Source organism: Paenibacillus terricola, from assembly GCF_014779765.1.
In the GTDB taxonomy this organism is placed as follows: Bacteria; Bacillota; Bacilli; order Paenibacillales; family Paenibacillaceae; genus Paenibacillus_T; species Paenibacillus_T terricola.
In genome coordinates this window covers 346,030-403,700 of record NZ_JACXZA010000001.1, presented here as the reverse complement: position 1 = coordinate 403,700, position 57,671 = coordinate 346,030, and the positions used below count along the sequence as shown (strand labels likewise).

Sequence of the window (57,671 nt, the reverse complement as noted above, 5' to 3'; positions counted from 1 at the left end):
TGCAAGCTCGCCAACGAACTCGATGCCCGTGAAGCCTGCGCCGCCAATAACGAACGTCAAATAGTCCGTGCGATGCGGCTCGCGCTTGAAGCGCGCGAATTGATATTCAATATGCTCGCGGATCAGGCGAACGGAGTTAATGCTGCGAATATTCATGGCATGCTCAAGCAGGCCTGGAATACCGAATGTTTCCGGCTCCCCGCCAAGGCCAATAACCAAGTAGTCATACGACAATGTGCCATCCTCGAGAATGACTTTCTTATCTTGAGGGCGGATTTGAACAACCGTAGATTTGACGAAATCAATTTTGAATTCATCGATCAGCTTCGAAATGCTGACGCGGGCATTCTCTGGATTGTCCGTACCAGCGGCTGGCATATGCAAATGCGTAGTAATGTAATGATAATCGTGCTTATTCACGAGCGTCACGTCTGCTTCATTATAATTAAGCTGCTTCTGCAGACGAAGTGCCGTCAGTACGCCACCATAGCCAGCGCCTAAAATGACGATTTTCGGAATATTGCTCATGATTTGTCCCATCCTATCCGTTTGTTTATATGTGTATTTATAGAAGTCTCATCCACTTGTAGGTGATCGATAACCTTATTCTATGTGAAAAATTACACAAGGCTAAAATGAAAAGATACTGTAAGCCCCGTCTCTTCTAAAAAAGTTGTCCGTTGCTTAGTCGACAGAGAATGTCGAACGTAATATTCATGAAGAATGATACATAGTTTTCATTAAAAGTTCAATGGTTAAATATACGAAAATGTTCGTCATAAGTTCCAATCGGCTGGTTCCTGATAAAGCATTGAAGCGCTATAATGAGAACATAATGTCGGCCATAATCGGCCTCCATTTCTTAATGGCAGGACGGCTGAATCCCTTTACTTAAGCGTATGCTCAAGCAGCGTCTTTTGCCCATGTTGATCTTGAATCTTCTTGCCTTATCGCTGTATGCATTCAAATTTCAGGAGGTGCACCATGTCCAATCCATCACAACTGCAACCCGACGCGTCAGTAACGGATATTATCGTGATCGGAGGCGGTCCTACAGGGATGTTCGCCGCGTTCTACTGCGGGATGCGTCAAGCCTCGGTCAAGATTATTGAAAGTATGCCCCAACTTGGCGGTCAACTGGCAGCACTTTATCCGGAAAAGTATATTTATGATGTAGCCGGATTCCCAAAGGTAACAGCAGGCGAGCTCGTTCATCAGCTGCAGGAACAGATGAAGCTGTTCGATGCTGAAGTATGCCTGGAAGAGAAAGTGACGCAGGTAATCAAACACGACGAGCGATTGTTCGAAGTACAGACCGATACAACGGTCCACTTCGCCAAGTCCGTCATCATTACAGCCGGTGTCGGCGCATTCGAGCCAAGAAGACTGGAGTTGCCTGAAGCAGCGCAATACGAGAAGCGCAATCTTCACTACTTTGTGAGTGACCTCCAGCAATTCGCTGGCAAGAACGTCGTCATAAGCGGCGGCGGTGATTCCGCAGTCGATTGGGCGCTCATGCTGGAGCCGATCGCCGCAAGCGTTACGCTTGTCCATCGGCGCGATAAATTCAGAGCTCATGAACATAGTGTAGACAATTTATATAAATCAAGCGTTCGGCTTGCAACCTCCAATGAGATTGTTTCCCTTCAAGGGACAGATGCCATTGAACGCATTACACTCGAGCACGTCAAAACAAAGGAACAACAAGAGCTAGACGTCGACGCCGTCATCATCAACTTCGGCTTCATCTCTTCGCTAGGTCCTATTGCAGAGTGGGGACTTGAAATCGAAGGCGGTTCGATTGTGGTCGACTCCCGGATGGAGACGAGCGTCCCTGGTATATTTGCAGCAGGCGACATTGCGACCTATCCCGGCAAGTTGAAGCTGATTGCTGTTGGTTTCGGCGAAGCCCCCACAGCGGTGAACAATGCTAAAGTATATATCGACCCGAACGCGAAGCTGTCGCCGGGTCATAGCAGCAACATGAAATTATAGATTTCCCGCATCCCCCTAAATCCCCCTTCCCCAAGGAAGGGGGACCCCAAAGGGCTCCCGCCCTCTGGACACCGGAAGTTTTCGCATATGCGCGCCCGGGTGGACAGAGAGTAGGGAGTCGCTTTTGTCCAATCTCTTACATTCCCATTCCTCGGAATAGGAATGGGAATGTAAGAGATTGGACACGCTCTACGTTGGCGGATGTGAGTGCCGTTAATATTGGGCGAGTTCGAACGTATGGCGTCGGTGCGTGCTGACGTGTTTGCGCAAGATTGGGATTGGGCACTCGCAAGGCACGTGCAATTTAGGATTTGGAGTGTATGCTCCGTAGTCGACGATGGTTCCCTGCGGGAACGGCCATCGTCGAAGAGCGTGAGAGTAGCGCTGACGAAGTGGACGATGGTTCCCTGCGGGAACGGCCATCGTCGAAGAGCGTGAGAGTAGCGCTGACGAAGTGGACGATGGTTCCCTGCGGGAACAGCCATCGTCGAAGAGCGTGAGAGTAGCGCTGACGAAGTCGACGATGGTTCCCTACGGGAACGGCCATCGTCGAAGAGCGTGAGAGTAGCGCTGACGAAGTCGACGATGGTTCCCTGCTGGAACAGCCATCGTCGAAGAGCGTGAGAGTAGCGCTGACGAAGTGGACGATGGTTCCCTGTGGGAACGGCCATCGTCGAAAAGCGTGAGAGCGATGACTGGCGAAGAGACGATGGTTCCCTGCGGGAACGTTATTCTAATCGTATGTAAGAAAATAGGGTATCCTACCTTGAAAATGAACCTTGCACGCCAGACGGGTGTAAGTACTCAAGGAGGGTACCCTTATGTTATTGTGCGCAGTATGCAATGGCATCCGAGTGCTTGATCTCGTCTGCCCTGCTTGTTCCGACGCTGCTGAAGACTACGGCAGAGTTAGTGATTGGAACGGACCTTACGCGCCCTATGAACCGATTCAAATCGAAGAAGAATATGCAGCAGCTACTCAAACAGAGGACGTACTTGTATGCCGTCATTCAGCTTATTGCTCGCATTGCTCCTATTCGTTCGTCGTTGATGTCGTGATGGAGTGATTCTTCAAGCGAAGCTTTCCTTCTGGCCGCTCTACGCTCCTATGCGGTAGCTGTCTGGGTTGATCCCTCTGCGTTCCATCTCATTGAGGAGCAATCGTATAAACTCGGATTCGAGATGTAATTGTACCGCCATATAATATGAATCAACCAACAGGTCATCAGACAGCAGCTCCATGTCCCACACTCCTTTCCACTTGTTTCCGTTTTTCCTAACCCATCTTAGCATGGGCCTATTAACGGAACAAGCGTTCCGAATATCCACAATATCGTGTGGACAGCGTGTGTACAAGATGTGGGAAAACAGCAAATTACAAGCAGTAGCCAAGGCTAATATGTGGATACTATTATTCACAGCCTTGGGACAGCCATTTTAGATAAAAAACTTTAATCATCGCCAATTGGTATAATTAACGTTTTGTATCATAGAATAATGGTTTGTGCTCCAAAATGAAGCAGGAAACGCGCACCCGCTTATTGCGGGCGCGTATTCACCTCGAAGATCCAGATTTTGCCGTTCTTATCAATGCCATAATCGAAGCCAAGGTGTCCGATGCCCGGGAATTTCGTCTCAAGCACCCGCGTTGCCGTCACCGTCAGCGTACGCATTTCTTGTTTCTTGCTTGCTACCGCACTAGACGACAACGAGCGGCTAATCCCTTGCGCTGCCGTCATCATCGTACCGCCTCTACACAGATTCGTGACGAACAACCCCGGTTTTGCAAGTCGTCCAACCATCGAACGATACACCCATCCTGTATCTGTCTTCACATATTTCACCCGATAGTCGATAGGACGCCCGCCGATCGTTGCAAGCCGAATCCCTTTCTGGATCAAATACGAGCGTTTCTTCTTCGCTCGGCTCAGAGCCGAGTACAGTCTATCGAACGAAGAAGCGTAGCTTCTTTTGGAGTAATACGTATAGGTATAACCGCTTCCTTCCTTCTGTACCTTAATCACACCATGACCGCCCGCTCCGCAAACCGGCTTAATAACGACCATCTCATGCTCATTAAGCATCGACTTCAAATTTTCAGCCGAGTAAATCCGTGTTGGCGGAACATGTGCTGCCAGAAGGGTGTTGCTGAGAAGTGCAGCTGTTTTGACCCATTTGCTAGCCAGCTGTCTGCTATGCGACTCTACCATGGCACTCTTCTCCCTCTTCCAAACGTTATACACTATCATATGTCGGATAGATAGGAGTCTCTTGGATGAATGACGCTCGAGAAGAGCCTGTTTTACTAGTTGATAGAACGGGACAATAGAAGGATAATGACATACGCTGGACATAATAAAACCGGCAAGCACTAGGCTGCCGGTTACGCTTATTTCATTCCATTATAGGCCGAACTGCCCAGAGAACGTTCGCTCCATCTCGAGCTGCTTATCCTGCAGCGCTTCGGTTGGCTGCCGATTCGTACGCTCGAATTCCGCAAGCCGAGCCGCGCTCGTATTTCCTTCAGCCAGCGCTTCACCCAATACATTCGCTAGTGTATCCGCATCATTGAGCGCGCAGTTCAGTCCGAAAGCGCCTGTCGGGCTCATCGTATGCGCCGCATCTCCCATAATGACGAAGCCATCCCGCACCCAGCTGTCCGCTCTGCTGCTGTGTACCTTGAGCAGGACAAAATCGCTCCATGATTGAAGATTCGCTCGTGCCGTCGTTTCCAAGTCAGGATAAGCCTCAACTAGCGCATCGATCAGATCATCGATCGGCTTCTTCTTCATCTCTGCGTACATCCCTTCAGGAATGCTCCAACCGATCTGAATATAGCCGCCCTGCTGAGTGAATAAAGCGAGCTGAGCATCCTGCGCCAGCGTCATTCGAATGATCGGCTCCCAGCCCTCAGGTGATGGAATGCGTGCCCAGAGCAGATCATAACCGTGACTTAGCACATCTGTCGGAATACCCGCGAGCTTGCGTACGGTGGAATAACGTCCATCTGCGCCTACCGTGATGCGGCTGCGGACCGTAATGGTCTCACTGCCATGGCGTCCGCTGACACCTTGGACAGTGCCGTGATCATCCTTCAGCAGTTGAGTAACAGTCACGCCCGTAAGCAGCTTGGCATTAGGGTTAGCCTCCAGCCGATCGAACAGCACCTGCAGCAAATGTTTCTGCGGCATATGAATGCCAACATGCACATGGCCTTCATCAGGGATGACGGTTCGAATCAACTCTCCGTTCTCCATATACTCAATGCGCTCCAGAAGCAGCATGCCGAGCCGCGCTACTTCCTCCAGCACATGATGTTTGTTCAATATGCGCTCTCCATCTTCATTGACCAGCTCGCCCCGAAACTCCTTGAACACACTGGCGTGCCGCTCAAGCACAACGACTGATAAGCCCGCTTCCGCTAACAGTACGGCAAGCAGGGCGCCGCCAGGTCCTGCGCCTACGATACATACATCTGACTGTAGATCCATGATTCATCGCCACCCGTTTCTCATCATGTCCATCGTCCGTCACTACCATACGGCAGGTTGATGCGCCACTTTGCCTATTGCTATTCTATGCCAATGCGACTTCCGGGATCTTCGGTGTGGCAGCGTCTGCAGCACGATCTTCGAAGAATGCCGCAAGTTCACGGTAGCGCTTGGACAACGTCGTGGGGGAGACACCGTATTTGGCTGCAAGCCCCTTCTGGGTAGCAGACAGACCGTGTGCTTCGCTCATCAAATACTCGATGGCCGCGCAATAAACTTCCGGCTTCGTATACGCTGGCGCCGTCTCATCTGCGTAACAGTGCCATACCCATACTGCTCGAACGATAATCGATGGTTCCGTTCCGTGCATATGCTCAACGAGCAGTTCCGCAAGTTGCTGGTCTTCCGTACGCTTCCATGGAAGCTCACGAATCCATTTGATCATGCTTTCTGCCGTAACAGGTACTGCATTCTGACCTGCCGAAGAAGCAGCCTTCTTATTCCCTTCTACCGTCTGCCGTCCTTGTTGCTGATCCTTATCCAGACAACAGCGCTTATACTTAAGACCGCTGCCGCATGGACAGCTTTCATTGCGTCCAATCTTGTTCGATACTTGAATCAATTCCAATTCACTCCTAACTTCTTTCCTTACAAACGTCTATTATAACGTAAAATAAGCCTGGATGCTTCCTTCAATTCGCCAATCCCCCTCGGATTGCTATTTAGCGGGAATAATCGGATCATCTGATGGATGCTGATTGGGTAATAGCACTTCAATATTTTTATGGATTGACCATGAATAATTGACGTCCCTGCGAACCATAATACTAAACGACGGTGCGAATGAGAGGTGTGGCTCCATTGGACCCATTAATGGTACAAGGACTGCAGGAGACATTTAGTTGATCACGAAGCCTAGGAAGCGAGGGGTTGTGTCGCAGAGTATCTCTGATTCACACACGCTTTAACAAGCGTTACCCGAGTAACAACGCAAAGTGTTGATGAGAATGAACTCAATTTCTAACCACCGTCAGAGAGGCCCGAGAGGGCCTCTTTTCTATTCGATATAACTTGCCAATTTACGAACTCGCAACAATATATAAGCGATCACCGCGAATTTCTCGCAACGATGTTAAGAAATGATGAATAGATCAATCGCCTTCAGTCCATAATACTAAACGACGGTGCGAATGAGAGGTGTGGCTCCATTGGACCCATTAATGGTACAAGGACTGCAGGAGACATTTAGTTGATCACGAAGCCTAGGAAGCGAGGGGTTGTGTCGCAGAGTTTCTCTGATTTCACACACGCTTTAACAAGCGTTACCCGAGTAACAACGCAAAGTGTTGATGAGAATGAACTCAATTTCTAACCACCGTCGGAAGGAAGCCTGTAAAAAGGGCTTCCTTTTAACGTTGTATAACAAACAAAAAGCCGCATTAAAGCGACTTTTGTATACGTATGAATTTAGGTCGTGCCAGCCGATGCTGAGCCGTTGAACACTGCAGGTCCCATCAACAAAATATCTGAATCTGAACTGATAAATAAGCTGTAGCGGATTTGTCCGACTTCAACCACGCTTGCTGGCGGAAAATCTCCTGCAACAACGCTAATTGGGGGATTGTCAAACGAACCGCCCCCGAGAAAGAGCGTATCCGTATAAATGACGATCCCTGTACCTGCCGTGCCCGTTCCGTTACGTTCAATAGTCAATGTGACATTGGCGGTGTTTTCAGCCCCTATGTCGACCCCAGCTACTCCTGTTAACGCAATACGAACAAGACCGCTATTACCCGCTGGAGCCGCTGCAACCGTCTGAAGTCCGATGTCGCCAATCAATAACGGCGTCGTCGTAATTGGCTCTGCCCCAGCGCTGTTATTTCGATGCACAGACAGACGCTCGTCCAGAAACTGTATAGCCAAGCTAACCCCTCCTTGCTGCTAAACTATTCTATTATATGTAGCAGCTAATAGAGTTGAACCAGGCCAACGTATAAAATGATAGACTCAGAACAAACAAAAGCTCCTGCGCCTCATGTACGGACCCGTACAAGAAACGCAGGAGCTTTATTGCTGACATTGTTTATTTAATCATTAGCAAGGATCTGCCGCAGGGTTGCCCGCTTCCTTCGCTGTACGGAAGCTTGAACCACAACCGCATGTTGCGGATGCGTTCGGATTGAAGATGGTGAAGCCGCCGCTCATGCCTTCTTCTTTCCAGTCGATCTCGAGACCATTCAGATATTTGATGCTGTTGTTATCCACGACAACCTTCAGACCATTCGCGTCCAACTCCTGATCGTCCTCATGACGCTCATCGTCGAAGCCCATACCATAGGAGAAGCCGCTGCAGCCGCCTTCCTTCACGCCGACGCGCAGGAAGAGATTCGGCGTTTCCTCCGCTTCGAGCATTTCTTTTATTTTATCGATAGCCGCATCGGATACATTAATCACGGCAATCCCTCCTCAAGATTAGAATCATTATTATGGATTTGCCTTTAGTATACTCCGTTTGCACCGTGTGCTCAAGGGTACGATTATCCCGCTTCGGACAGGCGTTTGTGAAGCTTGTCACTTTGCTTCAGTCATCCAACCTATTATTTACCCATGGCACATTCATGTCACCTTGCTGACTTTTCTTGTTGCCGCCCTTCATCGTGAGGTTTATAATGAGTACAGTTATTTTTCAAGGGAATAGCAAGTTCCTTTTTTCACAAACTTATCAACTTAGCAGCCTCTGTCGATGACAGGGACTGCGAGAACACAGCAATGAAAGCGAGGGAAACCGTATGAACGTCATTTTACCGACTGATCAATCACGCATGCAAGAGATTGCAGACAAAGTACGCAATGGCGAACGTCTGTCGCTCGAAGACGGCGTTTTTCTGTACCAATCGGATGACTTGCTGACCATTGGCCAGCTCGCGAATGAAGTCAATCTGCGCAAGAACGGCCGCAAGGTCTATTTTATCGAGAACATGAGCCTCTACTTCACGAACGTCTGCGAAGCGCATTGCGCGTTCTGCAACTTCCGCAAAGATGAAGGTCAAGAAGGCGCATATACGCTGTCTGGCGAGCAAATGATCGAATACGTCGACCAGCACTATCATCCAGGCGTACGCGAATTCCACATTGTAGGCGGACATAATCCTAATGTACCGTTCCAATATTATGTCGACTCGCTCAAAGCGCTGAAGGATCGTTATCCGGACGTTACGCTGAAAGCCTACACGGCAGCGGAGATCGATTTCTTCTCCCGCATCAGCGGTCTGACGTATACCGAAGTATTGCAGGAGCTCATGAAGGTTGGCCTCGCATCGCTAACTGGCGGCGGCGCTGAAATTCTGTCCGATCAATACCGGAAGAAAATGAAAGTAACGAAAGCCGATGTAAGCCAGTACCTTCAAGTGCACCGCGCTGCGCATAACCTCGGCCTCAAGACACATACGACGATGCTGTACGGTTCGGTTGAAAGCAAGGAAGACCGCATCCGCCACATGATGCAAATCCGTGAGCTGCAAGACGAGACGAACGGCTTCCTCGTCTTTATTCCGCTGTCGATGCAGCCGATTAGTCCTAAGGCAAGCATCAAGCGCCGTAACTCCGCGTTCGAGGATTTGAAGACGATCGCGATCAGCCGTCTGATGTTGGATAACTTCCAGCATATTAAGGCTTACTTCATTAACATCGGTCTGCAGTTGACGCAGGTTTCGCTTACGATGGGCGCGAACGACGTGCACGGTACGATGGTTAAAGAACGAATCAGTCACTCGGCCGGCGCATTGACGCCAGAAGGCATTACGCGCGACGAGCTCATCTGGCTGGTCAAAGGCGCAGGCCGCGTTGCGGTTGAACGCGACACGTTGTACAACGAAATTAAAGTATACGAATAGTAAGCTGAATTCATGCTGTCCTGAACGCAAGGACACACTAAAGCTATAAATCGGAACATGGAATGGGTGCTAAACAATGAAACGAGTCATTATTTTGGGCGGCGGCTACGGCGGGCAATCCGTAGCCAATGAATTAATCGAACGAGGCATTCCAAGCGACACGATCGTTACCCTTATCGATCGCATGCCGTTTCAAGGCCTTAAGACGGAATACTACGCGTTAGCGGCAGGTACGGTCAGCGATCACCAGCTGCGGGTTGCTTTCCCAAGCGATCCGAAATTACTGCTGATGTACGGCGAAGTGCTGGATGTCGATATGGAACGGCAAGTTGTTGTAATGGAGGACCAGAACGAGCTGGAATATGACAGTCTTGTTATTGCGCTCGGCTGTACCGATAAATTTCACGGCATAAATGGCGCTGAAGAGTACGCATGTACGATTCAAACCTTTAGCGCCGCTCGCAATACGTACCAACAGTTGAATGATTTGAAGGCATACGGACAAGTGTCGATCGTTGGCGGTGGATTAAGCGGCGTTGAGGTTGCAGCAGAGCTGCGCGAGAGCCGGCCCGATTTGAACATTCGTATTATCGACCGAGGACCAAGCGTAATGTCAGCATTCCCGGAAAAATTGCAGAATTACGTCGCTGACTGGTTCCGTGAACATAGCGTCGATATGATGGGTCACGTTGCGCTTAGCCAGATCGAGCCTGGCATTCTGCATGATAGCCACTCCGATAAGCCGATCTATACCGATGTTACGGTATGGACGGCGGGTATTCAGCCCGTTGAACTGGTACAGCGAATGGATCTGCCCAAGGATCCGTCCGGCCGTCTCGTAATTAACGAGCTTCACCAGCTGCCAGCCTATACAAATGTGTACATCGTCGGCGACTGCGCTTCGATGCCTTTCGCACCGAGCGGTCAAGCGGCGGGCGCACAAGGCAAGCAGGTCGCTGAAGTTATTCATGCTATCTGGAACGGACAAACACCTAAGCTTGGCAAAATCAAGCTGAAAGGGACCCTCGGCTCCCTTGGCAAAAAAGCCGGTTTCGGCTTGATGGGCAAAACTGCACTTATGGGGCGCGTTCCGCGTCTGTTGAAAACGGGTGTCCTCTGGAAATCGAAACATCATATCGGGTGATTCAACCCGACCTAAATCTTAGGCGCTCTACCCACCCAAACCCTCAGGAGCTCTACCCACCCAAACCCTCCCTGCAAGGGAGGGCCCCATGGGACTCCCGTCCCCTGGACCCCGGAATGGGATGGTGGATCGACAGAGACGAGTTTGCATACGTTGTGCATGGAGTCGTGTGCCCCTGCGGGGCACAACTTTTGGTAGAGCTCGCTAAAAAAGAGAATTAACAAAACGCCTGTGGCAGGAGCATGGATGCTCGCTTGCCACAGGCGTTTTGTGTTCTACATATCGTCCAACAGCTTATCCAGCGCTGCTTGGTGGGCGCGCTGTTCCTCTGTGCTTTTTACGATCTCATCGTATAGCTTATCAGCCGTCTCGGCCGCGACAATCTCACCGTCCACGAGTGCGAATGGGAATAGGTAGCATTCCCCGCAGTTGCCCAGACAGCCGTATTCGATCACTTCGTAATCGGGATCCCGCTCCAGCCGCTGCATAATGGCGTCAGTGCCATGATGCATGTTGCTGGCGCAAAACTCAACGATCGGTTTCAGCATAGTTTTACCTCCGTACTGCACATGTATGAGAAGATATAAATTCTCGAATGCTAACAATCGTTGCGGACAAATCCGCGCGATCAATTGACTCCATTCAGCCTCGAATCCATTTTCATTTCAAGCGCTTTGTACTATAATAGGGGAGAAAGGAGTTGATTGCAATGAGCGAAACAAACCAATCGACGACGTACGACGAAGTATTGGACGTACTGGATAAACTGCGCCCGTTCTTGCAGCGCGACGGCGGTGACGTTGAGCTGGTAGACGTTGAGGACGGCATTGTAAAGCTTCGTCTGGTAGGCGCTTGCGGCAGCTGCCCAAGCTCGACCATCACGCTGAAGGCCGGTATCGAACGCGCACTGCTTGAAGAAGTAGAAGGTATCGAAGAGGTTGTACAAGTATTCTAATCAGCCTTTAAACGAGCCTGATACGATGCAAAGAGTCTTGCCCGCAGACTTCTCGTCTGCTTCGGCAAGACTCTTTTTGTCGTATACCAAGTTATACCTGATTCCCGCCGACTAACGGTCATTCCAGTGTCGATAGCAATACTGGTAAGACAACACGAGCGATTCGATGACAAGCTCCAGCCCCTGCCTCATATCATCCGCCTGCATCGCAACATTCTCAAGCACTGGCTCTTCCCCATGCCGCTGAAGGCTTTGCTGCAGATCATCCTGCAGCTCCGAGTTCATCAGATGTATCTCTACATTGCGTCTGCGCCGGAGCCGATTCATCGGGCTCTTATACCGTTCCTTAAGTTCATCCAGCGCTTGTCCAAGCGCGGGGTGCTTCCGATTCAACCGCATATTGCGGAGCACTGTAAAGTATGAGAAATGCGGCTTCATCCGCTCCGTCTCCAGCTCCAGCACATCGTTAAGCAGCGTACCAAGTTTATCGAGCAGCGAGAACATGCGGATAAAGCCGTTTTTGTCAAAATACACATACCGATGATAATCAAGCTGCTCCTCAGCCGACATCTGACCCACTGCAGTGCTGGATATGCGGGAGGCGAATTGCGCAGCTGCATAGCAGCTCTGCTCCAATTCATCGAGCGAGCCGATCAATCCTCGCGTCCCAATATGATATTTGCGCAGCTTCCCTTCGGACGGAGTACCCGTCTGAATCCGCTCATTCATCAATCGGGAGAAATTCCACATCTCGTTAATTGCATCCGCCAGTCTCCCCGTCGGCACTAACGGCGGTTCTCCGAACATCGCACGCAGCATCGGCATAGCCCCTTTACTGATCAGATTGCGACAACGCCGCCGTCACATGGTGTGCCGGCGGCGTTCGTTGTTCGCTCATACGTGCGCAAATTATCGGATATCCCGATGTATTCGGCTTCGAATGAGCATATCGAGCATGATCGTGAACAGCCCTGAAATAATTAAATTATGGACCAAGCTTGTGAAAACAAACATATTCTCATTCGTCAGTTCATGCGTCAACCATGCGCCGCTGCCGATCTGTGCGATAACGAGTACGAGTGACCAAGCGCTCGTTGCACGCAGCACCTCTCCCTTTGCTCCACTGCGGCGTACCGCAATAAACACGAACAACAGAATGAAGAACAGAATAACTGCTGCAATCCGATGCAAGAACACCGGCAGCGTAGCCCCTTCAAGCGTAGGAACGATCTCTCCGTTGCATAACGGCCATCCGACACAACCGCCCGAAGACTCTGTATGCCGTATGAAAGCACCTAAGTACACGACACCATAACTGTAGATGACGGTAAACAACATAATGCCATAAAATTTGCGAGGCAGCGGCGTTACCCATCTGCTCGCTCTACCCGTACGTTTCATTCGCCCAGCCCAAATGACGAGCAGCATCGTTGAAGCGAAAGCGAGCAGCGAGATACCGAAGTGGATAGCCAGCACCGGATCGGATTGCGGCCACATAACCGCTGCCGCACCCATCAGGGCTTGAACAATCGTCAGCGCAAGCGCTCCGCTTGCGTACAAGACAGCCTCTCCGTACTGTCTGTAGCTTTTCATCGTCATTAGGAATGTCAATAAAGTAAGTATGCCCGCAAGTCCACTAATGGCACGATGAGAATATTCAATTAATGACTCCAGCGTATAAGCCGGTACGAATTTTCCGTTACACAGCGGCCAGTCGTCTCCGCAGCCTCTGCCGGAATCGGTATTCGTGACTAGCGCGCCCGCGAGCAGAACAAGAAGCATAACGATACAGGAAGCGGTAGCAACCGCACGATAACGTCCCGTAATCACTACTATCACCCAATTTCTAATAATTGTGAAACCTATGACATGTCAACAATATGTTCATTATAGCCTTATGATTTATTGAATGCTATGTCGAAAATGGGACACTTCGTGGGGACCCTCCGAAATCCTCCCCTAAGGAGGACTCAAGGGGCTGGCCCCTTGGACCCCCGAACATTCATTATTAAGGGACTTCGTCCCTTGAACCCTTAAATTAGTTATTTGATACTTAACTTCGACTCCGTCCCCTTGAATAACGTTTTTTCTCTACCCACCCAAACCCTCCCTGCAAGGGAGGGCCCCATGGGACTCCCGTCCCCTGGACCCCGGAAGGGGCTTGTGGCGAGACAGAGGCGTGCTGTAGATACTGCGTGCTGGGAGTCGCGTGCCCCTGCGGGGCACAACTTTCGTTCGAGCTTGGACGCAAGGGGCTGACCCCTTGGACCCCATTTTTCTACCTAACTTTTATGGGACTTCGTCCCTGAACCCCTTAATTTTCAATCTGTTCGATCCAAACCCTCGACTCCGTCCCCTTGAAAACCATTTTTCTCTACCACCCAAACCCTCCCTGCAAGGGAGGGCCCCATGGGGCTCCCGTCCCCTGGACCCCGGAAGGGGCTGGTGGCGAGACAGAGGCGTGCGGCAGATACTGCGTGCTAGGAGTCGCGTGTCCCTGTAGGACACAGCTTTCGTTCGAGCCTGGACTCCGGTGGCGAGACAGCGACGTGCGGTAGATACTGCGTGCTAGGAGTCGCATGCCCCTGTGGGGCACAGCTTTTGTTCGAGCTTGAAAAATTCATCCCTCTACGAGGGATGCCAAAGGACTACTTTCCCTGAGCTGTTCTGGAGTGTCTTATTTATTGTGCGTGTTAATTGTTGAAAATATAAAAAGTCCGTGCCGGAGACAAGGCATGGAGCCTTGGTTCGGCACGGACTTTCGAGAGAAGAAAGATAATAAGGTTACGCTTGTGGCAATGCTGATGCGACGGATACGGCGCGGTCGAGGAATTGCTCGATCTCGTCGCGCGTCTTGCGCAGCTTGCTGACGAAGCGGACAAGCTCTTGGCCATTCTTGAAGGCAATAAAGCTTGGTATGCCAAGGATGTTAAGCTCGCTGCACAGGTCAGGAAGATCGTCACGATCGATCTGTACGAACTTGATGCGGCCCGCATAGGCTTGCTCGACATCAGGCATGAATGGATCGATGAAGTGACAGTCCCCGCACCATGTCGTCTTGAACACGGCTACGGTAAGTTCGCCTGCAACGGCTTCGCGGAATGCTTCATCGGTTGTAATCATGTGCATGGCGTTGTCCTCCTACAAAACATAATTCGAATATGTCCTTAAGTTTATCCGACTTCGCGTTCGATTGTAAAACTATATTTGATGTTATCACCGTAAGTATACCACTTCACAGATGCACCAAATGCTTTAGCAAAATCACGAGCCGGCACATAAGTAATGCCGTCAACGACTGTAACAGGATACGACCAGTTGACTGCTTTACCATTCACGATCGCTTTCTTGCTTCCCTTGTTCACTTTCAATGAAGCGTTCGTTGCCGGGTCAAACAGGTGAATGCCGTCGCGTTCAACCGACAGATTCAATCCAAACTGCGTCGCAGCGTCGCGAAGCGGAATAATGGTTACGCCCGAGGCTGTCACAATGACTGGTGAGTCATCATCCCATACGGACCATACTGCTGTCTGCTTGCCGATGTGGAGCTTGTTGCGCAGCAGGGAGTAGGCATCCGATGTTGGATTAAACAGGCGAAGCGTTTGGTAACCTTGCTGGCTCTCCAGCGTATCCAGCGAGATCGCCGATTGCTTCTGCTTATCCGACACTTTGTCTGCGACAACATCGCCATTCACATTCCAGCGCTCTTGGTTGAAGCGAAGTACAAAGCCTTCAAACGGCATTTCTTCTTCATCCATCATGCTTGGATCTGGCTTATATGATGCTTCCAGCGACAGCTTGCGAATATCAAGCTTCGCATCCACATACACATCCGCTTTTACGCTGCTGTTTTTATTAATGATATCGCTGAATTCGTCTTCCTTCGCCAACTCAGCCATGGACTGGTTCAGCTGAGTCAGTTCATCAATCATCTCATCAACGGTTGTATCAATTTCCTCTGCCGTTGGCTCGTATACCTCGCCATTCTCGTCCAGCGCGATAGTTTCCCGCAGCACAGGATCGGCGAGAACAAGGTCAACGACCCCTTTCATCATCGTACGCAGGCCTTCGCGATCACTCGTCAGCGCATCCAGGTACGATTGAACCCATCCCCACGCCTGCACAGCATCAAGCTTCACATTCAAATGCGCAAGCGTTAGCGACTCCCCATTAACCTTCTCCGTTACGAGCGGATCAACCGACAAGTCCTTTGGATTCGGCATTTTATCGATGAAGTAACCGCCAACCTGGTCCAGCACCTTGTATCCGAAATCCATCAGCGATGGCTCATCAGACCAAGAGGCAGCAGCCGTATCCGGGCCTAAGTCTTCCACCTCCGTGCCATATAGGTAGGAGTCCATAATATCCTCTCCCGTCATATCAAACAGGAACGGACGGCTGGCACCCTCTATCGTCATCAGTGCAGTATCACCATCAACGATAAGCGAATAACCGATCGACAGATCGTCGAACTTCAGGGCTCCTTTCATCGACATATGTTCGCTATCCTGCTGCTTCGCCTCATCGACTTGCAGCGTCATATTCGATAAGAGCGATAGCAGCTCATCGGATTCATCCGAAAAATCATCTTCGATGTCCGCCGTTTCATTACGAAGCAGCTGGAACGAAATCGAACTCTTGCTTTCCATCGTCTGCACCTTCAGGCTGTTCAACAGCACACGGTTCAGATCGATGCCGGAGACGGCCTGGCAGCCTGCGATAATAACGACGACTGCTGCAAGCAGAACAACCGATAAGCGTTTCATCGAGAACAACTTCCACTTATGCACAAATATGCCCCTTCCAAATGATAGAAATAGATTGCTCTATCATTCTATCATAGGAAGGAAGCATATGGTAGGAATCTAGGATTGTGTTCCAGTTGTTTGACGATCTCCGCCGCGACCTCTGCCGCCTCCGCCAAATCCGCCGCCGAATCCGCTGGAAGCTTCGGTTACGCCCGATTCATTGACCCACGTAATGGTTGAGGAGGCTGTGAACGATACGACTTTCGTTCCGCCGCTGTATACGCCGCCGTCATAGAGGCCGTCCGTCTCGGCACCATTCGAAGTGCCGCCCGAGTAAAGGGTATAAGCAGTATCTTTCTTCATATCCGGCGAGCTAATGTAGACCGCCTGATAGTTTTTCGAAGGGGCAAACGTGGCGATCGCGTTACCAGCATCATCTTCCAGATGAATGAGTGTCCCTGCCTGCTGCGTCTGCGGATACGTCATCAGAATTCCCGCCTGCGTCGAGCTGTCGGACGCTGCCTGTACCATGCCTGAGCTTCCTGCCGCAATGAGCACGCCGCCTGTCATATTGAAGGTGCTGTCGTAATCAAGCGCGCCATTGCCATTCATCGTTGGACCGTTAACGACAACCGTACCGCCTGACATCGTGATGCTGCCGTTCGCATCCAGACCGTCGCCTTGTGCATCCACACTCAGATAACCGCCGGTAATGGTGAGCGTGTTGTTCGAAGATCCTTCTCCTCCAGGCATACCGCCGCCGCGAGATCCACCGCCCCCGCCTTGTGCCATATCTGCTGGCGCTGTCCCATCCTGAGGCATATCTGCTGGTGCTGCTCCATCTTGCGGCATATCTCCTTGCGGTGCACCGCCCTGCGCTCCGCCGCCTTCCGTACCTTCAGTGTCGCTGCTGCCGCTCGCAGCATTCACGCCATCATCGCTTGCTGCGACATGAGTTTCTCCGCCTGCAATCGTAATGCTGCTTGCTTCAAGTCCTTCGTAGCTCTGCGTAATGTCGATCGTACCGCCTGCAATCAGTAGAGCGATATCCGAATGGATGCCGTCATCGCCAGCCGCAATATGGTAATCGCCATTGGAAATTGCTATGCCGCCGGTGCTGTGCAGCCCATCTTTACCCGATTCAATGCTGTAGCTGCCGCCATCCAGCGCAATGAGGCCCTCGTCTCCTTCTGTATCATTCGTTGTTTTGATGCCATGACCCTTCGCGTCGATGACGAACTGTCCATCCTTCACCGCAACCAGATCGCGTCCCATTACCGCATCATCTGCCGCATGAATCTCGAACGTGCCGCCCGTAATCTTCAGCTTATCCTTACTCGTAATTCCGTTATTGTAGTTCGCTTGCACCGTCAGCTTGCCAGTTCCGTTAATCGTCATATCATCTTTGCTGAAAATAGCTGCATTCGGCTCATCCGTCGAAGCGTCCGCGAACTCATATTCCGCACCGTCCGACACGACATTGTTCGTGCCTTCAGGCAGCGACAGAATAAGTTTCCCCGCCTCCTCTATGTAAATCGGCGAGCTTTTGCTGTAATTAATTTCCGCCCCGTTCAGAACCAATCGAACGACGCCTTTATCCGCAACATTCACTGCGATCTGCCCTTCATCCAGCTTGCCGCTCACCACATACGTACCGGCTGCTGTTATAGAAATCTTCCCACCCGCTGCTTCCGCGCCCGTTCCTTCGATAGTCGCAGTCGTACCATTCAGCTTGATCGTTGTTGCTTCCGATGCATTCCAATCGGTATACGCATCGTCCTCGTCGTATTCCACCTTGCCGCTCAAATCATAACTTGCGGTCTGGACAGCAGCGGATGCGGTTGTTACTGCCGCCGCGTTACTCGTGCTTGTGCTGCCCGTACTCGTTGAAGCCGTCTGATTGCTGCTGCAAGCAGCTAGCATGGCCGTGCAAAGTGCTATAACTGCCAGCTTGGATAACTTCTTTTTGTTCTTGTTTAACATAGAATCTCTTCCCTTCTATTGGTGAATAAGCCTAGTTATGATTTTGTTTAATATTCAATGGAGGTTGGCGTCATCGTTAACGAGATATCCAGATTGCCGTTTCTAACCCGAATGGCATCGAGAAACTCTTTCTGATCCGTGTCCGGATCGATCGTGATCGCATACACAAGCTCATACAAGCTGCCCAGCTCGGTCGTTTTCACTTTCTTCAGTTCATATTTCACGCTGAAGATGTTAAAGATCTCATCAAACGTACGTTCATAATTGAGGTTTTCCGGGATCGTTACTTTCAGCAGTTTCTGTGTTGATGTCTTCGCTCCGAACCTAATAGCTTTAAGGAAGAACATTAATAAGCAGAGAACGACAGTGAACAATACAGCATAACCATAAGCGCCGACGCCGCAAGCCAGGCCGGCAGCCATCGTGAATAGAACGAATGCGATATCCTTCGGATCGCCAGGAGCACTTCGGAAACGGATAATGGAGAAAGCCCCCGCTAAGCTGAACGCTCGTGCGATATTACTGCCGATTAACAGGATGATAATAGCCACGATCGTAGGCAGCACAATCATAGTGAGCGCAAAATTTTGCGTATAGGTCGCTTGCGTCTTCATATAAGTGAAGCTAATCATTCCGCCTAGGGCGAAGGATAGAAATAGCGTCAGCAGCGCATCGCCCAGCGATAATTCCGTCACCGATGCTGCCGTTGTTGAGAATAGTGAATCTAACATAGTTGAAGTCGCTCCTTTATTTGTTGTTCATTGCGTATATTCATGCGGTATTCGTTGCCGTATTTGGAGAAGCCCGTCCGAAACATGCGCAGCTCGGACAGCAGCTGAGCCAGCCATACCGGAACCGTCTTCTCGGCTTTCACTTCCATCAGCCACAAGCCTGGCGCCATGAGCGCTTCCCCATGATCGCCCTCCTCCAGCCTTATATCTTCCCGTCTTGAACGAATATTCGTGTCGAACGTAATCCGTAGATCCCGATTGCCTCTGCAGAACATCGCAATTCGGTCATACGCCAGATACACAGCCGGCTGCAGCTCATAACGCTGAAGGAAATATTGAATTTCATGAATGACCTGCTTGTTCATATAAGGCATAAACTCCGGCGCAACTCCCGTCCGCACGAACTCATACGCTTCATTCAGCTTCATTGCCGTCCTTCGTTTGTTGACGAGGCCATACACTTTTTTCTTCAACTCCACATAAACCTTGGCATCCTGCTTCGGAACACCGTAAGCCCGAACTCTCAGCTTCTCGCGGTACTTCGGCTTGGAGAGGCTGTTGCGAATAATGGAGTGCTGCGGTGTATCGTAATAAATGTTGCTAATGGTATAGAACTGATTGTTCTGGTTGTACTCATCAAGGTCCATATATTGAAGCAGCCGGTTATAAATGTCTTGAAAAGACTGGCTGTCCATCAGATACTTACTTTCGTACCGATTGAATACTTCAATAGTCATCTTCGTTGCCCCCTGTCATTCGTGCATCTTGACTTGCATCGCCTGTTCATGACTGTATCTTAGGACGGTAACCTTTAACGAATCTTAAATATTTGGAGCGGACTTCAGTTAAATGAAAGTTCAAAAAGTTCGGTTTTCAGCACCGAGAAGGTTGGAGCAAGCAGGGAATGAGGATCGGAGCGTAGTGTAGTGCTACGTGAGAACCGGAAGTCTCTGCTTCATCCAAGATTCGACGCCGAATCTACATCTTGTGATGATGCTTCGTGATGAGAAAACCTCTATCATGGCCTTTCGAAGATGAGCGACCGCTTTTAGAGGTAGGTTTTATCGCCAATAAGAATTTGTTCTTTCGAGAGACTCGAAAGAACAAATTCTTATGTGGTCAAAAGCGGACTTTTTGAACGACCTCTCGTTAAGTTTGATTAAAGGTTCGCTGCTTATAATAGGTACACAAATAGCTACACGACCAAGAAAAGAGGAAATTTCATGCGAATTTTAATTGTTGAGGATGAGGTTAACCTTGCCGAAGCCTTGTCCCAAATTCTAAAGAAAAATAATTATTCCGTTGATATCGTCCACGACGGTCAATCGGGACTCGATAACGCGCTCAGCGGCATCTACGATCTGGTATTGCTCGACATTATGCTGCCGAAGATGGATGGCATCAGCGTACTGAAGGAACTTCGCACTGAAGGCATTGCCATCCCCGTCATCCTGCTGACTGCTAAAGGCGAAGAGCACGATAAAATCTCCGGTCTCGACTATGGGGCAGACGATTATGTGGCCAAGCCATTCTCGACAGGCGAGCTGCTGGCTCGCATTCGGGCGGTATTAAGAAGAAGAGGCGAAGTTGTACCGGACGACAGCTTGAAGTTCGGCGATCTGGAGCTCAACACAGCCAATCTGAAACTGACGTGCAGCGGCAAGGAAATGAAGCTGATCCTGAAGGAATGCGAGCTGATGGAACTGCTCGTTCTGAGGAAAACGGCGATTACGTCCAAGGAGCTCATTATTGAGAAGCTGTGGGGATTTGATTCAGAGGTGGAGCATAACAACGTAGAGGTGTACATTTCATTCCTGCGCAAAAAATTGACGTTCCTGCAATCTTCGGTCCGGATTTCGACGATCCGAGGCGTTGGCTACGTACTGGAGGAGACTTCCTAATGTTCAATCGGCTGCGCAACCGGCTGCTTATTGTGAACATGGTGATTATTAGCCTCATCATGATTGTGGCCTTCTCGACGATTTATACGATTACCTATCAGAACAACCATAAGTCGATTAATGATGATTTGATGCAGGTATCTGAATTTTATCGCAAATCCGGCGGGATGAACGAAGGCGGCAAGTTCGGCGGCAATAACCATTGGCCCAAGGACCAAGGCAGTGAGCTGAATGCGCCTAATGGCGGCATTGGCGCTGGTGTAGGTGGCGTCAAGTCCGGTCCTCCACCTGAACGTTCCGTATCGTTCTCCATCAATACGGATGCCAATTGGAGCATAACGAAGACAGACTCCCGCTACGATATGGACGAAGATTTCTACAAGCTTGCCGTTCAACATGCCGCGTCCAGTGACGCCACTCGAGGCAACTTCACCCTGGACGGCAACCGGTGGGCTTATAATGTGGACAATACAATGGACGGATATTCCATCGTGTTCCTGGATGTAACGAACTCGTACAAGTTCCTTCGGAATCTGTTGTATACGTTCCTTGCTGTTGGTCTCATCATGCTTATTGTCATTTACTTTACAAGCCGCTATTTCGCGAATCGCTCGATTGCACCCGTCAAGGAAGCGTTCGATAAGCAGCAGCGTTTCATCGCTGACGCTTCCCATGAGCTGCGCACACCGCTCGCGGTCATTAATACGAATGCAGATGTACTGCTGGCCAACAGCGATGATCTCATTCGGACGCAGGAGAAGTGGCTTCAGCATATCAAGTCGGAGACCGAGCGGATGCGGACGCTGACGAGCGATCTTCTCTATTTGACCCAAATGGAGGACGCACGCGAGAACATCATCTCCACGTCCTTCAATATGAGCGAGGCAGTCGAAAGTGTTATTCTGACGCTCGAAGCCGTTATTTTCGAGAAAAATATAGAGCTCAGCTACGACATCGTGCCGGACTTATACACAAGAGGCAGCAGCGAGCAGATGAAGCAGGTCATTCTCATCCTGCTCGACAATGCCATGAAGTACACGAATGCTTCTGGCTCCATCAGCCTGACTTTGAAGAAGCAGGGCCACGATCTTCTGCTGAGCGTCACCAATACGGGGGAAGGGATCCCACAGGAGCATCTTGCACGAATCTTCGACCGATTCTACCGAGTCGATGCCTCGCGCTCCCGCCAGAATGGCGGCTATGGCCTTGGCCTTGCCATTGCAAAGACGATCGTCGAGCAGTCCAAAGGCCGTATCTACGCCAAGAGCGTGCCGAACGACAAGACATCGTTCTACGTACAGCTTCCTGCAGACTCGCAGCCTCGGAAGGCGTAGCAGTATGTAACACCAACAAATGCCGCAGGCACGAGCCTGCGGCATTTTATTTTACACCTTCAAATCCTCCATCCGCTTCTTGCCCCAGTCGTACATCATGAGCACAATCGGCAGCAGCGTTTCGCCGAGCGGAGTAAGCGAATATTCTACTTGAATCGGTACGACCTCGTGATACACCTGACGATGGACGATGCCGTCCTCCTCCAGTTCTCGCAGCTGATTCGCCAGCACTTTGTGGGATATTCGCGGGAACAGCTTCTGAATCGCATTGAACCGAAACGGCCCATCTACCCCAAGATGATAAATGATGACAACCTTCCATTTGCCGCTGATGATGGACAACGTCAGCTCTTTCTCGCAATTGAACTGTTGTTTCTCGATTTTTGCCTTTATCTCCTGTCTTAAATCTCGCATTCGCATCTCCTTCCCTTACGTCAAGGTTACCTGTAGGAAACCATGTTACAATGAAGTACGTTCTTATCCTTGGCGCATTTATGTTATAGAATAAACGAAACCAGCAAAAATAAAAAATGAAAAAACAAAATAGGAGAGATCATCATGAAACTTAATAACCAAACAGCTATCATAACTGGGGCTGGCAAAGGCATTGGCAAAGCGATCGCAGAGCTGCTGGCGAAGGAAGGCGTACATGTCGGACTTATCGCCCGCAGCAGCAGCGATCTAGAAGCGCTTCAAGCATCGCTTACCCAAACATATGGCATTCGCGCTTATATTGCGGCAGCCGATGTCTCTAACGCTTCTGAGGTTGAAGCAGCCGTTGCTTCGCTTAAAGAGCAGCTAGGATCGATCGATATTCTAATCAACAACGCGGGCATCGCTCAGTTCGGCACGCTCGTCGATATGCCCCCTGCAGAGTGGGAACGGATCATTCAAGTAAACCTGATGGGTACTTATCATGTATCCCGTGCCGTTCTGCCAACAATGATTGCGCAAAATAGCGGCAGCATCATCAACGTTGCTTCTACGGCCGGCGAGCGCGGCTTCGCGACAGGCTCCGCCTACTGCGCATCGAAGTTCGCCGTTCTCGGCCTCACGGAATCGCTGCTGCAAGAGGTTCGCAAATTCAACATTCGCGTGACTGCCCTTACGCCAAGCACGGTTAACACGGAGCTTGCCGTCAACGCCGGTCTCAAGATCGGCGACGAAGACCGTATGATGCAGCCGGAGGATGTTGCCGAGCTTGCGCTTGCAACCTTGAAACTGCCGCCGCGCGTGTTCGTGAAAGCAGCAGGCATTTGGACGACAAATCCGCAATAGCATAATTGAATCCGATAAACGGATCTGCAAGTAACAAAAGAGCCGTCCCTTCAGTCAATTGACTCGTCGGGGCGGCTCTTCCTGCCTTCAGCATTCATACGATTGTCTAGATCTATTAATCGCCCCGCTTGATCGCTGCGTCATGTGCCTGCGAGAATTTCTTCGGCGTTGTCGCTTTGCCGAACAGCGCTTGAATCTGATTTAGATGCTTCTCTGCCGCATTCGCTTTCATCTGAACGTCGGCGAATAAGGTGATGCTGCTGGCTTGGTTCGTTTCATGCAGCAGATCAATATACAGCTGAGGCAGCTCAAGCTTCGAGGTATCCACCTTCGTCGCCGGAATGACGCCAGCTCCCGTAACCGATTGCTCACCCCATTTGGCAATAAAATATTCTACGAATTTCTTTGCCTCTGCCTTCACGCTAGAGTTCTCCGCAACGAACAATCCGACGCCCGGTCCGCCTACCCAACTGTTCTCATTGCCCTTGCCACCTGCGACCGCAGGGAACTTGAAGAAGCCGACACTGTCACGGAATTGCTGCGGAATATCCTTGTTCGTCGTGAAGTTCGGCAGCTCCCATGTCCCTGTCAAGAACATCGCAGCTTTGCCGTTCAGAAATTCGGTCTTAGCTTCCTCGTTCGATAAGCCATTGAAGCCTTTCACGAATGCATGGCTGTCGACAAGTGATTGCACTTCGCTTGCCGCTTTCAAGAGACCTTCGTTCATGAAGGACCCTGTCCCATTAATAGCGTCGGCCAGCGCCTCTTGGCCTGCATAGCGGTCTGCCAGGTACATGTACCAGAGTGAACCCATCCAGCGGTCCTTGTTGCCAAGCGAGATGGGTGCTACGCCATTGTCAGCCAGCGTCTTCACTACCTGCTTCAGCTCATCATACGTTTGCGGCGTTGCCAAATTATATTTCTCGAAGATCGCTTTGTTGTAATAGACGGGTGCAATGTTGAACTCCAGAGGCAGCGCATATGTCTTTCCGTCGATGGCGTAGGCTTCCGTGGTGCCTGCTACGAACTTATCCTTCAGCTCGCCGCTCAGCAGATCATCCACAGGCGTGAAGAGGTTTCCGTCGACATACGGCTGCAAGAATCCAGCCGCCCATGTGACGCCGACATCCGCCAATTTATTAGTGGCTGACAACACCTTCAGCTTGTTCTTGTACTGCTCATTATCAAGCACATCCTGCTTAATCCTGACATTCGGATGCTCTTTCTCGTAGTCATCGACAATCTGATTGACGATCCGATTCTGGCCTGCCGCAATATCACTCGGCCATAGGTGCATGAAAGTGATCGTAGTCTTGGAACCGTTTTCAGGCGAAACATTAGCAGCAGTGCCTCCTGTGCTGCTGCAACTTGCTACGATCAATACGAGGCTCAGGGTTAACAAGAATGCCGTCCATCTCTTGAACACGTTCACAACCCCTTATCCGCTGTTCTTATTCGATCGTCTCATCGCGATGCGAGACGCTCTTCCGATATTGTCCTGGGCTCGTATCCTCCATCGTACGGAACACTTTGACGAAATATTTGGCTGTCTGGTAGCCAACACGTTCAGCAATTTCTGCGATCGTCAGCTCTGAGTTCGACAGCATTTCCTTCGCCCGCTGCACTCTTCTACGCGTCAAATATTCGCTGAATGTAAGTCCGGTCTGTTCCTTGAACAACACGCTGAAGTAGCTAGCGTTCAGATGAAGATGATCGGCGATATCGCGCATCGTAATTGGTTCCTGCAGATGCTCATCCAGATAATGGATAGCTTCTTGCACTTGCACGTTATACCGTTTTTCCTGTCCGACCGTCTCCAGCAGCTTCTCATCGACCAGCCGCTCCATCCTTTCAATCCGGTGCAGCTCCTCTTCCCGCTTCAGCGCCATCTCTACGGCTGCGACCAGCTTAGCTTTATCCAGCGGTTTGAGCAAATATTCCACAACGCCGAATTGCAGCGCGCGTTGTGCATAATTGAAATCCGGATGGCCTGAGATGATAATTACAACCGGCGGATGCGGCATTGCCTTCAGTTTCTCAACCAGCTCCAGTCCGCCGAGCTCCGGCATTCGAATGTCTGTTATGAGCAGGCTTGCTTCATTATTCTCCAGCCATGCGAGCGCTTCGACGCCGCTGGCTGTCACTACAATACGGTGGCGGCCAGCCGACCATGCCTCAAGTACCTTGCGTATCCCTTCCCTCGTTCTTGGCTCGTCATCGGCAATCAATATCGTCTTCATGTCGTTCCACCTCGTCTAGTGCGTTCATCATTTTAACGCCCATATATCATCTGGAATCTCGAATGCCATTGTCGTTCCATGTCCGACCTCGCTTCGAATATCTAGGCCTTCTGTCTCCGACTCGTAATAGAGCTTCAGCCGCTTCTGTACATTCGCGACCCCGACGCCAGTTCCTTTGGCTGACGTTTGGTTCCGCCCCTGCTCCATTGCCGCATATAGCGAGTGGATTTTATCCGCGTCCATGCCTGGTCCGTTATCAATTACCTCAATCCGCGTATAGCCTTCACGGGCCGAAGCTCCTACTCGCAATGTGACTGCACCCGGGCCAAGCCGCTGCTCGACGCCATGCAATATCGCATTCTCCACTAAAGGCTGAATAAGCAGCTTCGGAATCGGCACCCTCCGGTAAGATTCGTCAACCTCAATCGACCAGGACAGCCTGTCCATCATCCGCATAACCATAAGCTTAAGATAACGTTCCGCATGGTCTAACTCATCCCCGACCGTTACCCATTCATCCTCATCCGCACGAGAGATGACATATCGGAATAGGCCTGACATCGCAACAACCAATTGCGCTAACTCCTCTTCGTCCTTATCCTCAAGAGCCCAATAGAAAGCTTCCAGCGTATTGAATAGAAAATGCGGATTGATTTGCGCCTGCAGCGCCTTTAGCTCCGCCTTGCTCTGGATAATCTCCTTCTCATAAACGACTTCAATCATCTCGTTCAAGGAGACAACCATTTGGTTATACGTATTATTCAGCTCGTTGATCTCCATCGTTGATGATGTGACGGGGATTGGCTTAAGCGTACCGAATTTCGCCCCCCTCATCGCACGTATAAGTCGGAGAATCGGACGCGTAATCATAATGGATAAAATAAACGTTAAAACAAGGAACAGAAGTCCGCCAACTGCACCTGAAACAATTACAGCCGTTCGCAGTACGGCGATGCCCTCCGTCGCATATTCGGACGGCGTCAGAATAAGAATGCGCCAACCTGTCAGCTCGGATCGCTTCTGCACAACAATATAAGGTTTCCCATTCATGACTACGGATGATTGATTTTGCAGCAGGATGGAATCCACATCCACATCGGACGAGAAGTCGGACGCAATGACCTTCCCTTTATCGTCAATAAGTCCCATGGCTTCCCGAGAGTCATCGTTATCGCCGCTATCCTTGTCCGTATCGGTCAGCTCAAAATATTTTCTGTCAACCTGCACCATCAAATACCCCGATGCTGTGAACGAACGGTCGATCAGCCGAACCTGCCTCATCGCAACGAGAACGCCTGGATATTTGGGGTCCACGCCATACCAGATAAGCTGTCCCTTATCACGATTCGCTCGGCCAATCCAATCCGGCGATACGCGATCGAGCAGCGTGACATCGGTAAGCGGGAACAACATCCGATAATCATTCGTGTACAGCTCAACCGAACGTATCCCTGTCGAATAGGCCTCCTGCTTGCGTACCACCTGCTGCATCAACTGCCGTTCCTCGAAGCTGATCCGCTGCCCTTGAAGCTCCTTCATCATCAGCCGTTGGATTGTTCCGTCCGTCGTAACTTGAGCGGTAAAAGTCTCGATCTGGCGCAGCAGCTCGTCAAGCTTGCCAGATGCCTGTACCGCTGTCTGTTGAATGTGCTTCTCCGCATTGTTGCGCAGCAGCACGGAAACTTGATCATAGGTAAACAATCCGGCAGAAGCCAGTACAATAACCATTACAAGCATGAAACCAAGAAAAATTTGATTGCGGAGCGTGTTCAATCGGCCTAGCCAGTTCCTCACTGCTGTATCCTCCCAATCATAGCAATAAGCATTAAGTATCAATATACCGCAAATATGCCGCAAAAATAATATACACAATTCTGACCATCTCAGGCGAATTTTCTTATTACAATTGATTGAAATATAGCGTAAAAAAAGATGGAGGCCAACTTGGACCCCCACCTTATTAGATAGCTACTATTGAAGACCGTTAACCCCGCTGAGCGGATGGCGCAAGCCGCATGAGCGGTCCGAAGAGCTTGCGAAGCGGTCCTGGGAACGAGCGCACATCTGCAGGCTGCACGACGCGCAGCAGCACGAGCAGAACAACATACAGGACACCAGCTGCTACACCGGCAGCACAGCAGCCGAGGAAGTAAACGATCTTGTCCGGCAATGCGTCAAGAAGCAAAGCTCGAACACCATAGTCCGCGCCAAATCCTGCAGCTCCAGTTACGATCACTGTGATCAGATAGCCAGCCCAGCGTCCGCCCAGCGTCTGAAGCGGTACGACCTGCCGAATGGAGCGAAGATTGAGCAGCGTAACAACGATAAAGCAGAGCGTCGATGCAACGATAAAGCCGTACAAGCCCATAACAGGCGCAAGTGCAATACTGCCGATAAGCTTGATGGCGAGTCCGATGAGCGTATTGTACATCGGCGTTCTCGGCTTGCCGAAGCCGTAAAGAATCGAGTTGCTCGTCATCATCGAGATCTGGAATATCGTGCCGGCGGTCAGCGCTGCGACGATGCCGCTGCCCGATTCTGTTTTGAATAGGAGTCCTGTTACCGAATAAGCCGCAACCGAAAGAATGATTGCTGCAGGCACACCGGTGAAGACTACAATTCGCATCACGAGCGACGATTGACGCTGCACCTCATTCATATCCCGCTTCGCAAAGGCTGTTGAAATAACCGGAATAATGGACGAGCTAAGCGCGATCGCTAGAATCGGCGGGATACCCGCAATGGAAATTGCCCTTAAGCCAAACGCATCGAGCGCATGCTTGGCTGTCAATTCGGTATAGAAGTCTCCGCTCAATCGAATGAGGAACGAGGTATCGAACATATAAACCAGGTTGACAGTCATTGCTGTTACGACAATTGGCAGTGACATCATGAATATTTCTTTATAGATCGATTTGAACGACAGGTTGGAGCGTTCGAACCGCAGACGCCCTGCACGAACCTCCGCCGCATCCTGTCTGCCAAGCTTACGCCCGTACCAGATCATGACGCACAATGCGCCAATGCCGCCGATGAAGCTGCCGAATGAGGCCGCAGCTGCAATCCAACGGTCTCCCCAGCCTGCTGCCACAACGGAAACTGCAAGACCGACGCCTACGATCACCCGCAGAAATTGTTCGATGATCTGAGAAATGCCGCCGGCCGCCATCAGCTGCCGACCCTGGAAGTAACCGCGCATCATCGCAATGGTCGGGAACAACAACAGTGCTGGCGCAATCGCCTGAACAGATGCATCCGCCATCGGCAGCTTGGCTACATGGCGCGTGTACCAAGGCGCGATCACATACAACAGAAGCGCAAGCACAGCGCCAGTAATGACGCCGAACAACAACGCAGCTTTGTAAACTCGCTGCGCCTCCCCTGCCTTGCCGAGCGCATGGCGTTCGGATACCATCTTGCTGATTGCGCTCGGAATGCCGCCCGTTGCAATGACGAGCAGCCACATATACACATTGTTGGCAATAGAAAGCGCTGCACCGCCGCCTGTTCCCATCATGTAGTCGAGCGGAACCCGCTGGAAGATGCCCAGAACGCGCGCGACCAGCGCAGCCGCAGCTAGTATAATCGTCCCTTTAATTAATGATTCCTTCTTAAGCATAACGTCAGTTTTCGTCCTCTCCATCATTGCTTGCAGTGCGAGTTCAAAAAGTTCGGTTGTCAGCACCGAGAAGATTGCGAGAACCTGAAAAGCTTATGCTTACGAAGCTGTTATTTGCTCGCAGGTAGTAACACTGCAGTATCGCAAATAACTTCAGGAGGAACGGAGTGTAGGCAAAACATACATGATACAAGGTTTCCAGCGGAAACCTGCATCGGAAGCATAGGCTACGGACTCCGAAGGTGAACGCAAGCTGCGACGTCGAATACCCTTCCTGTCTCACTTCGTGATCACAAGCGGACTTTTTGAACAACCTCTTGAACATGCGTAGAAGCAGCAACGGCACTATCCATCCACAGCTCCGGCATTGAACGCCGGAAGCCGATGGACGAACAGTGCCGTCATTGCTTCTGCATGTAAATAACCGTTATTTTATTTTACCACATAAGAATTTAAGGTTTCGAGTTTCTCGAAAAAAACAAATTCTTATAGGCTGCGATAGAGGGTTTCTTACGCTTTGCCGCCGATTGGTTCAAGCGGTTGATGATTGCCGCGTACCGGCGCCGCTGCACAAGAAGGCGCTGCCCATTGAACCGCGTTGCGGATCACTTGCAGCACTTGCGGGTTGTAATAGGTCGGATACGTCTCATGACCTGGACGGAAGTAGAAGATTTTGCCCTGACCGCGATGGAACGTGCAGCCGCTTCGGAATACTTCGCCGCCCTCGAACCAGCTGACGAATACGAGCTCATCCGGCGCAGGAATATCGAAGTGCTCGCCGTACATTTCCTCATGCTCAAGCGTGATGTACTCAGGCAGTCCAGCTGCAATTGGATGCGCAGGGTTAACGACCCAGATGCGTTCTTTCTCGCCCGCTTCACGCCATTTGAGATCGCAGCCTGTGCCCATCAGTTTTTTGAAAATCTTAGAGAAGTGGCCGGAGTGCAGAACGATCAGCCCCATGCCCTCCATAACGCGTTGATGCACACGATCAACGATGTAATCTTCCACACGATCATGACCCATATGTCCCCACCAGATCAATACATCTGTATCTGCCAGTACTTCCTGTGTCAAACCATGCTCAGGCTGTTCAAGTGTAGCCGTCCGAACTTCGATCGATTCGTTCTGAATGCCCTTCGCCAGCGCTTGGTGAATGCCATCCGGATAGACCTGACGAACTTCCTCGTGAACATGCTCATGCAAATATTCGTTCCATACCGTAACTTTGACCATTATGACAACACTCCTCTTCAATATCGGTTAAAAAGGTTGCATTTTATATGAGCCAAATGAAGAACAGGATGATCATGAGCAGCTGAAGGATAAACTTGGCGACGGTGCTTGTGAACAATCCGACGACGGAGCCGTAACCGACTTTGAGGGACTTGTTCATGTCAGAGCCCGCATATAACTCGCCGAGCAGCGCGCCGAGGAACGGCCCAAGGATAAGACCGAACGCCGGAATGACGAACGGTCCGATAATGACGCCGATCGTACTGCCGACGACAGACGCGCGGGAGCCGCCGAACTTCTTGACGCCCCACGCATTGACCGCATAGTCAGCGATGAACAACACGATTAAGATGACCGTCTGGATAATCCAGAACCATACGCCAAATGGCGAGAAGCTAATGCACAGCCCATACACGAAGAACGCAGCATATATCGCGACTACCCCCGGCAATATCGGGAAGATGGCGCCTGCCATACCAACGAGGAACAGCGCAATGACGACGATCCAGCCAATTGTCTCTAGGACCATAAAGGCACCTCAGCCTTCAGTACATATTTACGCAGCACCTCGGCCACACCATGCTCATTATTCGAGAAGGTGACAACATCGGCTGCCTGCTTCACTTCGTCCTGCGCATTGCCCATCGCCACGCCAAGGCCTGCTTCGCGGATCGCCGCAATATCGTTAAGGCTGTCGCCGACCGCCACCGTCTGCGATATGTCGATGCCTAGCATTGCACACAGCTCCCGAAGCGCCGAAGCCTTCGATACGCCAAGCGGGTTCATCTCCAGATTCCAAGGGGATGAGTTCGTAATCTCCAGCGTTCCCCAGCTTCTTGCTTCATGAAGAATCGCCTCACGAATCTCGTCATCCTCTGTATGGTAGCCGAACTTCAGCCAATGATACGCCGCATACGAGTCCGCAGGCACTAGCCACTTGGATTTGTTATAGGTCTCTCCGTTCGTTGAATACGCCCAGAACCATACATCGTACTTCATCGCCAGCTTATGCAGATTGCGAATGGTATTCGGGTCGAGCAGTTCGCGCCTGTGCAGCACATGCGGCCTCGTCCAAATCTCTCCGCCATTGACCGTTACCATCGGTGCATTCATCATGCCAAGCTGCTCCGTATACGACAACACCTCACGATGACCTCTGCCAGTCGAGAAGCAGACCGTAACGCCAGCTTCCATCGCCTTTTTCATCCAATAGGCCGTCGCCTCGCTAACCTCGTGTCTGTCGTTCAGCGTTGTGCCGTCCATGTCCAGTGTTACCAGCTTGTATGTACTCATATGATTATGCCTCCTATCGGGTCTCATCGACAGCCGTATCATACCGTTAGGCATGAGCGTCCAGGCGCCGACTTTTCTATCTATTTTCCGATATTGTAGCACATTTCACCCCGAGTACCTACCAGCTTAAGGATAAGGAAGCCCCCCCGACTAAAGTCGGTGATCACCGTGAAAGCAGATGAAGTTAGACGAGAAACACCTTATCGACAAAGAGTTGATTTAGGCGCGCAAACGTTTGCACATTAGTCGTGAGAATTCCCTGCCGTTTGAGAACATACAAGCTCCCTTCAGCTCATGACACCTGATCATTTGGTGTACTGGTTCCTATTATAGCGATCGAAGAGTCGCTTCGCGCCCATTCTTATTGGCTCGTTTGTATTGCATTTTGGTATACTGATAGATAAAGCACGATATTGTCCGTGACACGTGTAGTCATACCTAGGAGGATTTTATTCAAAATGAACAATCGTCAACGTCCCGCCAAGCGCCCATTCGCTGCATCGCCGGGAGATTCGAATCGCCGCAGCGACAGCCGTGGCAGAGGCGCTAAGCCGCCGCTGGGCGCAAACACTAGGAAACCGCTCTGCAAGCCGGGCTCAGGAGCTTCCGCTCCTGCAGCTGCCGCACAGACAGGCAAACCTGTCTCTCGCGCTTATGAGGTCAAGGAAGCGACGACGCTGCTTCCTTTTATCCTTGAAGCTATAACCGGCAGCGGGCGCAATACCATCAAATCGATGCTGGCGCGCGGACAAATTTCGGTGAACGGCACTGCGACTACCGCCTATAATCATGAATTGAAACCTGGCGATAAGGTCGAAGTCAGTAAAGAACGGATCGTTGAACGTCCGCCGCTCGCGGGCCTTACGATCGTTCATGAAGATGACGATATCATTATCGTCATCAAGGATGCTGGCCTGTTGTCGATCTCCGCAGACAAAGAGAATGACAATGAGGTGACTGCCTACCGCCAGCTCATGGCGCATGTTCGCAGCCAAGATCCGAAGGAACGGATCTTCATCGTCCATCGGCTCGATCGCGATACATCCGGCATCATGATGTTCGCGAAGAATGAAGAGGCGCAGCAGACGCTGCAGAACGAGTGGCAGGAGCGGGTGAAGGAACGCGCTTATATCGCGCTCGTCGACGGATTGGTGCGGAAGCCAAGCGGCAAGATCGAGTCTTGGCTGAAGGAAAGCAGTACGTTGAAGATGTATTCCAGCCACCGCACCGGCGATGGTCTGCATGCTGTTACCCACTTTAAGACGCTGCAGACAAGCCGTACCTTCTCGCTCTTAGAAGTGCAGCTGGAGACCGGCCGCAAGAATCAAATTCGCGTCCATATGCAGGATATCGGCCATCCGATTGCGGGGGACAAGAAATACGGCTCTCGCTCCCGCGCCATTGGCCGGCTCGGTCTGCACGCCAAGTCGCTCGAGTTCGTGCATCCGAAGACGAATAAATTGATGCGCTTCGAGACGAACGTACCGAAGTCGTTCCTACGTGTGTTCAATGGTGAGAACGCTCGGTAGTGTTGGCGGTTGATCGGGAGCGCTCCAGCCGGGGTTCTGACATTCGATCAAATAAATAGAAATAAGCGCGGCTCAGCCGCGCTTATTGTGTTTCCGGCGACGGAATGAGCGTCGGCGGAAACCTATATTTAGTTGCTTGCTCGAAGCTGTGGGCTAATCCAATTAGCAGCGGCTCACTAAACGCCGTTCCTGCGAATGTAATGCCATACGGTCCATCGGTTATGTAGCCTGCCGCGGACAGACGTCCATCGTCGGCATAGCCGCCGGGAACTGTAATGAGCGGATAGCCCGCACGCGCCGCGATCTCCGAGCCGTTATGACCGAGGAACAGCAGCGCGTCCACGTCATATTCCTTCAACGCGTAATCGATGCCTTGTTCGCGCGACATATGCCGATTATGCCGAAGTCCGTTCACATAAATCTCGTCGGTCAACACGCCTGTCGTATCTTCCGAACGCGTCAAGCCGCGCTGCCCGTATTTGAGCGCCTGATCCGCATGCTGCTCATTAAAGGCAATAAGCTCGGCAAGCGAATGGACGGGCACGTTCGGATTAAGCTTCGCCAAGTAATCGTCGAGCCCTCGTTTGAACTCATAACGCACTACGCTGCGATCCCACTCGATGCCCGCGCAAGGTACGGATACGTTGTCGACGATCGTGCCGCCAAGCGATTGAATGACGCGAATGGCCGATTCCAGAATAGCAAGCGGCGCTTCGTCCAGACTTTCGCAATAATAACGCGGTACCCCAATTCGTATCCCTTGCATCGCATCCTTATTGAGAAACGTCGTATAGTCGCCGTGCACATGCTCGGCTCCCGCCAACGTCGCTGCGTCTTGCTCATCCGGCCCAGCCAGAACGCTCAACATAATCGCCGCATCCTTCACTGACCGCGCGATCGGACCTGCTGTGTCCTGCGTCAGCGACAACGGGATAAGACCCGTTCGGCTTACTAATCCGATGGTCGGCTTAATGCCAACGACGAAATTGTAACCTGAAGGATTGACGATGGAACCTGACGTTTCCGTCCCTATTGCGCCCGCGGCGAAGTTCGCAGCTACTGCCGCTGCTGAGCCCGAGCTCGAACCGCCAATGAATACATTGCCAGGCCCGTATGGATTAAGCACCAATCCGCCCCGTGAGCTGTAGCCGGCCCACATCGACTCCGCCATCCCGTTCGCCCACTCCGTCATATTCGTTTTGCCAAGCAGGATCGCTCCTGCTTCGCGGAGACGCGCGGCTACGAATGCATCGTCAGGCGCAATCGATTGTGCCAACGCGATCGAGCCTGCGCTTGTATGCATTTTGTCATGCGTATCAATATTGTCTTTCAGTACGATCGGGATACCGTGAAGCCTGCCCCGTCTGCCTGTGCGCTGCCGTTCCTCATCCAGCGCTTGAGCGATCTCAATCGCATCGGGATTCAGCTCCAGCATCGAATTGATCGGCCTGTCATAGTTGCGAATTCGTTCCAAATAAAGCAGAACCAGCTGTACGGAGGTAATATCCCCGCGCTCCAACGCTTCCTGTATAGTATCGATATCTGCTTCAACAATCCACTGTTGAGGTGCCTCAATCATGCTGAAGGTCTCCCTATCATTAGGATGGTAGCAAGCGCAATCATGACATGCTGAAGATATATTCCGCATCCGACAGCGAACTTCCTTTTTTTCCAATGTCAAACATAAGAAAATTTGCGATCTGCTCCTAATTACCGTTCAGAACGTGCCGTCACTGAGCAATTATTCCCGTCTTTCTCGACCAATAATAGCTGCGCTGGAACGAAACAATCACTTTCCTAATCTTGACAATCGAACAGTCTTCAACGTATAGTGGAAGCACATATGCAGATACGTGCGTTACATCGCAGGGAAGCACCCTTCGAGCCTGGCTATTGCCAGGTTTGAAGGGTGCTTTTTTGCGTTGTATGCCTGTTGAAGCTATGAATCTATTGCTATAGGAGGACTACTCAACATGTTGGTATTCAACAAGGCGGTTGCCCAGCGGCTCATCGCTCCTGTCATGCTGCTGCTCTCCCTCGTATGCGTGCTGCTGCCTGCATCGTCGGCTTATGCTGCAACACAGGCGCTGTCTGTAACCGCCCAGAAGCAGTTCGACAAAATGAAAACGTCAGCAACAACCGCAGACAGCGCGAAACTGCAGTCATTATACAGCAGCTTCGTGCAAGGGCAAGATCAGAACAATGCACGCGACGCACGCTTGAAGGCAACAAGCAAACAGAATGATACCGATGAGACTGCGCTGCGAACCCGAATCAAAGTAATCGATCAAACCAAGATCGATAATCTTGAGCGCAAGCTGAAGAAGACGAAGGACGGCTATCAGCCACTGTTCGACCAGTACACGGCAGCCACTGCATCTTTGAAAGCTGCCAAGAAACTCGGCAGCAAAACACTTAATGCCGCGCTTCAACTGCAAGTCGATCTGCTCGAAATCTCCGTTAAGGCTGCCAAAGCAGATATTAAAGCGGTGGACGCTGAATATAAACAGGCGAAATCCAACGCGACTGCAACGATTAAGAGGCTGCGAGATCAGCTCGCAGCTATCAACAAAGAAGAACAGCTCATCGCTCCCCAGAAGTCGGCCGTCAGCCAGCTGAACAAGCAGAAGTCAGCGGAATGGAGCGACTTCCTCTATTCGCTGAGAAGTGGGGACAGCAAGAACGCGATCCGCTCGCTCACGTTGCTTGGCAGCGTGCTGAACGAAACCGCTCAGCGACTTGCAACGATGGAAGCATGCGAAGCGCGTATCGCAGCTATTATTAAGAGTGTATCGAATCAGGTTCGTTAGGTAAGCGCATGACGAACAGGCCTCGGGTATTGACTTTGCCCGGGCCTTCGTTTATATTTCGTTTTAACTAGTATCTAATTAGATTGTTGTTAAATTGTAAAGGAGCGTGAAAGTAGATGCAACTAGACAAGGTCGTCAGCTACCATAAAGCGTTGGCCGATGCGAATCGGCTTCGGATGCTCGTCCTGCTCGCAGACGGCGAGCGGAACGGATTGGAACTTGCGGAGAAGCTGGGCGTTACGCCCGCAACCGTTACCCATCACGCAGCTAAACTGCGGGAAGCGAGCCTGATCAATGAACGCCGGGAGAAGAATACGATCTACTTCTCGCTCAATCATTATTTTCTGAAAAATAGTGCAACGGCTTCTGCCGACTTCATCTATCGCGGTACGAACGCGAGAGACGAACTCAATCCGATGGACGAAGAGCTGACGCGGTTCAAGGAGTCCGTTATCAAGAACTTCTTCGATAAGAATGGCAAGCTGAAGCAAATTCCATCGCAATTGAAGAAGAAGCTGATCGTGCTGGAACATATCGTGGATGGGCTGGAGAAGTCGCGAACCTATACAGAGAAGGAAATCAATGCGTACATCAAGCAGTACCATGATGATTTTGCAACCATTCGTCGGGAGTTTATTATGCATCAATTCATGTTTCGGGAGAAAGAAACGTATGAGCTGAATCCACCGGAACTGTGGGCGCGGTGGGAGTCGCTCTCCTAGAGGAGGAAGCGAATTTGCGGACGTTCTATCTGGATCGCCATGCGCTGAAGGAGAAGGCGATCGGCGATGTAGCGATTACCGATAAAGGCCGATCGCAGGCAGAGGCGACGGCTCATTTTTTCCAAGGGGAAAAGTTGGAGGCTATTGTTGCTAGTCCACTGCTTAGGGCGAAGCAAACAGCTGCAATTATTGCTAGTGCGCTGGAGGGTTGGACGGCTGATATAGCGGAAGATCATCGGCTTCGCGAGCGTGCAAACTGGGGCGATCTGCCTGGACAAAGCCTCGACGATTTCATTGCAATGTGGGACCAGTGTACGCGGGATCCAGCATTGATTCCTGCAGCAGGTGACTCTGCCGGGCAGGCTGGTGAGCGCTTCGCTGCTGCGTTGATGGAAATCGGAGACGCCGCGCCGGATGGGAGCAGCATTGTTGTTGTTACGCATGGCGGCGTCCTTACCGATTTTCTTGTGCAGACGTTCGATGAGATCGAATTGATTCGTTGGCATGCGGATTTTGTTGCTGTACAGAGCAGCATTGTCCCCGAATGCTCAATAACGAGCGTTTCGTATGATGCAGGGCGCTTCAAGATCGAGAGTTTTGCGTCGGTAGCGCATTTGGTTGCGGTTGAGGACATGAATGAATAAGAGCGTTCTAACTTGGATGGGGCTCTGTAGAGATAGGCACAAACTTACGTTGAGCCGGCTGTACTTATCTCAATGCCGCGGGTATCAGCCTCGAGCGGTCCCGACAAACTGATGGTTTGAACCCGACTGCTTCGATTCGGTGCTGTGAACGTCAGGCGGAACAGTCCGTATCGAGACCGAACCAACACGTTCAAGGCGCTGCTGCCTCCTCTGTTCACTGCTGTTGTTCCAAGTTGGTTCTCCAGCCATGCAAGCGTCATTGTCTGCAGACCGGCTGTACGAGCTGAATAGTAGATATGTTTGACCTCGCCGATTGCATTGGTTTGAAGAGTAAAACTGCGATAGAGCAGCATATTGTCATGTTTGGCGAGCGGTTCGCCGAGCTGCGGTACGGCCACGATTTGTTCCCCAGGATGAATCTGTATATTTGCAAACGTCCCTTCTTTGACGAGACTATCGATAAACTTCCTCAGCTTCACTCGATCCGTGTTCGATTTCACCGTCGATACATTGCGCAGATGAATCACTTTGGTTCCAAATGTAACGGTCCCTGCATCCTCATCGATTGCTTTCAATGCGGTTTGTTCAGACTCCTCTACTGTGCAATTCACAGTTGGTTCACCTTCATCACATAAGCCGAAGAACGATTTCTGCGAATCATCCCACTGCTTTAAGAGCGCCCCCGGCAGATCGGACTTGTTAAAAAGCCTCGTGTAAGACTCCAAACGATTCCCGTGGCTCAAATTGCGCAGACTGATGCTGTATCCGCCGCCACGCCAATTTGCCAAAACATTCAGCATGATGATGTCGCCAGACGATGTACGGAACAGTCCATATTGCTTCAAAACATAAATGAAGAATTGATTCACCTCTTCGGTGTCCCCAGGCAGCGGAACGATGTGCGTGCGAATAGTTGATGTTGTTCCGTCCGTGAACTTGAACATCATGACGACGCTTAATGGTACACCTTGGCAGCCCGCCACGTCGCAAGGAATATTACTTGCGAACGTCCGAACGAATTCTACTCCTGTATTGGTTGGGTGAAGCACGGTGCTCATAGAAAAGCCGCTCGTCGCAAAGAGGGCTCCATACTTAGGATCGGACGCGCCTTTGGATTGTATCGCTTGTAACAGCTTGGCTTCTCCTTTGGCTACGTTAGCGTATGTGCCTTCTTGGTCGTTTGATTGATCTAGCTGCTTAGCTCGGGTCATGTAAGACTTCGTTTCTTGCAGCAGCCTAACGATGGGATCGGACTTGGTGGGTGTTGCGGCCTCTGCGTGGGATTGAATGGCGGGCAGCGGTGTGATCGTTGTGATAAGCAGGATGAATGTCAGCAGAATGAGGATGGTTCTTACGCTTCTTACGCGCTGTTTGCGAAGGGCGGCATTGACATGGATCGGTAACATGGACATCTCCCTCATTAAGAGAATGAATAGCGGTATATAGAAAATAATGGATAACCAGTAAACGTGACAGGAAGAAAATAGTTGCAGTGCGTAGGGACAAATATTTGGTGTGAAACTTGTGGTAAGAAATGTGTTATCGCTCTTAGAGCTAATAGAACTATTCGAAGTGCGGACGCAGCGTTGGGGCGCGGTGTAGGTGCAGTTTTGCACCTACGGGGCACTGGCGCAGCGTCGGGGCGCGATGTAGGTGCAGTTTTGCACCTACGGGGCGCTGGCGCAGCGTTGGGGCGCGGTGTAGGTGCAGTTTTGCACCTACGGGGCACGGGCGCAGCGTCGGGGCGCGGTGTAGGTGCGGTTTTGCACCTACGGGGCACTGGTGCGGCGCTGCGACGCGGTGTAGGTGCAGTTTTGCACCTACGGGGCACTGGTGCGGCGCTGCGACGCGGTGTAGGTGCAGTTTTGCACCTACGGGGCACGGGTGCGGTGCTGCGACGCGGTGTAGGTGCAGTTTTGCACCTACGGGGCGCTGGCGCGGCGTTGCGACGCGGTTGTAGGTGCAGTTTTGCACCTACGAGGCACTGGCGCAGCGTCGGGGCGCGGTGTAGGTGCGGTTTTGCACCTTCGTGGCGCGGAGATCGTCAGTTCGATATGATGCATTTCTGCATCTGATTAGCGGACTCCCTCTCATCACGAGCGCAAACAAAAAAAGAGGCGCATCTCTGCACCTCTTCTACGTAGCATAACCGCTTACCGCGCGGCTGGGCGTAGCGAGCCGTCGCTCTGCGACTGCGGCTTACGGTTCACATGGCGGTGCGCGTAGAACAGCAGCAGCGCGACCAACGCGCTGAGCGTGCCGAGGAGGAACACCACGTTCACGCCCCATAGGTCGAACGCGTGTCCGAACATAAGCGGACCGAGCATCCGACCCACGTTGGCCAATGCGCCATTCAAACCCATGTAGAATGGCGCATTGGCACCCGTCCGCTCGGAGAGATAGGTTAGAATCGCGGGCAGCAGCAGCATTTCGCCGAACGTTGCGAGCACCATCCCGATCATCAGGTACGCATAATGCGCATGGAACGCGAAGATGAACATGCAAGCGAACAACGTAAACAGCGAGCTGAGCAGCATCTGCTTACTGATCGTATTCGCCAGCTTTCTCCGCTTCATCCAGCTCGTAATCGGTTGACCAGCCACGATAACGACGCCATTGACCGTCCAGAGCAAGCTGTACAAATCCATGCCCAGCCCATGCTCCTCCATATATGGAGCGACGCCCGTCGACCACTGCTGGAACGTAATCCAATAGAACATCGAGCCAAGCGAAATATACAAATACAAGTTAACGTTCCGCAGCAAATCTCTGCGATTATACGTATGCTTGTCCCGCTCCTCCATCCCGCTTCTACTTCCATTAGCGCTAGCATCTGCATCAGCAGTCGCTCCCCCATCCGCGCCACTCGCGCCAACCGCCGATGCACCACGAATAAATACAAACAGAAATAGTGCGAACACCATCATCGTCCCGCCTGTCAGCACATAGGTGAGCGAGAACGATACCGCAGCAACCAGCCCGCCGACAGCTGCGCCTACCGATACGCCGAAGTTGTTGCACACGTACATGACGTTATACAATTCACGGCGATGTTCCTTCCAACGGAAGCCGATATAAGCATTCATCGCAGGCATCGCAACGCCATTCGCAAAGCCGAACAAGCTGAGACATACGATATACAGCGGCCAACTGCTCGTCGCTGCGATAAGCAGAAGCAGAATCGAGGCGATGACGAAGGAGCCTGCGATCATATTTTTCGGACCAAGACGATAATACAGCTGTCCGCCCGAGAACTGGCCGAACACGCTGAACAGCGATTGAAAGAAAACGACCATGCCTGCATCGCCATACGATTGTCCCAGCACATTGTGCACATAGAACGTCGTAAGCGGCCACATGATCGCCATCCCTACCGAGTTTGCAAAACTAGCAGCCAAGAAATAAACAGCGTCCCTCGGAAGCTTGCGCAGAGCGGATAGCTCTACCGAAGGAAATAATCGTTTGATGCCAGACAAGAGGATTCACCAGATTTCATTGATGTCGTAATAGCGCAAAGCGCGATCCCCCTATTGTAACAAGCGCTCGCTATTCCGACAGCAGGAAATCACTGAGAATTGACGATCACATTCGCAATCCGCTCAATCCCTTCCCATACATCGCCATCTTGGTCAAAAATAACCGAGATCGGCGCCTCGCTGCTCCCGTTCGCAGCAGCTATCGCTACATTCCGGCGCAGCTCCTCCTCGTCGAACGAACCGTCCGCCAGGTAAACCGGCTTCGCATGAATCGAATGCGCAATCGGCGCACCGTATGCGATCGCCGCCTCCTTCTCGTTCGACTGCATGTTGCCGAAATCAACGATCGTGCGGATTCTGCCGCCCGCCGCTTCCATAACCGCTTGCCAGTTCGCCAACGTAGCGGTTAGCTCGCGGAAATTCTCGGTCACGACCTGCACGCCACGTTCCGAACCGTAACGATGAAGACGCTGCAGCGAAGCCGCACTGCGCGCAATCGCCACTGCATCTTCCGTCCCCTGCTCGCCCGCTACAACCCGAACGGCTGAAGCTCCAAGCTTCTGTGCAATATCGATCCACATCATGATAAACTGCTCGTCGGCTGAACGCCGTACGGGATCCGGCGATGAGAGATCGCCGTAGTCGATGAGCAGCGTATGCAGCGACACGCCAGCATTAACAATAGCTTCTCGTAACTGCGCCAGATATGGCTCGTCCTGTGTAGGCAGATGAAAGTGACACAGCTCCAAATAACGGAACCCCTTCTCCGCAACAGCCTGTGGAAGATCCAGCAGCGCAAGCGCTGCGTCTCCCTCCTCAACATGGGTGGCAGGCTGGGAGGCTGATTCATCCCATACCGTCCAGCGGCTCGATCCGAGCAATCGGTGCACACTCCAGCTGCTAAGCGACAATTTTTCCTGATACAAAGGGTATTCCTCCTTACGTGTGTGAAGCTTGGACATCGCCTGAGATGTACGTGTCAACTTACGCTTTTTCAACAAAATGCACTTATCTGTACAATAACAACAACATAGTCGAAATGAAACGCAAGCGCTATGCACATTTGTAAGGAAACGCTATGCGATTTTGTCATTTGTTGCGCTCAACGATACACAACGAAGCGATTTTATTAACCAATTGCAAAGGAATAACGCCCCCGACCAACATGTGGCCGAGGGCGCTGTCCATTTGATCGCCATATCAATTGTTCGATCCGATAGACTCGAGAGCCTCAAACTCCTTAGTCTCTAATAAATCGTCCTGCCGAGCGCATCGCCGATGCCGGATTTGCGAAGATAATAGGTGTTGATTCGATCGCGCCATTCTCTCGCATGCTCTGCTTGTTGCGCGAACCGATCCGCCGCCCGTTTGAACGTCTCGGCATCGACCTGTCCCTCCAGCTCGTTCCAGCGCTTCAGCAGACCATCCGCCCGCTCCACGCCTTCGAAGTGCGTATCATAAATATGCTGAATAACCGTCTTGCCCGAATGCAGCACATGCGTATAAGGCACATGGTGGAAGAACAGCAGCAGCTCATCCGGACACGACTCCAACGTTCCATAGACCGATGCATTCGGCTCCCGATACTGTCCCGCATAACCGGTTCCTGTCGCCAGCGTGCGGTCAACGCCCATTCCTTTATAATCGGAGAAATGATAGGTTCCCCACTTCGAATACTCATAGCCATCCACATCCGGACCGTAATGATGATTCGGACTTACCATCCAGCCCACGCCAAGCGGCGCCGTGTACGACTCATAGATGCCCCACGAGTCCATTAGCATGCCAACGACCGTGTGCACAACACGCTCCTCGCTGCCGAACGTAAGCCGCGTCCACTCCTCTGCGATCGCATCCGAAGCTAGTTGCGGATTCCAAGCGAGACGGCCATAACCATACAGATTCGACTGCGCCAGCGGGTGCCCCGTCCAGTTCGCATCATCCCCGATGTTAGATACAGCCGCGAAGCCGCTATGTTTGTAGCCGAACAACGACCCGTCTACGACCTGCTTCACATGCGAGCCTTCACCCTGCGCATACGTATCGAAATCGAGCACTTCTTTCCACTGCGGCACAAGATAACAGAGATGGCGGGCCTGCCCCGTATACTCCTGCGCAATCTGGAACTCGATCATGCAATTCGTCGAAGGAAGCGCACCGAACAGCGGCGATACCGGCTCGCGAACCTGGAAGTCCATCGGACCATTCTTAATTTGCAAAATAACATTATCCATAAACCGGCCATCCAGCGGCTTAAAATGATCGTACGCCGCACGCGCGCGGTCCGTCTTCCGGTCACGCCAATCTTGCTTGCAGTTGTATACGAAGCAGCGCCAGATGACGAGGCCGCCGTGCGGCAGCAGCGCCTCCGCCAGCATATTCGAGCCGTCCGCATGATCGCGTCCGTACGTGAACGGGCCAGGACGATTCTCCGAATCCGCCTTGACGAGGAAGCCGCCAAAGTCAGGAATCGCTTGATACACCTCATCCGCTTTCGCCTTCCACCAAGCCTTCACATCCGCATCCAGCGGATCGGCCGTCTTCAGGTCGCCAGTCTCGATCGGGCTGGCGAAGTTGACGCTTAAGAACAGTTTGATCGCATAACGGCGGAAAATCCCGGCAATACGGGCGATGTCCGGCAAGAAACGATCCGTAATAAAATACGTCTCCAGCCGATGCACATTCACATTATTGATTGTGATTGCGTTCAAGCCTGTCGAAGCAAGCAGCCTGGCGTAATCTTCTATGCGGCCGAGATCCTTTGTGATCTCATTGTTGTCGTAGAAAATCGATTGTCCCGCGTACCCGCGCTCTATGCTGCCGTCGATATTATCCCATTGATTGATCATCCGGATCGCGTTCGTTGGCTGCTCTACGATATCCAGCTCATCGATCGCTGTGCCTGTCGCAATCAATCTTAATAGATGAAAGACACCGTAGAGCACGCCTGCCGGCTGCTCTGCGCCTATCGCAATAATGCCGCTCTTCGCATCCGTACGAATGGCAAAACCTTCAGCACCTGTGTTAGGGTAAACGCCGCTGTCACCGTAGACGTGCGCAATCGATTCATTGCCTCCGTTGAACGTACCAATCGCGATACAACCTTTGCCGCTGCTGTCGCGGGAAGAACGCGCCGAAGTTGTAATGCCAAGCATACGTCCAAGCCCCCGACTCAGCTCCGAAGCTGCAGCAGCCATAACTTCGGATTCCTCTGTCTCTGCTTCAACGATGCAGCCGCACCAGCGGCTAAACGCTTCTTGCTTATCTTCCGCCAGCTGCGGGTAACGCAGCCATGCCTCATATCCGATTGAGCTCATCCTTATGCGCCGCCTCTCACCAGTTGTTTGCTGTTCTCCTGCGCTTCAAGCAGCCATAGAATCGCGGTTACGCCGCGAGGATAATATTTGCTGCCAATAATATGGCCTGACAAAATCTGGTCGCTCCATGCCCAGTAGGACAGCTCCGGATGAAGCAGCCACTCGACATGCGCAGCATCCGAAGCCTTGCCTTGTTCGTCCCATGCCATGCCCAGCACTTGGCGGGCGATGAATTGGGACAGATAGATTTTGCTAAGCCACGAGTTATTGCTTGTCGAAGACAGCTTCCAAGCGCCGTTATCGAACAGGCAAGTTCCTGGCACGAGCACCGTCTCCAGATGCTGCTTCAGCGCGCTCAAGTACGCCGAGAATCTGCCTTGAGGATCAAGCGCATCTGCACAACCTGAGAAATAAGGGAACACAAGTCCTTCAATCGCCGGAATGATGCGGGAGTCGTTGTTCTCGCCGATGACAGCTGGAATGTAGCCATTCTCTGTCATCGCTGCGGTAATGGATGCCGCACATTTGTCTGCTTGTGCAATCGCTGCTTCAGCAAGCGCTGTGTTGCCGACTCGCAGGAATAGCGAGTTGAGACCAACATAAGCTGCCCAGCATTTGCCCGCCAGATAAATGTTGTTGCGGGATTGGCCAAGCGATACATCTAGGCTGTCATACGTTGAAATTTCGGCGCCGCCTTGCGTACGCGAGCTGTCCAAGCCCATCATGCCATTGCGCTTCTCTGCATCAGGATGGTCGCGGTTCACCATGCTCTCGAAGCATTGCTCGATAATGGGCAGCATTGCCGTCGTAAATGACTCATCTTTCGTCTGTTCGATGTACACGAGCGCGCAGCAGAGCCAGTTCACCAGCTCTTCGTGGCTCATATAGGAGAAGCAGTCGTCAATGCCAGCGAGCTCATAAGCCGAATGCTGTGGACGGGAGAATACATTCGCAACACCGATATCATGCGTGAAAGCAATGCCGCCTGGATATTCGCGATCGTCACCTGGCAGTCTCGCCGTATCGTGATAGCTGTACCTCCGAACGAACAATTCTAGCTCATTACGCACCGTCCACGGGTTCAACATGAGCTCGAAGAACAGCTGATCTGCCGTCAGATCGAGCGTGTTCATCATCCGATATTCGCCTTCGTTGACGATCCAGATGGGTTCGCCGTCCGCGTCAAGCAACTGCGTGCTGCCATAATAGCTGTGGATGGCATGGGCGAGCATGAACGTTTGATCGTTGGACAAATGCTCTGCTACGAGCTCAAGACGAGAATCGGCCTCCGAGCATGCTGCTGTCAGCGCATCGAAACGGTCGAGCGCAAAGCTCGCAACCGATTCAATATTGCGGAACAGATTCGAGTAGTAATACGAAGCGTCGATACCCGACGTCACGATGCCGCCGCGATAGAAGCATAATGCGAACTGGTAGGTTCGCTTCTCGCCGGCAGGAACGCTCATGAGCAATGCGCCTGTACCGCCTAGACCAAATGTATAGTTATGCGATAGCTCGACGTCTAATATTTTCTCCATCGTAAACCCGAGTGCCGGCGTTACATCTGCATGGCGTGAGGCAATGGCTGTCAGACGGCCTTGTCCAACACCCTGCAGTCCTTCGCTCGCCGAATTGCTCTCGATAATGCGCATCGAGCTGTATGGATCATTGCCTTCATAGCCGAAGAACGCTCTGCGCTCTTGTTGGCCTGCCGTATTATCGATCGTCAGCTCAGCGAACACAGCTGGAATGATCGCTTCCTTCAGCTCAGCCTCATCGCCCTTGCCTGGCTCCGGCACGGAACGGACAGGTGAGTAGATGCGGAAAGTAAGGTCTCCTGCCTGCCATGTATCGGTTCCCGCTTTGAACGTGCGTGTAATGGCACTGTCTTCGAATGGCACGATAACCGAGCGGGGTGGCGCCGAAACCGTCGTCAGCGGAATAACAACGCCTTCGGCGACTTCAATGCCCTCCTCCTTACCCTTTTCATCAAACTTCTCTACATCATATCGAGCACTAGCATCCTCTACGGCTTCGAAGAATGGCAGCGCCTCGTACTTCTGGCCATCGCGCGACTGCACGCCAATATAAATATTCTGGTCAGCAGGCTTGCCCAGCTCAACGCCGAAGCCCCCGCTTTTCCCCTTAAATCCGAGTGTGAAGCTTGCGAATGCCCCGATCGGAGCGTGATGTGCATTAAAGAAAGTATGGTTAGACATTTGTGTATCCCCTTTCATGGCTGTCTTTGTCCCATACTAGCACGCAACTCTTCCCCAAGAACATTGACAAATCGGGCGAATATTTACCCAAATCGCGCTGGATGCGTTATACTCGAATCATATTGAGAGTTTGTCAGGAGGCGCTTCATCTATGGCAGCACCTTACCTTCCACTCGCGCTTGGCAGCAGTTTGCAGGAGTTTATGTTTCCTAATGTGAAGACGACGGTTAATCTGTTTGGCGTTCATATGCGGCAAGTCGACGGCTCTTGGGAGTATCCCGAGCACAAGCATAATCAATATGAAATCAACTATGTGCTTGAAGGGGAGCAGCTGGTGACCGTCAATGGCGCGGCATATGAACAACATGCCGGCGATCTGATCCTGATCCGCCCAGGCGAAGCGCATTCGAGCCGAAGCGCGAACGGCCGGCCTTTCACCTATTTCTGCCTTCATTTCAATATCGATGACCATCTGTTCCTGTCGCTTCTCGGGCGAATGATGCAGGTTCTGTTCCCAAGCGGCAGTCAGCTGACAACGCAGGTAGTGCCTGTGCTTCATAAGCTGATTACAATCGCAGGGGAAGATGACGATACGTCCATTGTCACAAGAATGCGAATGCAGTCCGCCGTATTCGAGTTGTTCGGCAATTTGCTCGAAGCGTTGTCGCAGGAAGCAATCAGCTTATCCGCTGAAAGCTATGAGCGCTTCGAGCTGGCGAACCGCATTCGCAGCCGGCTGCAGGCGATCGTCAGCCAGACGTTAAAGCGCAGTGACGAGAATGCGATGAGCGACAAGCATTACGGCGTCGATGATGTTGCCGAAGAGCTGGGCATCAGCGCGTCGCACTGCAATCGCGTATTCCGCAGTGTGTACGGGCAATCGCCTCGCGTGTATTTGTCCGAGCTCGTGCTGTATGAAGCGAAGTTGCTGCTCGCGGATCCGCAGCTTGCGGTTCAGACGATCTCAACTGCACTGGGTTACCGCGACATCGCCCACTTCAGCCGCCAATTCAAACGTTGGGCAGGCGTATCGCCGAGCGACTACAGACGTCAGCAGATGACCGCTGAACAATGATACGCAAACAGCCTCAGAAACCGCTTCTTCGAACGGTTTCTGAGGCTGTTTGTTTAGTGGTCGTGCTCAGACTACTAGCTGTTCCTTGATTCGTGCTGCCGCGCTCTACCACTCTAGCGGACTCCAATAACCTTATTCTCGCAATATCGCCGAGTTCTCCGTGCTAACGGACTCAGTGGACTTTATATGCCTCGAAATCGACAGTTTTCATCGATAACACATCTACTAGCGTCTCTTCAGTCCGTTAGATTCCAATTCGGATATTATCATCGTAACAGCGTCATCTCAGTCCGTTAGCATCAAATTGATGCAGACGCTGCTTCTGATCGCCTCATTGTCGAGACATTCTGCAGATACTCCCGCAGCTTCATCGTCTCTACCCCTGCCAGCAGCACGATGCCAATACCATGCGTGTCGTTAAGCTGCCACGAGAGCTGATCCCGATAATAGTGAGCTGCGAAGGAGTAGCCAGACCCGCGGCATACACCGTACACATTGCCATGCCGATCAATGCAGTGGCGCGCAAGACCGTTCCAGCCTCGAAGCGCTGCCGCAGCATACCGTTCTGGCTCGGTAAGCCAGCCGAATCGGACGCCGCGGGTAAAGCTGTAGATGAACATTGACGTACAAGACGCTTCCGCATATGAGGTAGGGTCCGTCAGCACCTGATGCCATAACCCCTGCTCATCCTGCAGCCTGAGATACCCTTCGCACAACTCGCGGAAGAACATCAACAGTTCTGGACGAAGCCGATGCTCCTGCGGCATGACGGCTAGCAGCTCGGTGAGCGAGAACAGCACCCAACCGTTGCCTCTGCCCCATGGTACGCCGTTAGGCTTGTCGAACTTGTAATCATAGACATGATGCATAATGCCGCGCTCTGGCATGAACATCCGCTGCTTGTACAGCAGAAACTGCGATGCAGCATCGTCCAAATACGAAATGTTGCCTGTCAGCTCATAGTACTTAGTCAGAAATGGCGTGCTCATATACAAATCGTCGTACCACATCGTCTGCTGCATGAAATCCGTTGTCCCCCGTGTCCGGTACAACGCGCCATCAGATGTACGATCCTGTACATGTGTAATGTAATGTGCAATATGCGCTGCCGATTCCTCTGCACCACGTACCGGCCGCCGCTTATTCGCCTCCAACATCGCAGCCCCGAATGAGCCGCAGTCATCAAGGCTGTCGATCAGCGATAGCTGATGATTAACAGCCGGAGAACCCCAGCGCTGCGTATCCTTCATTGCATAGGTATGCATCGCTGCGCACTGTTCAATGTGATCGATCGCATAATCGGTAAAATGCGGATTGCCAACCGCTTCGCCAGCTCCCATCATACCGTACAGCGTTACGCCAAGCGGGTAGTTCCATCTGCCGAACATGCCGTTCTCCAGATAAGGTCTGACGAATGTATCCGGCCTATCGATACGCCAGAATGAGGCGTCACCCTGCTCATCTCCTGAACAATAATCTATGCGTGCAACATCCGCTGCTTCCGGGCAACTGCTGCTTGCATCATACAGTCCTCGGTACAGCCAAACTTCATCTTCCGGCATACCTGCCACTAGGTACGGACGCTCTAGTCGGGTGCCCTCGCCGCCATTCAACAGCTCTGCAGTAAAGCCCCATTGTTCCCCACTGTCGCTGCAATGTGATTGGATAACCAGTTCATGTCTACCGAAGCCAAGCGATAGTTCCACATACCAAGCTCCTTCATCGAGCTGCGTGCGAAATGCAGCCGCACCATCCACGAATAACGTGAACGGCCCCTGATGCATGCCGCTTAATGTGATTGGCTCATTGGCAGCGTTATCGATGTGAAGCGCTGCCCATGCCAATGCCTTTCGGCCAGCTACTTGTTCACCGCTGCCATACAGACGAGCGAAGCAGCCTGCCGCTAACTGCTCAGCCGACCACTCTCGCTGCGGGTGCCAGCGGAATGACTGCTCTTGATCTTGATCGACGTTCTGAGCCAGAAGCTGCGCCTCTATATTCGGCCACTCTTCCGCGCCAGGAACGGCTTGCCATGCTGTCTGCTGCGGTTCGCTATAAGCCCAGCCTGCTGCTCCTGCCCTCTCCGGAAGCGGATGAATCGCATTCATCGGGAAGCCTTTGACGCTGCCTGTGCCGAAGATCGCACCGCAGCCCGTTCCTGTGCTAACACATTCCAGCACAATATCGTTCCAGCCCTGACGCAGCGCCGTTCGGAAGTACATTTTGCGATCAGGGAATACATCATCATTCAAGTTCGAGGCGAATCGCGATGTCCCATTCACGAACACGCGAAGCGGGCTGTAACAGCTTACGAAGAAAGGAAGCTCGCTATCGTTGTCGCTCCAAACTTTACACCAGATGTAGACATGCTGACCATCCGCCATCTCCGGCCATATAGCCGCCATATTCATATCATAACGATAATCCTCGCCACGAGGGAAGCCGCCTTCATCGTAAGCGCGATAGACGGGAGGAAGCTTCGGATGCGCACCCGCGAACCGCCCAGCTACTGCAGACAGGATCAGCTTATCATCACCTGCGGCGCGATGAGCAATGGACTCATGGTCTTCAAAATATTTCATCGTAATCCCGCCTCTCGGATGATTAATTACAGCGCGATTTCCCCGCCTGGATACAGCGTCGAACTATACAGTCGCTTCGGTTGAGGAATCGGTACTCCCGATGGGGCGGCCGATAAATCCAATGCAAAACTGGCGAACAGCTCCGCACGCTCATCGTTATAAATAATGACCTGCTCCGTGCCCGTACCGAGCAGATCAGCATGTACGGCATAGCCGTTCGCCGGGAAATGGACCACTTCGTTCAAATGACCATCATACAGTGTTGGATACACACCACCGCCCCGACGATACGCGAGAATATAGTCTGGCGCACCTGCTTCCCAATGCTGCAGCGTCTCTGCAATTGTCAGCCAACCTGGCGTCTTGCGTTCTTCCTTCCACAGCTCGCGTCCTTCCGAATCGAGCAGGAACAATGCATCCTTGCCCTGCTTGCCGGCGCCATCATCTTCGCGGACAAGCCGATCAAGGCCAGCCACCTGCAATCCCGGCAGCTCCGGACGGAATCGGCCAAGCGCTACGTGCTGCGATTCGACTGATCCTTCATAACGCCACAGCTCATGACCAGCCGCATCATACATAACAGTGACGCTCCCGCCGATTACGAGCTCCGGCTTGCCGTCGCCATTCACATCGCCGACCCAAATGCAGTCCGCATGATCATCAAGGTCCTTGCAGCTCCACAATAACCGCCCCTGCGAGTCTAACAAATCATAACCTGCCATTACTTCGTCAAGGCCATCACCATTCAAGTCATATGCCCACGGGAAATGACCGGGGTTGCCTTCGTGCGTCCACAACAAGTTAAAGTCGCGATCCATCGCCCACATGCGATGATAGCGGTCCTTCAGAATGATATCCGAAGCATGCGGACCGCCTGTCAGATTGGCGATAATGATGCAGTCATGCGCATGCTCATTCGGCAGCTCATGGACCGCTTTGCGCTCGCCTGTCGCGCCATCAACAATCACGAATTGGCTGTCCATGACGCACAACACCTCAAGCCGCCCGTCCCCGTCGATATCATAGATTTGAACGGGATAATCCGAGCCTTGACTGCCCGCGCCCGGATCAGGCTTGCCTGTCTGCCAGAGCAGGTTGCCGTTTAAATCATAAGCGGTCAGGCATTGCAGCTGATGCGGGATATAACGCACATCCTGCCGGTTATCCGGCTGGGCAAGCAGCAGCTCCATCCGGCCGTCTCCGTCGAGATCGCCGAGCAGCATTTTACAACGTGGTCCTGCAGCCTTTATATCGATCGATCCTATGCCTATTGCCGCCCTCTGATTCTCGCCTACCGTTGTCATTGCTTCGTCCCCCTGTCGTTTGCGCCTTATTCCAACAAGAAAATTTGTATAGTCAACTCGTCTACGTTCAGCGAACACCCGAACTAACCAACGTTGTTATTTCGAAGTCTATTCTAGAGTCAACGACGTCTGCACGCCGCCTCGCGCCTCCACGATCGTCCCACCCACATTCAACCATACACTGCTAGCAAGAGGATTGTAGACAAACTCCAGTGATGCCGAGAATTTGAGCTGCCGGAACGCTTTCATGTAATCCACGATCTCAATGTTGGTCGCATACCAGATCTCGTCTCTGCCGCCCGCGTATTCGCAGAACTGCTCGATGACGTCCCAATTGTTATCGTGATCGAATTCGTAGCTATGTCCCCACACGTACATCAAATACAAATACTGCGACTTATGCAGTCCTACGAACTCTTCTGCTTTCTTCATAAGATCATGCTTATGATGGCAGGTAGGCATCCACTCGTACCAATCGTCCGGCATGCCGAAGTGACCTGTTGAAGGAACCACACGGGAATATTCAATGCCAAGCGCAGGCAGCGTTTCCTTGATCGCACGGTTGTAGGAACCATTCGGATACGACATGCCGCGCACCGGGTAACCGACCAGCCGTTCCAGATTGCGCCGATCTTCTATCACCTCATACACGAGTGCTTCCTGCGGACTTCTCGCAATCGTTGGATGCGTAAGCGTATGGGCGGACACTTCATGTCCGTCAAATAACGTGCGTATTTCCTCTGCGTCAATTCGATTGTCCAGATCGAACAGCCCCGAGTTCAGATGAAACGTCCCTTTGATCCCATTTCGGTTAAAAATATGAACAAGCCGCCGATCCGCAACCGTTCCGTCGTCATAGCTCATCGTCAGCGCTTTGTGTCTGCCGCCTGGAAAACAAACCGTAATTCTCGAATTCATCCTCTGCCTCCCAACGATTAGGGTCCATACACCTCTAAGTTCGAATATTCGGCGATCAATGGTGCCATCTGGCGAAATCCGATTCGTCCGCCGCCAAGGGCCGGTCCGCCAATTGTGCCGTCATCCTCCCAAGCAAGCAGCGGCAATCCGTTTACGGAGAACGTAATCGTCGCCCCCCTCCGCACGAGCAGCAGCTCATAACAATCGGCCACATCGCTGACACCCGGTATCGGATCGGCGCCTTGCGCGACGAGATGAAAGCCGAAGCTTTTGCGCAAATTGCACGTATGCAGCTGCCGCTCCTCCGGCCAACGCCGGCGAAAATACGACAGATGATAAGCATCCATCTCGCCGTGATGATACTGCTCATAGGGCCCCGTTCGAACGGGAAGCGCCGGATCGAACAGATCCAGCCCTCCCGCTCCGCGCGCCGCGAAGAACATAATAGCCAAGCCAGGCTCTCGTATCGGCCGGAACCGCCATGACAAGGCAACATCTGACGGGAACTGCTCCGGGCACCAGAGCACGAAGTTCGCCCGCTGCCCTTCCTCCGGGTTTCTGCGGCTTTCCAATCGCATGCGACCCAACGGGAAGCTTGCGACTCCTTCGCCCTCCATAATGAAGCCGCTGCTATCATCGACGTTCGCCAGCGGATTGCGGTACAGCAGCCGCCAGCCTTCTGGAATCCCGCCCGTCTGCATCGTCAACCCTTCGTCCCCGCCGTATGCACAAGCGTCGAATCGAGCGATGCCGGAAGGGCATCATCAATCAGCTCCAAGCTGATGATGGTGTTAAGCGACCATTGCGCCGCTTCATTCGTATTGATCCAATCGATCTCGCGAAGCGGACCAACCTGTGCCACATCCGCACCATCCTCCAGCAGCCGAACGCGGGCGAATGGGTTGCCCAGCAGGATCGACCACGCCGTCTGCGCCGTCTCTGCATTGTTCAGTCGAGCTGCGCCATAAGCAACGAGCGCGACACTCAACACCGGATGCTCGAACCGCGACGCACTTATTTCACCATTCGTGATAAGATCCTTCCGCTCCTGCGGCAAATTGTAATAAACGCCGAATTCCGCCATCCTATCTTCCCATTCCGGATCCTTCAGCATATCAGCCATCTCCAGCCATACTTGCGGCCCGCCCATGCAGATGGCAAGGTGACGGCCCCAGTTGTCATCGCCCATCGGCGTCAGCTTGCTCGTCGCCGGATCATAGCCATATGTCGGGCCTGAGATTAACCCGTATTTCGCCGCTTTGATGCATTCGATGCCGGTTATGATTTTGTTCCGATATACCTCATCCTCGTACCGTTCCCACCGCGTCATCCAGTTCGAGCTGAACGCCGCCCAGTCGGGACCCACTCGAATATGGGTCGGATGCTCATCTGGCGGGAAGTATGCCCGCATCGGATCAAGCGTCACCGTCGCATAGTCCGCATCCTTCACATCATCCATCAGCTCGCCGATCCGCTCATCCGCCGTAAGGTAGTAGTAATAACGGTGAAGACCCGCCATCGCAATGCGCGCTTCCTTGCAGCCGCATCCCCAGTGAACCACGTTATGACGAGAGCCTAACCCCGCATATTCGCCAAAATGGTAGACGTCGACTTCGCTCGTATGACGCGTCATGGCTTCCGCAAGCCGGAAGATGTCATGCCGTCCCGATCGAAGGAACATGTACCAGAGCCACATGTTTGGCGCAAGCTCCGTATTCTGCCAAGCGCAGCCGCCTAGATCATAATTCCATACATGCCGCACCGGATCGTAGCTGTGCATGAAATCGCCGTAATCCCATAGTCCGTACCAGCGCCGCTGCTCGACCTCTGCTTGATAGAAGGCAATAATGCCGTCAAGCCGATCCTCCAGCTCTGCCTTAGCCGCTGTGCTACGATCCGGCAAACTCCAGATGCCGAAGGCGCCGGCACGCCGATAATAAGCAGGCTCGCAGACGAGCAGCTCCGGCGACTGGGATAACGACAGCATCCCTTCCAGCCGTCCGTTATCCGGCGTGCCGCTCAGGCACCACACGTTGATTTCATTCGTATTGGCGATGCCGTATGGGGTTGCCCGCAGCTCCTCTGCACCCTCATAAGACGATTCCACATGCGTCCGCGTATCGTAGTGGCGCAAATCCATCGCTTGCACGTCCGGCGACCAGAACCATACCGTCAGCGATGCCTCGTCACTTGATAGTCCCGCAGCTTCCATGCCGGACGGATGCTTGCGCCAGAAATCACGAAGACCTGCCGCCAAGCCGCCGCCTTCCCCGCCAACATAACCTAAGCCGCCTGCTCTTCGTCCTTCTGCCGAGCGCAGCCAGCTGCACCCCTCCTGCGTCCGCTTCGCGATCCGGTAATGATCGGCCGAATCTTGCACGAGCTTGAAGTCGTCCCATACAGCCGAATCATCGAGCAGCCCTAGAAAATAACCGTCCTCTGCCGGATCAAACGTAACCATTTCACCAGCCGATTGCCGTTCGAACAGCTCACGGTATTTGCCTTTCGTCCTGCGCGTATGCAGCGTCTTCGGAGACTCGGCGAACATCGCCGTATCACCAGCAAACCGCACATGGCGGTTATACAGCGGTCCACGCATCGGGATGCGGAACGTCACGCCAAGCCCCTTAATGAAATCCTCGTTCGGGTTGCCGTCGTAGAAGAACGTGTGCACGAGCCGAATTTGATCAAGACCTGCATACACATACAGCCGCAGCGTAAAAGGAATCCACATCGCCGACCGTCCCGTCGACCGATGACGCCCATCAAAGCGGACAACCGCTCGGACAGGCCCCGTTTGTTCGACAACAGCTGTCCGGATAACACCACGGAATGGCTCCTCACGCACCGTTCGCACGCCAGATACGCCGCTAATCGTCTCCTTCAGGCAGACCAGCTCAGCGCCTTCGCACACCGGAAGTCCTTCCCTAACAATCGATCGAATAAGCCGGTCGCCCTGCTTATTCAACGTACAGACGATTACACCGGTATCGAGCGCAATCGTCTCCTCCGTCTCCGATACGGTAACCGGCGCTGAAGGTGCAGTGGATTCAGCACTTCCGGATAAGCGGTGCACCTCAAATCCGCTATCCTCTATTCCATTAATAACTGCCGCATGGGCAGACCATTTGACACTTCCGTCCGGCCAATAGGCCGTTGGCCAGCTTTGCATCGCAAGTCCCTGTTTACCAACGCTTCCAATGAGCTCAAGTTTATCGCTTCGCGACAGCTCTCCCTCACGCCATGGAATTCCCCACGTTACGCCAGCCGAAAGTTTGTTCAGCTGACCTTGTTCCGCTGCATGCAGCCGATTCACAGCAATGCTCGTTACTCCCGTCGTTTCTGTGGTCATCTCGACTTCATCTCCCCGCTTAGGCGAATTATCCCCTTCATCGTATAGAGGCGCCTGCTTGCGGGCAATGAGACAATCTTGTCTGACGGGCTGCAACGGCCTTGCACTTTGTTGCCGAACTTGCTTTATCTTGCATCTTCTACGAGCTGCGGCTCATCTCGCGGTAACGGCTTGGCGTAATGCCCTCCGTCTTCTTGAAGATGCGGTTGAAGTAACTATGCTGATAGCCGACCTGCTCCGCTACGCAGTTGATCTTTAGTTCCGATTCACGCAGCAGCTCCTTCGCACGCTCTAACCGCAGCTCTGTCAAATAGTCGATGAAGTTTTTGCCTGTTACTTGCTTGAATGTTTTGCTCAAATAGAACGGGTTCGTCCCAATATGATCCGCACAGCTGTCCAGCGATACGTCCCGCATATAATGCTGCTGCAAATAAAGCATCGCACCTTCGATCATTCGTTTCGTCTGGCTGTGCGAGCGCTCGCCCAGCTCCTTCAGGAACGGAACGATAACCTTATCGCGGAACAAATCCGCGAGCCGCTCCGGCTCATGCTTCTGAGACAGCTGCTCGTACAGATTAGCGCCTTTGAACAACCGTACCGGATAAATACCTGACACCATTATGGCGTGTTGGACGCTGCCCAGAAGATGGAGCATCCCCTGCTGCACATCAAATTCCTTGGCCCCCTTCACGGACAGGGCACGAATAAATTCGTCCAATAGACGGTTCGCCTCGTCCTCCTGTCCTGTCCGAAGCGCCTGCACGAATTCGCGTTCCAGCGTAAACGGATATGTAAATTCCGGTCCATCCATGCCCCCGTCAACCAGCGCTTCAATGTCAACAATGCCGTTGCCGCTCTCCACGCTGCGATAACCTGCCGCCTGCTTAGCATTCTCGAAGGCAAGCGGAATGTCGGCAATCCGATGCGTCGGACGGCTGATGGCGATCGTCACCTGCATTCGGAGCATCCGATTAACGGAATCGGTAAGCTCCGCGCAATAAGCCCGGATGTTCTCTTCATACGGCTCGTCATTATCTACGACTAGCAGGAGCGCTGCCGATAAATCATGGAAGTTGACGACGCTGCTCTGCTCGTAATGACGGGATGCCAGTTCCTCGATGACATTGACAGCAGCGAAAGTAACAAGACCTTCGTCGCCGTAACGGAACTTGCCTTCCATATTTGCGATGCCTGTCAGCTTCACATACAGCACGAGATAGGTGCGACCCTGCACCTCCCACTTGTACCGCTCCATCCGCTTCTGCAGCTCCTGCTCCGAATAAGCATAGAGATAACCCTGCAGCAATTGATGCAGGAAACTCTCCTTCACCTGCGGCAGCTGTTCGGCCCATCTTGTATGCAGCTCGCGGCTCTCGCTGCTGAGGAGATGCCATTGCCGCTCGATCAACGCGAACTCATCCTCCTGCTCTTCCGGCATTGGCTTACCTGCTGTAAGCAGTCGTACAAGCCGATCGATTGGCGAATAGATGCTAAGAGAGGCAAGCCATGCAAGTACTGCGGCGAGCAGCAGCGCACTGCCGCTAACAATGAGAATCAGCTTCGAAATAAACATGACGGGCGCAATAATTGTCGAAATCGGCGAAGCGGACACATAACTCCACTCATCCTGAATGCGGGAGAAGTGTCCGTACGTCACCGTATACGTTTTGCCGCTCCAGTCGAGGATGAACGAACCTTCACCTGTTCCGCGTTTGGCTACCGCTTCTGTTAAAGCGTTTTCAAAATCGGATTTAGGCTTACTTCCAATCGATCCGTAAAGCTCCCCCGTATCATTGAGCAGGAAAGTCTCCCCGTCGTTGTAGGGCATCATCGTACGCAGCAGCTCACTGACCTTCTCCCGGTCAAGCCGCAGCAGCAGCAT

General features: G+C 52.2%; 49 protein-coding genes (2 of these 49 only partly in view). 14 read left to right on the top strand and 35 right to left on the bottom strand.

What is annotated here, in order from left to right; translation table 11 throughout:
* Positions 1-528, bottom strand: the 5' end (the start) of a protein-coding gene (locus H8B09_RS01815) for an NAD(P)/FAD-dependent oxidoreductase (protein ID WP_191201766.1). It extends 678 nt beyond the left edge of the window; the window shows 528 of its 1,206 coding nt (coding positions 1-528); the start codon lies at positions 526-528; its stop codon lies beyond the left edge, outside the window.
* Between the two features lie 456 nt (positions 529-984).
* On the opposite strand from H8B09_RS01815, the gene H8B09_RS01810 reads away from it, so the two are divergent.
* The 3 genes from H8B09_RS01810 to H8B09_RS01800 all read left to right on the top strand — a co-directional run bounded on the left by H8B09_RS01810 (position 985) and on the right by H8B09_RS01800 (position 3,062).
* Positions 985-1,995, top strand: a complete 1,011-nt coding sequence (locus tag H8B09_RS01810; RefSeq protein ID WP_191201765.1) for an NAD(P)/FAD-dependent oxidoreductase — start codon at positions 985-987, stop codon at positions 1,993-1,995.
* A gap of 320 nt (positions 1,996-2,315) precedes the next feature.
* Positions 2,316-2,495, top strand: coding sequence for a hypothetical protein (locus H8B09_RS01805; RefSeq protein WP_191201764.1), 180 nt, complete (start codon positions 2,316-2,318; stop codon positions 2,493-2,495).
* Positions 2,496-2,816: 321 nt separating this feature from the next.
* Positions 2,817-3,062 (top strand): hypothetical protein, encoded by a 246-nt coding sequence (locus H8B09_RS01800; RefSeq protein WP_191201763.1) that lies wholly within the window; start codon positions 2,817-2,819, stop codon positions 3,060-3,062.
* A 31-nt stretch (positions 3,063-3,093) separates the two neighbouring features.
* On the opposite strand, the gene H8B09_RS01795 is transcribed toward H8B09_RS01800, so the two are convergent.
* The 6 genes from H8B09_RS01795 to erpA form a co-directional block, all read right to left on the bottom strand.
* Entirely contained in the window at positions 3,094-3,237 is a 144-nt protein-coding gene (locus H8B09_RS01795) for a sporulation histidine kinase inhibitor Sda (RefSeq protein WP_191201762.1), read from the bottom strand.
* A 296-nt stretch (positions 3,238-3,533) separates the two neighbouring features.
* Positions 3,534-4,205, bottom strand: a complete 672-nt coding sequence (locus tag H8B09_RS01790; RefSeq protein WP_191201761.1) for a YheC/YheD family protein — start codon at positions 4,203-4,205, stop codon at positions 3,534-3,536.
* Between the two features lie 192 nt (positions 4,206-4,397).
* Positions 4,398-5,486, bottom strand: coding sequence for an FAD-dependent monooxygenase (locus tag H8B09_RS01785; protein ID WP_191201760.1), 1,089 nt, complete (start codon positions 5,484-5,486; stop codon positions 4,398-4,400).
* Positions 5,487-5,571: 85 nt separating this feature from the next.
* Complete coding sequence (locus tag H8B09_RS01780; protein WP_191201759.1) at positions 5,572-6,108, bottom strand: SEC-C metal-binding domain-containing protein; 537 nt, start codon at positions 6,106-6,108, stop codon at positions 5,572-5,574.
* Between the two features lie 845 nt (positions 6,109-6,953).
* Complete coding sequence (locus H8B09_RS01775; protein ID WP_191201758.1) at positions 6,954-7,409, bottom strand: hypothetical protein; 456 nt, start codon at positions 7,407-7,409, stop codon at positions 6,954-6,956.
* Between the two features lie 171 nt (positions 7,410-7,580).
* A complete protein-coding gene (erpA, locus tag H8B09_RS01770; RefSeq protein WP_191201757.1) occupies positions 7,581-7,940 on the bottom strand; it encodes an iron-sulfur cluster insertion protein ErpA in 360 nt (119 codons plus the stop codon).
* Positions 7,941-8,275: 335 nt separating this feature from the next.
* Here erpA and mqnE point away from each other — a divergent pair, with 335 nt between their 5' ends.
* Together mqnE and H8B09_RS01760 are read left to right on the top strand one after the other, a co-directional pair.
* Complete coding sequence (mqnE, locus tag H8B09_RS01765) at positions 8,276-9,379, top strand: aminofutalosine synthase MqnE (RefSeq protein WP_191201756.1); 1,104 nt, start codon at positions 8,276-8,278, stop codon at positions 9,377-9,379.
* A 76-nt stretch (positions 9,380-9,455) separates the two neighbouring features.
* Positions 9,456-10,523: an NAD(P)/FAD-dependent oxidoreductase gene (locus H8B09_RS01760; protein WP_191201755.1), complete on the top strand. Its 1,068-nt coding sequence runs from the start codon at positions 9,456-9,458 to the stop codon at positions 10,521-10,523.
* A 275-nt stretch (positions 10,524-10,798) separates the two neighbouring features.
* Here H8B09_RS01760 and H8B09_RS01755 read toward each other — a convergent pair whose 3' ends face one another.
* Entirely contained in the window at positions 10,799-11,068 is a 270-nt protein-coding gene (locus H8B09_RS01755) for a YuzB family protein (RefSeq protein WP_191202759.1), read from the bottom strand.
* A gap of 164 nt (positions 11,069-11,232) precedes the next feature.
* On the opposite strand from H8B09_RS01755, the gene H8B09_RS01750 reads away from it, so the two are divergent.
* Entirely contained in the window at positions 11,233-11,478 is a 246-nt protein-coding gene (locus tag H8B09_RS01750) for a NifU family protein (protein ID WP_191201754.1), read from the top strand.
* Positions 11,479-11,589: 111 nt separating this feature from the next.
* Here the strand turns inward: H8B09_RS01750 and H8B09_RS01745 are convergent, their stop codons facing one another.
* From H8B09_RS01745 to H8B09_RS01715, 7 genes are all read right to left on the bottom strand, one after another.
* Positions 11,590-12,297, bottom strand: a complete 708-nt coding sequence (locus H8B09_RS01745) for a Cthe_2314 family HEPN domain-containing protein (protein WP_191201753.1) — start codon at positions 12,295-12,297, stop codon at positions 11,590-11,592.
* A 90-nt stretch (positions 12,298-12,387) separates the two neighbouring features.
* Positions 12,388-13,308 (bottom strand): COX15/CtaA family protein, encoded by a 921-nt coding sequence (locus H8B09_RS01740; protein ID WP_191202758.1) that lies wholly within the window; start codon positions 13,306-13,308, stop codon positions 12,388-12,390.
* A gap of 954 nt (positions 13,309-14,262) precedes the next feature.
* Positions 14,263-14,607, bottom strand: a complete 345-nt coding sequence (locus H8B09_RS01735; protein WP_191201752.1) for a thioredoxin family protein — start codon at positions 14,605-14,607, stop codon at positions 14,263-14,265.
* A 44-nt stretch (positions 14,608-14,651) separates the two neighbouring features.
* Positions 14,652-16,268, bottom strand: a complete 1,617-nt coding sequence (locus tag H8B09_RS30965) for a copper amine oxidase N-terminal domain-containing protein (RefSeq protein WP_318152515.1) — start codon at positions 16,266-16,268, stop codon at positions 14,652-14,654.
* A gap of 75 nt (positions 16,269-16,343) precedes the next feature.
* Positions 16,344-18,209 (bottom strand): carbohydrate-binding domain-containing protein, encoded by a 1,866-nt coding sequence (locus tag H8B09_RS01725; RefSeq protein WP_191201750.1) that lies wholly within the window; start codon positions 18,207-18,209, stop codon positions 16,344-16,346.
* A gap of 47 nt (positions 18,210-18,256) precedes the next feature.
* Entirely contained in the window at positions 18,257-18,940 is a 684-nt protein-coding gene (locus H8B09_RS01720) for a DUF4956 domain-containing protein (protein ID WP_191201749.1), read from the bottom strand.
* On the bottom strand, positions 18,934-19,677 hold the full coding sequence (locus H8B09_RS01715; protein WP_191201748.1) for a polyphosphate polymerase domain-containing protein: 744 nt from the start codon (positions 19,675-19,677) through the stop codon (positions 18,934-18,936). Before H8B09_RS01715 ends, H8B09_RS01720 begins: the two co-directional genes overlap by 7 nt.
* Before the next feature lie 486 nt (positions 19,678-20,163).
* Between H8B09_RS01715 and H8B09_RS01710 the strand changes: the two genes are divergently transcribed.
* Both H8B09_RS01710 and H8B09_RS01705 read left to right on the top strand, forming a co-directional pair.
* Entirely contained in the window at positions 20,164-20,841 is a 678-nt protein-coding gene (locus tag H8B09_RS01710; protein ID WP_191201747.1) for a response regulator transcription factor, read from the top strand.
* Positions 20,841-22,175 (top strand): sensor histidine kinase, encoded by a 1,335-nt coding sequence (locus H8B09_RS01705; RefSeq protein ID WP_191201746.1) that lies wholly within the window; start codon positions 20,841-20,843, stop codon positions 22,173-22,175. Before H8B09_RS01710 ends, H8B09_RS01705 begins: the two co-directional genes overlap by 1 nt.
* A 51-nt stretch (positions 22,176-22,226) precedes the next feature.
* On the opposite strand, the gene H8B09_RS01700 is transcribed toward H8B09_RS01705, so the two are convergent.
* Positions 22,227-22,589 carry a winged helix-turn-helix transcriptional regulator gene (locus H8B09_RS01700; RefSeq protein WP_191201745.1) on the bottom strand — a complete coding sequence of 121 codons (363 nt, stop codon included), beginning with the start codon at positions 22,587-22,589 and terminating at the stop codon, positions 22,227-22,229.
* A 144-nt stretch (positions 22,590-22,733) separates the two neighbouring features.
* On the opposite strand from H8B09_RS01700, the gene H8B09_RS01695 reads away from it, so the two are divergent.
* Entirely contained in the window at positions 22,734-23,453 is a 720-nt protein-coding gene (locus H8B09_RS01695; RefSeq protein ID WP_191201744.1) for a 3-ketoacyl-ACP reductase, read from the top strand.
* Between the two features lie 115 nt (positions 23,454-23,568).
* Here the strand turns inward: H8B09_RS01695 and H8B09_RS01690 are convergent, their stop codons facing one another.
* From H8B09_RS01690 to H8B09_RS01660, 7 genes are all read right to left on the bottom strand, one after another.
* Positions 23,569-24,879: an ABC transporter substrate-binding protein gene (locus H8B09_RS01690; protein ID WP_191201743.1), complete on the bottom strand. Its 1,311-nt coding sequence runs from the start codon at positions 24,877-24,879 to the stop codon at positions 23,569-23,571.
* Positions 24,880-24,904: 25 nt separating this feature from the next.
* Positions 24,905-25,693 carry a response regulator transcription factor gene (locus tag H8B09_RS01685; protein WP_191201742.1) on the bottom strand — a complete coding sequence of 263 codons (789 nt, stop codon included), beginning with the start codon at positions 25,691-25,693 and terminating at the stop codon, positions 24,905-24,907.
* Positions 25,694-25,720: 27 nt separating this feature from the next.
* A complete protein-coding gene (locus H8B09_RS01680) occupies positions 25,721-27,430 on the bottom strand; it encodes a sensor histidine kinase (RefSeq protein ID WP_191202757.1) in 1,710 nt (569 codons plus the stop codon).
* Between the two features lie 247 nt (positions 27,431-27,677).
* Positions 27,678-29,312 carry a putative polysaccharide biosynthesis protein gene (locus tag H8B09_RS01675; protein WP_191201741.1) on the bottom strand — a complete coding sequence of 545 codons (1,635 nt, stop codon included), beginning with the start codon at positions 29,310-29,312 and terminating at the stop codon, positions 27,678-27,680.
* A gap of 510 nt (positions 29,313-29,822) precedes the next feature.
* Positions 29,823-30,548, bottom strand: coding sequence for a ThuA domain-containing protein (locus tag H8B09_RS01670; RefSeq protein WP_191201740.1), 726 nt, complete (start codon positions 30,546-30,548; stop codon positions 29,823-29,825).
* 43 nt (positions 30,549-30,591) lie between these two features.
* Positions 30,592-31,077 (bottom strand): DUF456 domain-containing protein, encoded by a 486-nt coding sequence (locus H8B09_RS01665; protein ID WP_191201739.1) that lies wholly within the window; start codon positions 31,075-31,077, stop codon positions 30,592-30,594.
* Positions 31,068-31,841, bottom strand: coding sequence for a Cof-type HAD-IIB family hydrolase (locus H8B09_RS01660; protein WP_191201738.1), 774 nt, complete (start codon positions 31,839-31,841; stop codon positions 31,068-31,070). The genes H8B09_RS01665 and H8B09_RS01660 overlap by 10 nt, the downstream gene beginning before the upstream one ends.
* 458 nt (positions 31,842-32,299) lie before the next feature.
* On the opposite strand from H8B09_RS01660, the gene H8B09_RS01655 reads away from it, so the two are divergent.
* The gene (locus H8B09_RS01655; RefSeq protein ID WP_191201737.1) at positions 32,300-33,370 is read left to right on the top strand and encodes an RluA family pseudouridine synthase; all 1,071 of its coding nucleotides are present in this window, start codon (positions 32,300-32,302) and stop codon (positions 33,368-33,370) included.
* Between the two features lie 82 nt (positions 33,371-33,452).
* Here H8B09_RS01655 and H8B09_RS01650 read toward each other — a convergent pair whose 3' ends face one another.
* On the bottom strand, positions 33,453-34,949 hold the full coding sequence (locus H8B09_RS01650; RefSeq protein WP_191201736.1) for an amidase family protein: 1,497 nt from the start codon (positions 34,947-34,949) through the stop codon (positions 33,453-33,455).
* Between the two features lie 394 nt (positions 34,950-35,343).
* Between H8B09_RS01650 and H8B09_RS01645 the strand changes: the two genes are divergently transcribed.
* The 3 genes from H8B09_RS01645 (at position 35,344) to H8B09_RS01635 (ending at position 37,546) form a co-directional block, all read left to right on the top strand.
* Entirely contained in the window at positions 35,344-36,180 is an 837-nt protein-coding gene (locus H8B09_RS01645; protein WP_191201735.1) for a hypothetical protein, read from the top strand.
* 116 nt (positions 36,181-36,296) lie between these two features.
* Positions 36,297-36,902, top strand: coding sequence for a DUF2087 domain-containing protein (locus H8B09_RS01640; protein ID WP_191201734.1), 606 nt, complete (start codon positions 36,297-36,299; stop codon positions 36,900-36,902).
* A 14-nt stretch (positions 36,903-36,916) separates the two neighbouring features.
* A complete protein-coding gene (locus H8B09_RS01635; protein ID WP_191201733.1) occupies positions 36,917-37,546 on the top strand; it encodes a histidine phosphatase family protein in 630 nt (209 codons plus the stop codon).
* Positions 37,547-37,590: 44 nt separating this feature from the next.
* On the opposite strand, the gene H8B09_RS01630 is transcribed toward H8B09_RS01635, so the two are convergent.
* The 5 genes from H8B09_RS01630 to H8B09_RS01610 form a co-directional block, all read right to left on the bottom strand.
* Positions 37,591-38,952 carry a hypothetical protein gene (locus tag H8B09_RS01630; protein ID WP_191201732.1) on the bottom strand — a complete coding sequence of 454 codons (1,362 nt, stop codon included), beginning with the start codon at positions 38,950-38,952 and terminating at the stop codon, positions 37,591-37,593.
* A gap of 747 nt (positions 38,953-39,699) precedes the next feature.
* On the bottom strand, positions 39,700-41,022 hold the full coding sequence (locus tag H8B09_RS01625) for an MFS transporter (protein ID WP_191201731.1): 1,323 nt from the start codon (positions 41,020-41,022) through the stop codon (positions 39,700-39,702).
* A gap of 89 nt (positions 41,023-41,111) precedes the next feature.
* Positions 41,112-41,948, bottom strand: a complete 837-nt coding sequence (locus H8B09_RS01620; protein ID WP_191201730.1) for a sugar phosphate isomerase/epimerase family protein — start codon at positions 41,946-41,948, stop codon at positions 41,112-41,114.
* A 321-nt stretch (positions 41,949-42,269) separates the two neighbouring features.
* A complete protein-coding gene (locus H8B09_RS01615) occupies positions 42,270-44,339 on the bottom strand; it encodes an alpha-glucuronidase family glycosyl hydrolase (RefSeq protein ID WP_191201729.1) in 2,070 nt (689 codons plus the stop codon).
* A gap of 2 nt (positions 44,340-44,341) precedes the next feature.
* Positions 44,342-46,558: a glycoside hydrolase family 52 protein gene (locus H8B09_RS01610; protein WP_191201728.1), complete on the bottom strand. Its 2,217-nt coding sequence runs from the start codon at positions 46,556-46,558 to the stop codon at positions 44,342-44,344.
* A gap of 151 nt (positions 46,559-46,709) precedes the next feature.
* Here H8B09_RS01610 and H8B09_RS01605 point away from each other — a divergent pair, with 151 nt between their 5' ends.
* On the top strand, positions 46,710-47,633 hold the full coding sequence (locus H8B09_RS01605) for an AraC family transcriptional regulator (RefSeq protein ID WP_191201727.1): 924 nt from the start codon (positions 46,710-46,712) through the stop codon (positions 47,631-47,633).
* Positions 47,634-47,932: 299 nt separating this feature from the next.
* Here the strand turns inward: H8B09_RS01605 and H8B09_RS01600 are convergent, their stop codons facing one another.
* From H8B09_RS01600 to H8B09_RS01575, 6 genes are all read right to left on the bottom strand, one after another.
* A complete protein-coding gene (locus H8B09_RS01600; protein ID WP_191201726.1) occupies positions 47,933-50,215 on the bottom strand; it encodes a glycoside hydrolase family 88/105 protein in 2,283 nt (760 codons plus the stop codon).
* Positions 50,216-50,241: 26 nt separating this feature from the next.
* On the bottom strand, positions 50,242-51,519 hold the full coding sequence (locus H8B09_RS01595) for a rhamnogalacturonan lyase family protein (protein WP_224753203.1): 1,278 nt from the start codon (positions 51,517-51,519) through the stop codon (positions 50,242-50,244).
* Positions 51,520-51,627: 108 nt separating this feature from the next.
* Positions 51,628-52,437: a polysaccharide deacetylase family protein gene (locus H8B09_RS01590; RefSeq protein ID WP_191201725.1), complete on the bottom strand. Its 810-nt coding sequence runs from the start codon at positions 52,435-52,437 to the stop codon at positions 51,628-51,630.
* 17 nt (positions 52,438-52,454) lie between these two features.
* The gene (locus H8B09_RS01585) at positions 52,455-53,138 is read right to left on the bottom strand and encodes a DUF1961 family protein (protein WP_191202755.1); all 684 of its coding nucleotides are present in this window, start codon (positions 53,136-53,138) and stop codon (positions 52,455-52,457) included.
* A 2-nt stretch (positions 53,139-53,140) separates the two neighbouring features.
* Positions 53,141-55,789, bottom strand: coding sequence for an exo-rhamnogalacturonan lyase family protein (locus H8B09_RS01580; RefSeq protein ID WP_224753202.1), 2,649 nt, complete (start codon positions 55,787-55,789; stop codon positions 53,141-53,143).
* Between the two features lie 139 nt (positions 55,790-55,928).
* A protein-coding gene (locus tag H8B09_RS01575) for a helix-turn-helix domain-containing protein (protein WP_224753201.1) crosses the window boundary here: on the bottom strand, positions 55,929-57,671 show its 3' portion. 591 nt of this gene lie beyond the right edge of the window; 1,743 of the gene's 2,334 nt are visible here — the last part of the coding sequence; its start codon lies off the right edge, out of view; its stop codon occupies positions 55,929-55,931.

Excerpts from the sequence above, each read along its gene's own strand:
- H8B09_RS01745 (WP_191201753.1), bottom strand. The coding sequence starts at position 12,297 with ATGCTGCGTGCGATGTTCGGAGAACCGCCGTTAGTGCCGACGGGGAGA.
- H8B09_RS01750 (WP_191201754.1), top strand. The coding sequence starts at position 11,233 with ATGAGCGAAACAAACCAATCGACGACGTACGACGAAGTATTGGACGTA.
- H8B09_RS01600 (WP_191201726.1), bottom strand. The coding sequence starts at position 50,215 with ATGAAATATTTTGAAGACCATGAGTCCATTGCTCATCGCGCCGCAGGT.
- H8B09_RS01735 (WP_191201752.1), bottom strand. The coding sequence starts at position 14,607 with ATGCACATGATTACAACCGATGAAGCATTCCGCGAAGCCGTTGCAGGC.
- mqnE (WP_191201756.1), top strand. The coding sequence starts at position 8,276 with ATGAACGTCATTTTACCGACTGATCAATCACGCATGCAAGAGATTGCA.
- H8B09_RS01700 (WP_191201745.1), bottom strand. The coding sequence starts at position 22,589 with ATGCGAGATTTAAGACAGGAGATAAAGGCAAAAATCGAGAAACAACAG.
- H8B09_RS01650 (WP_191201736.1), bottom strand. The coding sequence starts at position 34,949 with ATGATTGAGGCACCTCAACAGTGGATTGTTGAAGCAGATATCGATACT.
- H8B09_RS01605 (WP_191201727.1), top strand. The coding sequence starts at position 46,710 with ATGGCAGCACCTTACCTTCCACTCGCGCTTGGCAGCAGTTTGCAGGAG.
- H8B09_RS01695 (WP_191201744.1), top strand. The coding sequence starts at position 22,734 with ATGAAACTTAATAACCAAACAGCTATCATAACTGGGGCTGGCAAAGGC.
- H8B09_RS01705 (WP_191201746.1), top strand. The coding sequence starts at position 20,841 with ATGTTCAATCGGCTGCGCAACCGGCTGCTTATTGTGAACATGGTGATT.
- H8B09_RS01610 (WP_191201728.1), bottom strand. The coding sequence starts at position 46,558 with ATGTCTAACCATACTTTCTTTAATGCACATCACGCTCCGATCGGGGCA.
- H8B09_RS01720 (WP_191201749.1), bottom strand. The coding sequence starts at position 18,940 with ATGTTAGATTCACTATTCTCAACAACGGCAGCATCGGTGACGGAATTA.
- H8B09_RS01805 (WP_191201764.1), top strand. The coding sequence starts at position 2,316 with ATGCTCCGTAGTCGACGATGGTTCCCTGCGGGAACGGCCATCGTCGAA.
- H8B09_RS01795 (WP_191201762.1), bottom strand. The coding sequence starts at position 3,237 with ATGGAGCTGCTGTCTGATGACCTGTTGGTTGATTCATATTATATGGCG.
- H8B09_RS01645 (WP_191201735.1), top strand. The coding sequence starts at position 35,344 with ATGTTGGTATTCAACAAGGCGGTTGCCCAGCGGCTCATCGCTCCTGTC.
- H8B09_RS01630 (WP_191201732.1), bottom strand. The coding sequence starts at position 38,952 with ATGTTACCGATCCATGTCAATGCCGCCCTTCGCAAACAGCGCGTAAGA.
- H8B09_RS01660 (WP_191201738.1), bottom strand. The coding sequence starts at position 31,841 with ATGAGTACATACAAGCTGGTAACACTGGACATGGACGGCACAACGCTG.
- H8B09_RS01595 (WP_224753203.1), bottom strand. The coding sequence starts at position 51,519 with ATGACAACGGTAGGCGAGAATCAGAGGGCGGCAATAGGCATAGGATCG.
- H8B09_RS01800 (WP_191201763.1), top strand. The coding sequence starts at position 2,817 with ATGTTATTGTGCGCAGTATGCAATGGCATCCGAGTGCTTGATCTCGTC.
- H8B09_RS01590 (WP_191201725.1), bottom strand. The coding sequence starts at position 52,437 with ATGAATTCGAGAATTACGGTTTGTTTTCCAGGCGGCAGACACAAAGCG.
- H8B09_RS01655 (WP_191201737.1), top strand. The coding sequence starts at position 32,300 with ATGAACAATCGTCAACGTCCCGCCAAGCGCCCATTCGCTGCATCGCCG.
- H8B09_RS01790 (WP_191201761.1), bottom strand. The coding sequence starts at position 4,205 with ATGGTAGAGTCGCATAGCAGACAGCTGGCTAGCAAATGGGTCAAAACA.
- H8B09_RS01785 (WP_191201760.1), bottom strand. The coding sequence starts at position 5,486 with ATGGATCTACAGTCAGATGTATGTATCGTAGGCGCAGGACCTGGCGGC.
- H8B09_RS01615 (WP_191201729.1), bottom strand. The coding sequence starts at position 44,339 with ATGAGCTCAATCGGATATGAGGCATGGCTGCGTTACCCGCAGCTGGCG.
- H8B09_RS01725 (WP_191201750.1), bottom strand. The coding sequence starts at position 18,209 with ATGTTAAACAAGAACAAAAAGAAGTTATCCAAGCTGGCAGTTATAGCA.
- H8B09_RS01715 (WP_191201748.1), bottom strand. The coding sequence starts at position 19,677 with ATGACTATTGAAGTATTCAATCGGTACGAAAGTAAGTATCTGATGGAC.
- H8B09_RS01675 (WP_191201741.1), bottom strand. The coding sequence starts at position 29,312 with ATGCTTAAGAAGGAATCATTAATTAAAGGGACGATTATACTAGCTGCG.
- H8B09_RS01585 (WP_191202755.1), bottom strand. The coding sequence starts at position 53,138 with ATGCAGACGGGCGGGATTCCAGAAGGCTGGCGGCTGCTGTACCGCAAT.
- H8B09_RS01760 (WP_191201755.1), top strand. The coding sequence starts at position 9,456 with ATGAAACGAGTCATTATTTTGGGCGGCGGCTACGGCGGGCAATCCGTA.
- H8B09_RS01680 (WP_191202757.1), bottom strand. The coding sequence starts at position 27,430 with ATGCTTGTAATGGTTATTGTACTGGCTTCTGCCGGATTGTTTACCTAT.
- H8B09_RS01670 (WP_191201740.1), bottom strand. The coding sequence starts at position 30,548 with ATGGTCAAAGTTACGGTATGGAACGAATATTTGCATGAGCATGTTCAC.
- H8B09_RS01640 (WP_191201734.1), top strand. The coding sequence starts at position 36,297 with ATGCAACTAGACAAGGTCGTCAGCTACCATAAAGCGTTGGCCGATGCG.
- H8B09_RS01580 (WP_224753202.1), bottom strand. The coding sequence starts at position 55,789 with ATGACCACAGAAACGACGGGAGTAACGAGCATTGCTGTGAATCGGCTG.
- H8B09_RS01710 (WP_191201747.1), top strand. The coding sequence starts at position 20,164 with ATGCGAATTTTAATTGTTGAGGATGAGGTTAACCTTGCCGAAGCCTTG.
- H8B09_RS01685 (WP_191201742.1), bottom strand. The coding sequence starts at position 25,693 with ATGAAGACGATATTGATTGCCGATGACGAGCCAAGAACGAGGGAAGGG.
- H8B09_RS01665 (WP_191201739.1), bottom strand. The coding sequence starts at position 31,077 with ATGGTCCTAGAGACAATTGGCTGGATCGTCGTCATTGCGCTGTTCCTC.
- H8B09_RS01810 (WP_191201765.1), top strand. The coding sequence starts at position 985 with ATGTCCAATCCATCACAACTGCAACCCGACGCGTCAGTAACGGATATT.